The organism is Stenotrophomonas sp. G4 (assembly GCF_003428825.1).
In the GTDB taxonomy this organism is placed as follows: Bacteria; Pseudomonadota; Gammaproteobacteria; order Xanthomonadales; family Xanthomonadaceae; genus Stenotrophomonas; species Stenotrophomonas indicatrix.
The window spans coordinates 1,375,132-1,431,790 of record NZ_CP031741.1; the positions used below are offsets into that span (position 1 = coordinate 1,375,132).

Consider the following 56,659-nt stretch of genomic DNA (forward strand, 5'->3'; position numbering starts at 1 on the left):
TGGTGGTGAAGCCGGGCGAGAAGATCGGCCTGGTCGGCCCCTCCGGTGCCGGCAAGTCGACGCTGGTGAACGTACTGCTGCGGCTGTATGACCTGGAAAGCGGTCGCATCCTGATCGATGATCAGGACATCGCCTACGTCACCCAGGAAAGCCTGCGCCAGCAGATCGGCGTGGTCACTCAGGACACCTCGCTGCTGCACCGTTCGATCCGCGACAACCTGCTGTACGGCCGTCCCGATGCGACCGACGCGCAGCTGCGCGCGGCCGTGGCCAAGGCGCGCGCGGAGGCCTTCATCGACACGCTGGTCGACGGGGAAGGGCGTCGTGGCTACGACGCGCATGTCGGCGAGCGCGGGGTGAAGCTGTCCGGTGGCCAGCGCCAGCGCATCGCCATTGCCCGTGTGCTGCTGAAGGACGCCCCGATCCTGGTGCTGGACGAGGCGACCTCGGCACTGGACTCGGAAGTGGAAGCGGCCATCCAGGACAACCTGGACGAGCTGATGGGCGGCAAGACGGTGATCGCGATCGCCCATCGCCTGTCGACCATCGCGCGCATGGACCGGCTGGTGGTGATGGACCAGGGCCGGATCGTCGAGACCGGCAGCCATGCCGAGCTGATCGAGGCCGGTGGACTGTACGCGCGCTTGTGGGCACGGCAGACCGGTGGTTTTGTCGCGGCGGAGCAATGACCAACGCCGCACGGTGGATGCGCAACAGTAGATCCACGCCATGCGTGGATGCTGTGCCACACGGATAAAGAAACGGCCCGGGTCTCCCCGGGCCGTTTTCATTCAACTCACACCCGATCCCTCACTCGATCGGCTGGTCCAGCATCAGCTGGCGTGCGAAGCGCACCGGCGGTGCGCCGTAGGACAGCATCTGGTCGTGGTAGGCCTTCAGGTTGAACTTGTCACCCAGCTTGTCCTGCATCGCCTTACGGGTGTCGAAGTGTTCCTGCGCACCGACGAAGTAGGTCGGCAGCTGAGCCGAGGTGAGCTGCGCACGCACCCACTTGCCCGAGGCTTCGCTTTCCTGCTGGAAGGCGTCGTGGGTCATCAGGTGCATCGCCTTCTCGCGATCCCAGTTGTCCACGTGCACACCTTGGTCGAGGATCGCGTTGGAAATCGTGCGCAGGTAGAACTTCAGCTGCACCAGGTGGAACAGCGGGTCGTTGTTGAGGTACCCCTGCTCCTGCATCATGCGCTCGGTGTAGACCGCCCAGCCTTCGGCGAACAGGCCCGAGCGCAGCACCGCGCGCAGGGTGGATGGGAACTTGGCCGAATGCCAGCCTTCCAGATAGTGGCCCGGGGTGCCCTCGTGGATGCTCAGCAGGTGGATCATGCGCGAGTTGTATTCGCGCAGGAACGAATCAACCTGCTTGTCGTTCCAGTCGTCCGGAATCGGCGAAACCGCGTAGAAGGTCTTCAGGTTCTTGTCCAGCGGGCCCGGCGAATCGCAATAGGCCACGGCCACGCCACGCTGGAATTCCGGCATCAGGATGATGTCCACCGGCGCGTCGGGCAGGGTCATCAGGTCGTGCTCGCGGACGAACGCAGTGGACTGTTCCAGTGCGGCCTTGGCGTCGTCGACCACCTTGTCGCGCGCCGGCTTGTCAGCGTAGGCCAGCTCCAGCGCGGCCTCGATCGCCTTCTGCTGCTGTTCGTCGCTCGGCTGCGCCGGCATTTCCGGTGCGCCCGGCTTGTCCTTCAGCACGGTCTGCGCGATGCCGTACATTTCCTCGCGCACGCGCTTGAGTTCGGCGCGTGCACGCTCACCGATCTCCTGCCGCGACAGTGAGGAATTCAGCGCGAACTTCAGCTTCTGGTCGTACTTTTCCGCACCGATGCGGAAGTCGCCCTTGGCGTTCGGCACCAGGGTCTTGTCCAGCCAGGTCTGCTGTTCGTCCACGGCCTTCTTCAGGCCGTCGATGGCGGCCTGCAGGCGCTGCTGGTCGGCCTGCGGCAGCTCGCCGATGTGCGGGGTGATGAAGGTATCGACGATGCTGAGGATACCCTTGTTCTGCTTGGCCACGGTCTCGGCATGGATCTTCGGCACGCGTGCCGGATCCAGGTTTTCGCGGGCCTGGGCGAAGATCGCCGGCAGTTTCTCCATGCGCGCGGTGGCCGCCTTCAGGCGCTCGGGCAGCGGCGCGAACTCGCGCGCCATCAGGCCGTAGATCGCGCTGCCGGCAACGCCGTTGTACAGCTGCGGGTCCCACTTGCCGGACTGCATGACCTCGGCATTCCAGATTTCCGACTGCAGCTGGTTGCGCAGGATCGCTGCGTCCACCTGGTTTTCGCGGCCCAGCTTGGCCACCTCGATCTTGTCCAGCTCGCCCAGCACGCCCTTGTAGGCGTCCACGGTCTTCTGCTGGCCAGCCGCGCTCAGGTCGTCGATCTCGCTGTCATAGCGGTGGTCGCCGATCTGGGTGGCGCTGACCGGGGACAGCTGCATCCAGGTATCCAGGGCACGCTTGGACAGGTCGGCGAAGGCGGCGTCGACCGCCGCATCACCGGCCTGCTGGCTGGCGGCCGGGGTGGAACCGTTGGTCGGGGCATCGGCCGGCTGGCAACCGGCGAGGGCGGCGACGAGGGCGAGGGCAAGAAGATGCGGGCGCATCGGCATTCCTGTACGGGGTCAATCCTCGAGCATAGGCCCCCGGGGCTGCTTTGTCCCCGTGCCATAGGATTACCATGGGCGCCTACAAGGACTCTCCAGCGGAGCGCGGGACATGGAATACCAGGGAAGCTGCCATTGCGGCAGGATCGCATTCACCGTGCAGGCCGACGCCCCCATCAAGGACGTCATCGACTGCAACTGCTCGATGTGCCGCCGCCGCGGCAGCCTGCTCTGGTTCGCCCCGCGCGAGGCGTTCCAGCTGGGCACGGATATCGCCGACGTGGCGACCTACCAGTTCAACACCCATAACATCGATCACCATCACTGCCGCGAGTGCGGCACCGCGCCGTACAGCGAGGCGGTGGATCCGCGCAGCGGCCTGCCGATGGTGGCGATCAACGTGCGCTGCCTGTCACAGGTGGAGCTGGGTGGATTGTCGATCACCTCGTTCGACGGAGCCTCGCGATGACGGCGCCTCGCGTGTGGACGCGCGTGGTTATCGTGCCGGCATTGCTGCTGGCGCTGGCGGCCTGTGCCAAGAACGGTGAGCGAGCGCAGGAGGCCGGCGCAGTCGCTGCCGATGCCGATGCCGCTGTCGCTTCGCCGGAAGGCGCTTTCCTGGCCTACGAGCACGATGTGCAGGTGCAGTTGGAAGCAGCGCAGATCGCCCCGCGCATCCAGCAGGTCGCACAGGCGTGCCAGAACGCGAAGTTCGGTGAGTGCGCGGTGCTGCAGGTGGATCAGCGCAGTGGCGAACAGCCCAGTGGCGAAGTCAAGGTACGCATTGCGCCGAAGGGCGTGGAATCGCTGATCGGCCTGGCCGGCGAGGGGGGCACGCTGCAGGCACGCAACACGCGTGCCGAGGACTTGGCCCAGCAGGTGGCCGACACCGCGCTGACCAAGGCACGGCTGGAGAAGGAGCACGCGCGGCTGCTGTCCTACCAGGACCGCGGCGATCTGAAGATCGAGGATCTGATGGCGATCACCACGCGCCTGTCGGAGATCGAAGCGGGTGTGGAGCAGGCCACCAAGGATGCCGCCCAGCAGCGCAGGCGCATCGATACCCAGCTGGTGACGATGCATTTCGACACCACGTCGGGGCAACGCAGCCGCAGCGAAATCGGCGAAGCGTTGAGCGAGTCGGGCAGCATCCTCAGCACCAGCGTGGCATTTTTGATCCGTGCCGCCGCCGCGTTGTTGCCGGTAGCGGTGCTGGCTTTGATCGCGGCCTGGGGTGTGCGGGCGTGGTGGCGTCGCCGACGCCGCAAGCCCTGATCGAACCGCGCCGCGTATTCGCCGGGCATGGCCCGGCGCTACCGGAACAGACGGCGCATGGCCGGCGTTACCGTGGTGCCTCGAGCATCGGGTAGCGCCGGGCCATGCCCGGCGGACGCTCAGCCTTCGTCGGTCTCGTATTCGACGAACACGTCCAGTTCCAGTGCCAGTTCCTGCACCGCATCGCGCACCTTCTGCGCAGTGCTCTCGTTGCCCACTTCCACTTCCAGTTCGTGGGTGCCCGGGCCGATGTCGTCGGAAAGACCAGCCGAACTGGAATCATCGTCGTCCATGTGCGGCATCAGGTCGTCGGTCTCTTCGACGTGTTCGATGCCTTCCAGGCCGAGCAGCAGGTCGCTGATCGCGCGGGCATCATCTTCGGTTCCGGTAATTCGCAGTCGCAGCAGGGCCATGGCGGAAGCACGTTGTGGGGTTCGCCTGCAGCCTAGCCAGCGCTGGGCAAAGATCGGGTGAGGGCGCAGTCAGCCGGGTGTGGTGGGGCGGCCCAGCAGACTGTCCGGCAACGCCGGCACCGGCGTGCGCTCATCCGCTGCCTGGCCCAGCAGCCAGTCGATGAACAGCCGTGCGGCGGGGCTTGGCGGTCGCCCTTCGGCATGCACCACGTAATAGGCATAGCGTGCCTTCAGTGCAGGGCCGGGCAGGCGTACCAGCTCATAGCGCTGCAGGTACGGCTGGGCGACGTGGGTGCGCGCCAGCACCGCGCCCATGCCGTACACCGCCGCGCGCATCGCATCGGTACTGTCGGCAAAAGTGTGCATTGCCGGCAGCGGTGACGGCGGACGCACGCCGGCATGGCGGAACCAATCGCGCCAGCCCTGTGGTGACAGATCGCTCAGCAGCGGCAGTTCGGCGATGCGTGCCGGGTCCTGCAGCGCTTCGACTCCCGGCAGCGCGGGGGACGCGACGGGAAACAGGTTGTCGTCCATCAGGTGCTGCGCGTGCAGTCCGGGCCATTGGCCCAGTCCGTAGCGGATGCCGACCTCCGGGCCGTTCTCATCGTAACGGTCCAGGCCACTGCCGGTGTGCAGCTCGATGCGGATGTGTGGATGGGCCTGGGTGAAACGCGGTAGCCGTGGCAGCAGCCAGCAGTACGACAGCGAGCGCAGCGTCGCGATCCGCAGCGGCACGCTGTCCGCGTCCGGCTGCAGATGGTGGGCGACGGCGGCGACATCGGTGAACGCCGCGCTGGCGGCATCGGCCAACTGCCGGCCTTCGGCGGTCAGGCGTACCCCGCGTGCATGGCGCAGGAACAGGCGCGTGGCCAGCACCTCTTCCAGGCGTCGCACATGGTGGCTGACCGCGCTGGCGGTCAGATGCAGTTCCTGCGCGGCCTGGGCGAAGTTCTGATGGCGCGCAGCGACCGCGAAAACGGCCAGGGCGGGAAGCAGGGAAGGGCGTAGCAGCATGTCCAGCCTCAAACCATATTTGTGGCTGGCAGCGATACTACGCGCTTGTGCAGCGGGCGTCTGCGGCTGATCCTGTGTGGCCGGAACAGCGCCACGATGAGCAACGGACACAGCACATGAATGCGATACCCCAAGCGACCGAGCGTGATTGGCGCACACCGCTGGAATTGACCCTGCTCGGCGCGATCTGGGGCTGCTCGTTCCTGTTCATGCGGGTGGCGGTGCCTTCATTCGGGCCGTTCGCCCTGGTCGAGGTACGGCTGGTGCTGGGCGCCCTGGTGTTGCTGCCGTTCCTGTGGCGCGCACGCGCGCAGTTCCCACCGCGCCGCTGGCTGTGGTTGGCGCCGATCGGCCTGGTCAATTCGGCGTTGCCGTTCGTGCTGTTCGCTTACGCCGCAGAGCGTGCGCCGGCTGCGATCGGTGCGATCTGCAATGCGATGACGGTGCTGTTTGCCGCACTGATCGCCTTCCTGTTCTTCGGCGAGAAGATCGGGGTGCGGCGTGCCGGCGCGCTGCTGGTGGGTTTTGCCGGCGTGGTGGTGCTGGCCACGGCCAAGATCTCGGGGCTGAGCATCGGCACGGCCGTACTGGCCGGTGCCGCTGCCTCGCTGCTGTACGGACTGGGCGTGAACCTGGTGAAGCGGCACATGACCGGTCTGCCTTCGGCTGCTGCCGCCGCTGCCACGTTGTCGTGCGCCTCATTGTGGTTGTTGCCGATGGCGCTCACGCATCTGCCGCAGGGTCCGATTCCGGGCAAGGCCTGGGGCGCGGCGATCGCGCTGGGCGTGGTCTGCACCGGATTCGCCTTCCTGATGTTCTATCGCCTGATCGGCCGCATCGGACCGTCGCGTGCGTCAACGGTGACCTATCTGGTTCCGCTGTTCGGCGCTGCGTTCGCCTGGTTGTTCCTGGGCGAGCCGGTGACGCTGCAGATGCTGATTGCGGGTGCGTTGATTCTGGGTAGCGTGGCGGTGAGTCAGAAGGGCTGACGGCGCCGACGCAGCGTCGTCCGACACACTGGTAGTGCCGGGCGCTGCCCGGCAGCCTTTTCCCGCGCCTGCGGGGAGGCGTCACTTTCTTTGCTCGTGCAAAGAAAGTAACCAAAGAAACACGCCGCCAGGTCGCAAGCCGGTGCTGCGCACCGGTGCCCTGCGCTCCTCGGCCCGCCGAGGGACGGCGCGGGAACTCGCTGCGCTCAGACACCCGCGCCTCTTCGCCCTCGCCGGACCTGCGGTGCTCGGCTCGCTCAAGGCGGACTGGAAAGTCAAGACCAACAGCAAGAGCATCCACGCATGGCGTGGATCTACTGGGTGCAGCTGCGGCCTTTGATCTGGGTCCGCCTTGAGCGAGCCGAGCATCGCAGGGGAATCAGGGGCGAAGAGGTGCCGATGTCTGAGCGCAGCGAGTTCGGCACCGCCCCCTGATTCACCGAGAAGCGCAGGGAACCGACGTGCGCAGCACGGCGGCTCGTGACCGGCGGAACGTTTCTTTTGGTTACTTTTCTTTGCGTACAAAGAAAAGTAACGCCCATGAACGATGAAGCACCTTCAGCACGCGCCACGCGCACAACCCGCGACGGCGTTACTTCACCGGCACCGGAATATTGCAGAGGTCGATATGCCCCGCCGGGCGCTTGTAGAAATCATCCACGCGATTGCGGCGCGCTTCCACGGTATCGGCGAAGGTCTTTGAATCGGTGCGCAGCACCTGGATCGGTGTGCGCTCGGCCGCGGGCACGTCACTGGCGCGGCGGATCGACACGATCGGTGTGCGCAGCTTCGGGTCGGTGTAGAAGCCCATCGGTGCCGGTCCACGCTGGATCGCGCTGAGCAGTTCCATGCCCTTCAGCACGCGGCCGACCAGGGTGATGTTGCGGTCCAGCTGGCGCGGCGACTGGCCGGTCACCACATACAGTTCGGCCCCGATGCTGCTGTCTTCCTCGTTGCTGCGGCCGGCACCGAGCATGCCGTAGCAATGCGCCAGCCAGGCCTTGCCGGCCTGCGAATCCTGGCCCACCGGGAAGCCGTCGACGAAGCCGGTCTGTGCTGCCCAGCCATCGCGGTCGGGCAGCACGCTCACCTTCAGGCCGGCGCTGGCGCGCTCGAACTCGGCCGGCAGCTTGCGCTGCGCGCTGCCGAACGGCTTGGCCTTGGCCGCATCATCGGCGTCGGCATCGCCGAACTGCACCACGAAGTTGTCCTGCGAGCGGTAGATGCTGGTGCCGTCCCAGAAGTGCTCGTGGGCGAAGGTCTGGATGTTGGCGACATGGCGTGGGGCGAACTGCGGCGCAAGCTCGATGATCACCCGGCCGGCAGGCAGGTCCATGTACAGCAGGTTGGCCGGGTCCGGCGTGCGCCAGTCGCTGGCCGCCGAGGCATCCAGGATCTGCTGCGGGCTGCGATAGGGCGTGGCTGCGCTGGCCATTGCGGGCAGCAGCCAGGACAGAGCGAGGGCGGTCAGGGCAAGGCGTCGACGGTGCGGCATGGGATCCCCGGAACATGAACGAGGCTTCGATTCTGCGCGAGCCGCACGGCCACGCCAACCGACACGATGACTAACGACACATTCGCTATACCGAACTTCGCACTACTGTGGACTTCAACGTAGTGGAGGGCCGGTCATGTCCGAGGACGATGTCCACCTGAAGAAGTTCCAGAAGGAGCTCAGCGCCGGCACCGTGTCGCTGGCCCTGCTGGCAGTGCTGGCCCGCGCCGGTGAGCCGCTGTACGGCTACCTGATCGCCAAGGAGCTGGAACGGGTGGGCGAGGGCGTGCTCAGTGGCAAGCAGAGCGCGCTGTACCCGGTGCTGCGCAACCTGGAGGGCGCCGGCCTGCTGGAGAGCCATGTGGAGCCGTCCAGCAGCGGGCCGCCGCGCCGCTACTACCGCATCAACGCGCGTGGCCGGGAGGTGCTGGAGCAATGGCGCCAGGCCTGGCGCGACACCCGTGATTCCGTCGATTCCGTGTTGGAGGGGATACCGCAATGAACGACCTGGACCTGGCAGGCAACCGTCTGCCCAGCACCATCCCGCAGTACCTGGCGCAGCTGCGTGCCGCGCTGGACGGTGCCGATCCGGCGATGGTGCAGGACGCCCTGTACGACGCCGAGGAATACCTGCGCTCTGAACTGGCGGCGCAACCCGGCCGCAGCGAAGCCGAGGTGATCGCCGATGTCGCCGGCAGCTACGGTGCACCGGACGAGGTGGCGGAGATCTATCGCGAAACCGAGCTCACGGTGAACCGCGCGCTGCGCACGCCGCGGGCCGACACTGGCCCGGTGCTGCGTGCAGCGGCCGAGGCCAGCGGTGCGGCACCGGCGGCGCAGCCGGCAGCACCCGTGCAACGCTCGCTGCTGGCACGCTTCTTCGGCGTGGTGACCGACCCGCACACCTATGGCGCGCTGTTCTACATGCTGTTGTCGCTGGCCACCGGCATCTTCTTCTTCACCTGGGTGGTCACCGGCCTGTCGCTGTCGCTGGGCCTGCTGATCCTGATCATCGGTGTTCCGCTGACGGTGCTGTTCTTCGGCTCGGTGCGTGGGCTTGCGTTGCTGGAAGGGCGGCTGGTTGAAGCGCTGCTGGGTGAGCGCATGCCGCGCCGGCCGCAGTACACCGACCGCAGCCGCAGCTGGCTGCAGCGTATCGGCGACATGTTCACCGATGGCCGCACCTGGCTGACCCTGCTGTACTTCGTGCTGATGCTGCCGCTGGGCATCATCTACTTCACCATCGCGGTGACCCTGCTGTCGCTGTCGCTGGGCTTGATCTGGGCACCGGTGGCGGCGATCTTCAGCGGCGACATCCCCGGCATCTACATCAACGACGTGAACGTACTGCCCATGGCGGCCTCGCCGCTGGTGGCGATCGTGGTTGCAGCGGTAGGTGTGTTGCTGCTGCTGTTGACGATGCACCTGGCACGCGGCATCGGCAAGCTGCACGGCATGCTGGCCAAGAACCTGCTGGTGCGCTTGTAAGCGGGATCCCACGCTGCGGTAGGTGCCAACCTTGGTTGGCACGAACCATCAGGTGTCAGCACGCTTGAAAGAGCGCCAACCAAGGTTGGCATCTACCAGAAGCGCCAACCAAGGTTGGCATCTACCAGGGACGTGCTACCCCGCCCTGCGCCGCAGCGGGGTGACGTTGCTCTTCTTCTTCGTGGCCTTCGCTGCCGGGGCTTCGGCATGCGCGGCGAAGAAGTCACGCACCTTCGGGTAGACCACTTCGCGCCAGCGACGGCCGCTGAAGATGCCGTAGTGGCCCGCACCTTCAACGATGAAATGCTCGCGACGGTCGGCCGCGATGCCGGTGCACAGCGCCTGCGCCGCTTCGGTCTGGCCGAGGCCGGCAATGTCGTCCAGTTCGCCTTCGATGCTCAGCAGCGCGGTATCTCGGATTGCCGATGGGTCGACCTTTTCGCCATTGACCACCCACTCGCCACGCGGCAGCAGGAAGTCCTGGAACACCACGGAGATGGTGTCCAGGTAGTACTTGGCCGGCATGTCCAGCACCGCGTTGTACTCGTCGTAGAAGCGACGGTGCGCGTCGGCATCCTCCAGGTCGCCCTTCACCAGGTCGGTGTAGAAATCCCAGTGCGAGCTGAAGTGGCGGCTGGGATTCATCGACAGGAAGCCGGCGTGCTGCAGGAAACCGGGATACACGCGGCGGCCGGCACCGGGATAACTGGCCGGTACGGTGTGGATGACGTTGTTCTCGAACCACGACAACGGGTTCTGCGTGGCCAGGTTGTTGACGGCGGTCGGGCTGCAGCGCGCATCGATCGGGCCACCCATCATCACCAGCGTGCGTGGCGTCGCTTCGCCACGGCTGGCCATCAATGAAACCGCGGCCAGCACCGGTACGGTCGGCTGGCAGACGCTGACCACGTGCAGGCGCTCCACGCCGAGATGGCGGATGAACTCCTGGATGTAGGCGATGTAGTCGTCCAGCCCGAACTCGCCCTCGCTGCCGGGCACCATGCGCGCGTCGACCCAGTCGGTCACATAGACGCGATGGTCGCGCAGCAGCGTGCGCACGGTGTCGCGCAGCAGCGTGGCGTGATGGCCGGACAACGGCGCCACCACCAGCACGAACGGCTGGTTGAGCATGGTGTGCAGCTGGTCGGCTTCATTGCTGTGGCGCTTGAAGCGCAGCAGCTTGCAGAACGGCTTGCTGAGTTCCTCGTGCACCACGATCGGCACGCGCTCGCCCTCGACCTCGATTTCGTTGATGCCCCATTCGGGCTTCTCGTAATCCTTGCCGATGCGATGGAACAGCTCATTGACCGCCGCCAAGCGATCAGCGCCGGGCATCTGCGACCACCAGTGTCCCTGGTTGGCGAAGAACTTGGCGTTGGCCTGGGCCTGGTGCACCCAGGGGGCGAGCAGGTTGCGGGTCAGTTCGTGCAGTTGATAGAGCATGCCGACCGAATATGTATGGTCTTATGTTGCCGCGCAGCATAGCGCATCCGACTGTCCCGGACGTTAAGCAGGCGCACTGCCCGTATTCAGCGGGCCGCCTGCTCCAGCGCAGTCGCTTCGGTGGCCAGCGCTGGCCCCAGCCAGAGGTGGGAACCCACTGCCTGCAGCCCCTGCCGAGCCAGCTCGCGCCGGTACCAGCGGGCCGGACGCGACTGGAAGCCGTCATGGTCGCCCTCGAATTCATCTTCGGCGGCAAAGGTCTCCAGGAAGGCCACCCCTGCGGTCAGCTCGGCCAGCCCGGCCAGGCCCGCGCGCAGTTCGCGGTTGGGCACGTAATGCATCACGTCCGAACAGATCAGCAGGTCGACTGGGGCGCAGGGGCGCAGCCAGGCGAAATCGCCGAAGCTGGCCAGGTGCAGGTTGCGGGTCCGGCCGTAGCGGCGCACAGCGTACTCGCTGCTGTCGAAGCCCAGGTATTCGACCTTCGGACGCAGTTTCAGCAGCGGCGCGCGCCACGCACCTTCGCCACAGCCGACGTCCAGCACGCTGCGGATCGGTCGTTCCAGGTAGTACTCGGCCGTCGCCACGGCGAGGGCGACCTTGCGCGCCAGGCGCGCGCTGCCGCCGATGTCGGCGCGCCGGTACCAGCGCTGGAAGTAGGCGGCGTCGTAGGTCTTGTCCATGGCGTTCGGGTACAGTGTGAAATCGGCGCCTATCGTACGGCGTTGCAGCACGCCATGCGTCGATGTGTCGCGGCGGTTGTACGTGCGGTGGCCTCGCCACGACATGCGAGAATGGCGGACATCCACGCCAGCCGCCGGAGCGAGCGCATGCAGAGCTACTACTGGGTCAAGACCTTCCACATCGTGTTCGTGGTGGCGTGGATGGCCACGGTGTTCTACCTGCCGCGCATCCTGGTGAACCTGTCCGAGACGGCGGGGCAGCCGGCGGTGGTCGAGCGCCTGCAATTGATGGGCATGCGCCTGTACCGCTTCGGGCATTCGATGTTCGGCCTGGCGTTCGTGCTCGGCCTGGTGCTGTGGCTGGGCTACAAGGTGATTCCGGATTTCCCGACCATGGTCGCCCCGGGCGGAGCGGGCTGGCTGCACGCCAAGCTGGGCCTAGTGGTGGTGCTGCTGGCGTACTTCATCTGGATCGGACGCCTGCTCAAGGGCGTGGCCAAGGGCAGGGCGCTGCCGTCGTCGCGCGCGCTGCGCTGGATCAACGAGATCCCGCTGCTGGCCTTCATCCCGATCGTCTGGCTGGTGCTGGCCAAGCCGTTCTGAGGGGGCGTCATTTGCTTCTGGTAGATCCACGCCATGCGTGGATGCCGCGCGAGGCACAAACAAAAAGAGCCGGGCATCTGCCCGGCTCTTTCGTTTCTGTAATCCCCTGCATGTTGCCGGCCAGCGGCCGGCACTACCAAGCTTGTCTAGCGGCTGGCAGCACGGGGCTTACGCCGCTTCGTAAGTACCGTAGCTGCGCAGGCGCTTGTAGCGCTGCTCCAGCAGCTCTTCGGTGGACAGCGCATCCAGCGCGTCCAGCTCGTTCAGCAGCACGGCCTTCAGGCGCTTGGCCATCTGCGTCGGGTTGCGGTGGGCGCCGCCGGTCGGCTCGCGCACGACCTTGTCGACCAGGCCCAGGCCCTTCAGGCGCGGCGCGGTCAGGCCCAGCTGCTCGGCAGCATCCTTGGCCTTGCCGGCATCCTTCCACAGGATCGAAGCACAGCCTTCCGGGGTGATGGTCGAGTACACCGCGTATTCCAGCATCACGGTGCGGTCGCCCACGCCCAGCGCCAGTGCGCCGCCCGAGCCGCCTTCACCGATCACGGTGCAGATGATCGGCACCTTCAGTTCGGCCATTTCGATCAGGTTGCGCGCGATCGCTTCGGACTGGCCGCGCGACTCGGCATCGATGCCCGGCCAGGCGCCGGCGGTGTCGATCAGGGTCAGCACCGGCAGGCCGAAACGCTCGGCCATCTTCATCAGGCGCAGGGCCTTGCGGTAGCCCTCAGGCTTGGGCATGCCGAAGTTGCGCTTGATCTTTTCCTTGGTGTCGCGGCCCTTCTGGTGGCCGATGACCATCACCGAGCGGCCATTGATGCGGGCCAGGCCGCCCATGATCGCCTTGTCGTCGGCGAAGGCACGGTCGCCGGCCAGTTCCTGGAACTCATCGCAGATGATGCGGATGTAGTCGGCGGTGTACGGGCGCGACGGATGGCGGGCCAGCTGCAGCACCTGCCATGAGGTCAGGTTGCGGAAGATCTGTGCGGTACGCACGCGCAGCTTGTCCTGCAGCGCGTGCACTTCGGCCTCGACATTGACCGCCGGCCCGGCACTGGCGTTGCGCAGTTCCTGGATCTTGGCTTCCAGGTCGGCGATGGGTTGCTCGAAGTCGAGGTAGTTCGGATTCATCGGAAGCCGTCGTGTAAAGAAGAGGGGAATTCTAGCCGAATGCGCAGGAACGGCCCGTACGCCTTCGTCTGGAAGCCGACGGTAGCGCAGTGAGGACCGGCGGCGCCAGCCGGGCCGCCGGCCGCCGGTTCAGGGCAGGACCAGCGCGCTGCGGGCCATTTCGGTGCTGCGGATGGTCACGAAGTCGTTGTAGGCCTGGTTGGCCGCCACCGGCAGCTTCGCACCCAGCGTCATGGTGGCCTGGGTGAAGGCCATCTGTGCCTGGAAGTCTTCCTTGCGCAGGGCCTTTTGCTCGCTGGCCGTGGTGGCCTTCAGCCAGCGGGCATAGATGTCGCGCACCGCACCGGCATGGGCCTCGAAGGCCGGGTCCAGCGCGGGCAGCGCCGGCGCCGGTTCCAGCGTGTAGACCGGGGCCACGTAGCCGGCGGGCTGCTCACGCTTGTAGGCACCGGCCTCGCCCATGCTGGCCTCGATGTAGGTGATGAACTCCGGCGCGGTGAAGATCTTGGTGCTGATCCGGCCGCCGGTCGAGTCCACGTGCGCAACCACCTGCTCCTCGGGGAACGGCTCGCGCACGCCGAAGTTCCAGGTCTTGTCGATGAACAGGCCGTGGTGCTTTTCGAACGGTCCCTTGAACTCGACACCGCCCAGCTCGATGCCCAGGCCGCTGACGCCGAAGTTCTTCAGCTTGTCCTCGCCGGTCACATAGATCTCGCGCGCCGTCACGTACTCGCTGAGGCTGGGATTGATCAGGCCGCCGCGGCCGTCGGCGTAGACGATGAAGCGCACATCGCCCAGGCGGTCGGTATGCAGGTGATGCTCACCGGCAGCCAGGCTGATCGGTCGCGAAGCGTGCGCAGCCACCGGCAGGTCCTTGCCATCGATGCTGATCGCCAGCGGCGCATCGGTCGGGTTGTCGATCTCGAAATCGACCTTGGAGGAACAGCCGGCCAGCGCGAGCACGGCCATCATCGGCAACAGCAGGTATTTCATTGCGGGCAATCGTCCTTGACGTATGCGGCGGGAAAGCGGAAACGGGGTTGGGCCAGCCTCAGCTGGCCCATGGCGGGCTGTAGCGCACCTTCAGCGTGCGCACGGCCGGTTCGGCGCGCAGCGCCTCCATCAGCCTGGAATCGACGCGCACCGCGCTCTGCCCGGAAACATCGAGCATGCCGGCGATGCCGCCATCGGGTCCCTTCAGCAGCAGGTCCAGGCGCAGGGGCGTGCGGCCGGGGCGATGGCGGTCGAGCAGGGCGTCGATGCGCTCCCACACCGGCCGCTGATGGCGCAGGTCCAGCCGCAGCGACAGGCGCGTGGCGTAGTTCGCACAGACCTCGTCGAAGTCCCAGCACTGGCGGATGCGCAGTGCGAAGCCGCCATTGAATTCGTCTTCGCGCAGGCCGCCCTTGACCACCAGGATACGGTCCTTGGTCATCAGGTGGCCGAATTCGGCCATGGCATCGGAGAACGCGCTGCATTCGACGCGGCCACGGCCATCTTCCAGCTGGATGAAGATCTGGTTCTCGCCCTTGCGGCGCACGCCGACCACCTGGCCGGCAAGCACGGTCTGCACTTCCGGACGCCAGCGCTTCTCGCCCCCGCCACTGTTGCTGTTGGCGCTCCAGATCTTTTCCACCGAGCCGAGGTCGGTACCGACCAGATCGCGCACGTCGTCGCGCCATGGGTCGAACGGGTGGCCACTGAGGTAGAAGCCCAGCGTGTCGCGCTCGCCGTTGAGGCGCTGCAGCAACGGCCACTCGTCGGCTTGCGGCAGGTCCAGCTGGATCGTTGTCGCGCCCGGATCCGGACCGCCGAACAGCGAGTTCTGGCCGGACGCACGCTCGCGCGCCATCTGTTCGGTGGCCTTGATCACTTCCGGCAGCTGCAGCATCAGCGAGGCGCGGTTGTGGCCCAGCTCATCCAGCGCGCCGCAGTTGATCATCGCTTCCAGCGTGCGCCGGTTGAGCTTGGCCGAACCGATGCGGGTGCAGAAGTCGAGCAGGTCGGTGTAGTGGCCGCCGCGAAGGCGTTCCTCCACCACCGCTTCGCAGGCACCCTGGCCGACGCCCTTGATCGCTCCCAGGCCGTACTGGATGGTGTCCGGCGTGGCCGCTTCAAACATGAAGGCGGACTGGTTCACCTTCGGCGGCAGCACGGTCAGGCCGAGGTTGCGCACCTCGTCCAGGAAGCCGACCACCTTTTCGGTGTTGTCCATGTCCGAAGACAGCGTCGCGGCCATGAACTCGGCCGGGTAATGGCGCTTGAGCCAGGCCGTCTGGTAACTCACCAGGGCGTAGGCGGCGGCGTGCGACTTGTTGAAGCCGTAGCCGGCGAACTTCTCCATCAGGTCGAAGATCTCGTCGGCCTTGGGACCGTCGACACCGCCCTTGGCTGCACCCTCGCGGAAGATCTCGCGGTGCTTGGCCATTTCCGCCGGCACCTTCTTGCCCATCGCGCGGCGCAGCAGGTCGGCGCCGCCCAGCGAGTAGCCGCCGACGATCTGCGCCATCTGCATCACCTGCTCCTGGTACACCATGATGCCGTAGGTGTCGCGCAGGATGCGCTCGGTGCGCGGATCGGGGTACTCCACGTCTTCGCGCCCGTGCTTGCGGTCGACGAAGGAGGGAATCAGGTCCATCGGACCGGGGCGGTACAGCGACACCAGCGCGATCAGGTCTTCGAAACGGTCGGGCTTGGCGTCCTTCAGCAGGCGGCGCATGCCCGAGGATTCGAACTGGAACACCGCGCCGGTATTGCCCGAGGCGAAGATGTCCTTGTAGGTGGGCGCATCGTCCAGCGGCAGCTGGGTGATGTCCACCGGCGGAATGCCGGCGCGCTCGTGGCGCTTGTTGATCGCCTTCACCGCCCAGTCGATGATCGTCAGCGTGCGCAGGCCGAGGAAGTCGAACTTCACCAGGCCGACTTCTTCAACGTCGTTCTTGTCGAACTGGGTGACCGGATTCTTGCCACGGCCGTCTTCATCGTGTTCGGCGAACAGCGGGCAGAACTCGCTCAACGGCTCGGGCGCGATCACCACGCCACCGGCGTGCTTGCCGGCGTTGCGGGTGAGGTCTTCCAGCTGCCGTGCCAGGTCGATCAGGTCGCGGACATCGTCCTCGCTCTGGTAGCGCTGGATCAGCTCGGGCGAGGCCATCTCGCTGTCCTTGCCCTCACCCATCGCATCCTTCAGCGAGATGCCGAGGATGTTCGGGATCAGCTTGGCAACACCGTCGACCAGGCCGTAGGGGAAGCCGAGCACGCGGCCGGAGTCGCGCACCACCGCCTTGGCGGCCATGGTGCCGTAGGTGATGATCTGGCTGACCCGCTCGCGGCCATATTTGCGCGCGACGTAGTCGATGACTTCGTCGCGGCGGTCCATGCAGAAGTCGATGTCGAAGTCGGGCATCGACACGCGTTCGGGGTTGAGGAAGCGCTCGAACAGCAGGTTGTACGGCAGCGGGTCCAGATCGGTGATCTGCAGTGCCCACGCCACCAGCGAACCCGCACCCGAACCACGGCCCGGGCCGATCGGGATGCCCTGCGCCTTGCCCCACTGGATGAAGTCGGCCACGATCAGGAAGTAGCCGGGGAAGCCCATCTTGATGATGGTGTCCAGCTCGAACTCGAGGCGGTCGCTGTAATCCTGCGCCGTCATGCCGGGCGCGATGGGATTCTTTTCCAGGCGTGCGGCCAGGCCCTTGCGCGACTCGCTGCGGATCCAGCTGTCCAGCGTCTCCTCGTCGGGCACCGGATAGTCGGGCAGGAAGTAGGTGCCCAGGCGCATCTCGATGTTGCAGCGCTCGGCCAGCGCCAGCGTGTTGTCGATCGCATCGGGGATGTCGGCGAACAGCGCGCACATCTCTTCGGCCGACTTCAGGTACTGCTGGTCGCTGTACTCGCGCGGGCGCTTGGGGTCATCCAGCACGCGGCCGGTGGAGATGCACACGCGTGCTTCGTGCGCGCTGAAATCGGACGGCGACAGGAAGCGTACGTCGTTGCTGGCGATCACCGGCAGGCCACGCTGGCCGGCGGCCACCAGCGCGAACTGGTTGAAGCTCTCTTCCCCGTCACGGCCGGTGCGGGTCAGCTCCAGGTGCAGGCCATCACCGAACACGCGCTGCCAGTCGGCCAGCTGCTGCTCGGCCAGATCGTGCTTGCCATCCAGGGCCAGGCGCCCGGCCAGGCTCTCACGGCCGGCCAGGGCGAACAGGTTGGCGCTACCGGCCTTCAGCCAGTCCGGATGCACCGCCACGCCGCCCTCGGCGCGGTGGCCTTCCATCCATGCCCGGGTCAGCAGCCGCGACAGGCTCAGATAGCCTTCGCGGTCGCGGCACAGCAGGGTCATCCGCCACGGGTCTTGGCCTTCCTCGGCGATCATCACGTCGGCGCCGGCGATGGGCTTGATGCCCACGCCTTCGGCGGCCTTGTAGAACTTGACCAGGGCGAACAGGTTGTTGAGGTCGGTCACCGCCAGCGCAGGCAGGCCCAGTTCGACCGAGCGCGACAGCAGGTTGGCCTGCTTGGCCTTCTTCGGGTCGGCCTGGTCCGGCTTTGCCGGCACACGGATGGTGGAGTCCGCCAGCGAGAACTCGGTGTGGACGTGGAGATGTACGAAGCGGGAGTTGGACATGCCGGACCAGGTTGGAGCGCGCAGGCCCCGGGTGCAGACGCGGGAATCGTCGCCGGGGTCGGGAAGCGCTGGAGTGCCCGGTCAGGGTAGCGAGGGCAGGGGGTTGCGACAAGGACTTGACGGTGCGCGATATCGCCGATGCCGCCGGGCATGGCACGGCGTTACCGGGGGCGTTCATGTTGCCGTGGTAGCGCCGGGGCATGCCCGGCGAACGTTCAGGCGATGGCGGCGGCCGCAGCCGTCGGCGTCTCCAGGCACTCGCGTACCGGGGCGAAGCTGCGCCGGTGCTCCGCGCACGGGCCGTGTTCACGCAGGGCGGCCAGATGCGCCGGGGTGCCGTAGCCCTTGTGCTGGTCGAAGCCGTACTGCGGGTGGCGTGCGTGCAGATCCAGCATGTAGCGGTCGCGCGAAACCTTGGCCAGGATCGAGGCCGCCATGATCGCGCGGTCGATGCCATCGCCGCCGACCAGCGCCTGCGCCGGCAGCACCAGCCCCTTGGGCACCACGTTGCCGTCGATGCGGGCGAAGCCGGCCACGTGGGCCACCGCCGCGACGACATCGCGCATGCCCTGCAGGGTGGCTTGATAGATGTTCAGGCGATCGATGGCTTCCACGTCCACCAGCACCACGTGCCAGGCCAGGGCGCGGTCGAGGATGCGGTCATGCAGCTGCTCGCGGCGGGCCGCGGTCAGCTGCTTGGAATCATCAAGGCCATTCAGGCGTGGCCGCTGCGGGTCGAACACCACCGCTGCCACCGCCACCGGGCCAGCCAGTGGTCCGCGGCCGGCTTCGTCGACACCGGCGATGCGGTGGCCGGGGTCGATCACCGCCGTGCCATCGAACAGGGCCAGGCTGGCGGCCGCAGCGTGACGGCGGCTCATGCCTTTTCCAGGCCGCGCACCAGCAGTTCGCCAACGGCATCGGCGGCGCGCGCCGATGCGTTGCGGCGCAGGCGTTCATGCAGGCGTGTGTAGGTGCCCTGCAGGTCAGCGATCCGCTGCGGGTGGTCGAACCACTGCTGGACGGCGGCGGCCAGTTTTTCCGGCGTGCAGTCATGCTGCATCAGCTCCGGCGCCAGGTCCTGGCCGGCCAGGATGTTGGGCAGGGCGAAGCGGTCGACCTTGATCAACCCCAGCGCCTTCACCAGGCGGTACGTCAGTTCGTTGACCCGGTAGCCGACCACCATCGGCCGCTTCACCAGCATCGCCTCCAGGGTGGCGGTGCCGGAGGCCAGCACCACCACGTCGGCGGCGATCATCGCGTTGCGCGCCTGGCCGTCCAGTACATGCGAATAGGCCACCGGCAGCGCCGAGCGTGACAGCTGCTCCTCGATCAGGTGCCGGCAGGCCGCGTTGGCCGCAGGGACCACCACGTGCAGGCCGGGAATACGCTCGGATACCTGCCAGGCGGCCTCGAAGAAGGCTTCGCCGAGCTTGGAGATCTCACCCAGGCGGCTGCCGGGAAGCACGGCCAGCACCTTGGCCGAGGCGGGCAGGCCGAGTTCGATCCGGGCTGCTTCACGGTCGACATGCAGCGGGATGTCATCGGCCATCGGATGGCCGACGAAGCGCGCGTCGACGCCATGCTTGGCGTAAATCGGCGGTTCCATCGGGAACAGGCACAGCACCAGGTCGGCGCTGTTGCCGATCTTCTCGGCACGCTTCTCGCGCCATGCCCATACCGAAGGGCTGACGTAGTGCACGGTGCGCACGCCACGCTGTTTCAGCCAGCGTTCGATACCCAGATTGAAGTCCGGCGCGTCGATACCGATGAACACATCCGGTTGCCACTCCAGCGCACGCTGGCGGAAGGCCGAACGCAGCTTGAGCAGGCGCGGCAGATGGCGCAGGACTTCGGTCAGGCCCATCACCGCCAGTTCGCTGGCATCGTGCCAGGTCTGGCAGCCGGCGCTGCGCATGGCATCGCCGCCGATGCCGGCGAATTCGGCATGCGGGAAGCGGGCCTTCAGTTCGCGCACCAGGCCTGCGCCGAGCAGGTCGCCGGAGGCTTCACCAGCGACCAGGGCGATCCGCAACGGGCGCCCGCTGAGCACCCGATGTGCAGGCACGCTGCCGGCCATCGAGGCCAGCGAAATCACCTCGGCGCCGGCCGGCGCCTGGCCGGTCGCGCTGCTCATCGCAGCAGGTGCCTCTCGGTATGTTCGATGAAGTCCAGCATCGACTTGACGTCGTCGCTGTCGCGCGCCTGCTCGGCCAGCTGTGCCTTGGCTTCGGCCAGCGGCAGGCCCGCCACGTACAGCGTGCGGTAGGCACGCTTGATGGCGGTGATGCGTTCGGGATCGAAGCCGCGACGCTTGAGGCCCTCGCTGTTGATGCCGCGCGGGCGGCCCAGCGAGTCGGTGCCGACCATGGTGAACGGGGGCACGTCGCCATTGGTCAGTGCGCCCATGCCGAGGAAGGCATGCGCACCGATGCGGCAGAACTGGTGCGCACCGGCAAAGCCGCTGATGATCACGTAGTCACCCACGGTCACGTGCCCGGCCAGCGTGGTGTTGTTGGAGAAGACGCAGAAGTTGCCGACGTGGCAATCGTGGGCCACGTGCGTATAGGCCAGCATCCAGTTGTCATCGCCGATGGTGGTGATGCCACCGCCGCCGCCAGTGCCCCGGTTGAGAGTGACGAACTCGCGGAACACGTTGCGGTCGCCGATCACCAGTTCGGTGCGTTCACCACCGAACTTCTTGTCCTGCGGTTCGCCGCCGACCGCGACATGGCCGATGAAACGGTTGTCGCGGCCGATCCGGGTCGGGCCATGGACGCTGCAATGCGGACCGACCTCGGTGCCGGCACCGATCTCGACGTCCGGCCCGATGATCGTGAACGCGCCCACGCGGACATCGTCGGCCAGGCGCGCCGACGGATCGATCACGGCAGTGGGGTGGATCAGGGGGGCGTTGTCGCTCATTTCGGGCCTCCAGCCAGGGTCATTCGCGGGTGCCGGCGCACAGCACCTCTGCGCAGGCGACGACTTCGCCGTCGACCTTGGCCACACAGTCGTACACGGCCATGTTGCGGATCACGCGCTTGATCTCCACGTGCATCACCAGCACGTCACCGGGCACCACCTGCTTGGTGAAGCGGGCCTTGTCGACCTTGACCATGTAGAACAGCTTGGACTGCGCATCGCGGCCAAGCGTCAACTGGGTCAGCACGCCACCGGCCTGGGCCATGGCTTCGATGATCAGCACGCCGGGCATGATCGGCTGGCCCGGGAAGTGGCCCTGGAAGAACGGCTCGTTGATGCTGACGTTCTTGGTCGCGACGATCGTGCGCTTCTCGTAGTCGATCGACACCACCTTGTCCACCAGCAGGAACGGGTAGCGGTGCGGAAGCAGCGTCTGGATCTGCGCCATGTCCGGCAGGGTCTGGGTGTGGCTCATTCTTTCTCCTTGCTCACAGACAGGATGCGACGGGCCAGTGCATCGAGCTGCTTGAAGCGCGCGGCATTCTTGCGCCACGTGCGGTTGTCGGTCAGGGGCGTGCCGGAGGAATACTCGCCCGGCTCGGTGATGGAGTTGCGGACCACCGATTTGCCGGTGATCACGACCTTGTCGCAGATTTCGAGATGACCGACGACGCCGACGGCGCCGCCGAGCAGGCAGTAGCGGCCTATCTTGGCGCTGCCGGCAATGCCGGTGCAGCCGGCGATGGCCGAGTGGGCGCCGATCTGCACGTTGTGTGCGATCTGCACCAGGTTGTCCAGGCGGACGTCCTCGGCCAGCACGGTGTCTTCCAGCGCGCCACGGTCGACACAGGTGTTGGCGCCGATCTCGCAGTCGTCGCCGATGCGCACGCCGCCAAGCTGCGGCACCTTGATCCATTTGCCAGCGTCCATGGCCAGGCCGAAGCCATCGGCGCCCAGCACGGCGCCGGGATGGATGCGCACGCGCTTGCCCAGCTTGACGCGGGTGACCAGGGTGACGCGGGCGATCAGTTCGCAGCCGCTGTCGAGGGTGCAGTCTTCGCCGATGATGCTGCCGGCGCCGATGATGCAGTTCTCGCCGATGACGCTGCGTGCGCCGATGGTGACGAACGGGCCGATGTGGGCACTGGCGGCGACCTGTGCCTGCGGATCGATCACCGCGCTGGGATGGATGCCGGGCGGGCGGGTCGGGGCGATGTCGAACAGCGCGCCGATCTTGGCAAAGGTGGTGTAGGGGTCCTTGGCAACCAGCGCGGTGCCGGGAGCCGCGTCGGCATCCTCGGCGCGCAGCACTACGATGCCGGCCTGGCTGTCTGCCAGCTGGGCGCGGTAGCGCGGATTGGCAAGGAAGGTCAGCTGGCCGGCACCGGCATGGGCGAGGGTGGCCACGCCATGGATGGCGGTGCCTGGGTCGCCATGGACCTGCAGGCCGAACTGATCGGCGAGTTGCTGGGCGGTGTAGGTAGGAGTATTCACGGCGGGAGTTTAACGTGTGACGCCATCGCGGTCATGCGGGAGCGGTTCTGCGGCCAACGGCGGGGCCCCTCGTGGCTGGCAGAGTGAGGCCCGAGGGCCGGGTCGGACGGGTGGGGCCCGCGAGGGACGGCGCAAGTACGTCCCTGTAGCCTTGGTCGCCGCATCCATGCGGCTCACACCCTCGCGGGCCCCACCCATCCGCCCTTCGACGGTCTGGCGCGAGTGCCAGCCACGGAAAAGCAGAAAAAATCAAAAGCAGTTCGGCTGCCGCGCCCGCGCGGGCGCCCGAAAACGAAAACGCCGGGCAGAGCCCGGCGATTCGTACCCCGTCTGGTGGAGAGCCCCCTTTGTTAAGGGGGGCGCGCCAACGGCGCGGGGATAGGGAGCAGGATAGGCCCCGCGGTTTGCATCGCAAACCGTGGGAACGTTTGGGGCCAGTTAGAACTGGCCACCAAACGTAAATTGCAGACGTTCGATCTCGTCGCCGTCCTTCTTCTTCAGCGGGAACGCATAGCTGATCGAGATCGGGCCGACCGGGGCGCGCCACAGCAGGGCCACACCGGTGGAGACGCGCAGCTCGTTGGCCTTGAAGTTGTCGGTGCCGTTGTAGACGTTGCCGAAGTCCACGAAGGCCGACACACGGGCCGACGGGCTGTCGAACAGGCGCGGGAAGTAGGCTTCGACCGAACCGACGGTCTTCAGCGAACCACCCAGCGGCTGGCCGTCCGGGTAACCGCTGGTGACTTCGCGCGGGCCGAGGGTGTTGTCCTCGAAGCCACGCACCGAGTTGGTGCCACCGGCGTAGAAGTTCTCGTAGAACGGCAGGCCCGACGCAGTGACGGTACGGGTGGTACCGTCGCCGTTGTCGATCACGCGGGTCTTGTCGTTGCCGTAGGCATCGCCGTAGCCGATTTCGGCGCGGGTGTTGATCACCAGCGAGGGGATGATCGGCCAGTACTTGCTGATCTGGTAGTTCAGCTTGTAGTACTCGATGGTCGAACCGGGCAGGGTGGTTTCCAGGCCCACGCGCTGGTAGGTACCGCGGGTCGGCATGAAGTAGTCGTTGCGCGAGTCGCGGGCCCAGCCCAGCTCGGTGCGCCACGCATGGAAGGTGCGGCTGCCGACGGCATCGATGTAATCGATGATCGACTTCGGGGTCGAGCCCGCGTAGGTGGTGATCTGGTTGCTGTCGATGCCGAACATCAGCGAAACGGTGTCGGTCTCGGTGATCGGTACGCCGAACACCACCTGCGCCGAACCGTTGGTGCTGTTGTACTGCGCGGTATTGAAGTCGGAGTAGTCCAGCTCGCGCCAGGACAGGTTGTAGCCCAGCGAAACGCCGTCATCGGTGAAGTACGGGTTGGTGTAGCTGAAGCCGTAGCGCTGCAGGTAGCTGCTGCGCGAAGCTTCGACCGACACGCGGTTGCCGCCACCCAGGAAGTTGTTCTGCGACAGCTGCACCGAGGTGGTCATGCCGTAGGACTGCGAATAGCCCAAACCGAACACGAAGCTGCCCGAGGTGGTTTCCTTGACGTTGTAGACGACGTCGACCTGGTCGTTGCTGCCGCTGACAGCCGGGGTCTCCACTTCCACCGCCTCGAAGTAGCCCAGGCGCTGCAGGCGGATCTTGGAACGGTCGATCGCCGCCTGCGAGTACCAGCTGTTCTCGAACTGGCGCATTTCGCGGCGCATCACCTCGTCGGAGGTGCGGGTATTGCCCTTGAAGATGATGCGGCGGACCGTCACGCGCGGGCCCGGCACGACCTGCATGTTCACCGCTACAGTCTGCTCGGCGCGGTTGGTGGTCGGAATCGGGTTCACCTTGGCGAAGGCGTAACCGATGTTGGACAGCGAGTTGGTGATCGCGTCGGAGCTGAATTCCAGCAGGGCACGCGAGAACGTGTCGCCGGACTTCTGCACGACCATGCGCTCGACGTCTTCCTGCGGCAGGATCGTATCGCCGCTGACCTTGATCTCGGAGATCTTGTACTGGTCACCTTCGGTCACGCCGGCGGTGATGAACATGTCGCGCTTGTCGGGGCTGATCGACACCTGCGTCGAGTCGATGCTGAAGTCGACATAGCCGCGGTCCAGGTACCAGGAGTTGAGCTTTTCCAGGTCGCCGGACAGCTTTTCCTTGGAGTACTGGTCGTCACGGCGGTACCACGACGCCCAGTTGTGCTCCTTGGACTCCCAGTATTCCAGGATGTCCTTGCTCTCGAACTTCTCGGTGCCGACGATGTTGACGTGGCGGATCTTGGCTGCCTTGCCTTCCTTGATGGCGATGGCGATGTCGACGCGGTTGCGGTCCAGCGGGCTCACCGTCGGGGTGATGTCGACGGTGTACTTGCCACGATCGTTGTACTGGCGGCGAAGTTCCTGGGTCACCCGATCCAGACTCAGGCGATCGAAGGTGCCGCCTTCGGTCAGGCCGATGTCCGACAGGCCCTTGAGCAGCTGGTCGGACTTGATGTCCTTGTTGCCGGTGACGGTCAGCTTGTTGATCGCCGGACGTTCCTTGACGGTCACCACCAGGATGCTGCCCTGGCGATCCAGCTGCACGTCTTCGAAGAAGCCGGTCTTGTACAGGGCGCGGATGGTCTCGCCGACCTTGCTGTCGGTGACCGTCTCGCCACGCTCGACCGGCAGGTAGGTGAACACCGTACCGGAGCTGATGCGCTGCAGGCCGTCGACGCGGATGTCGCTGACAGTGAAGGGCTCGGCTGCCTGGGCCAGGGCGGGAGCGCCGGTGACGGCGGCGAGGGCGAGGGCCAGCAGGCGGCGATTGGGGAGTCGCGTCATGTCACGTCCGGTAGGAAGGTCGATTGCATTGGTAAGGGATGCCGACGCTGTAGACGGCAAAAACATGGAAAAGTTCATCGCGGGACCAGGCCGAGGATGTCGTTGTAGAACGCCAATCCCATCAGCCCGGCCAGCAACGCCAGGCCGATGTATTGGCCGGCGGCGACGGCACGCTCGCTCAGCGGGCTGCCCTTGACCAACTCGATAAGGTAATACAGCAGGTGGCCGCCGTCCAAGATGGGGATCGGCAGCAGGTTGATGATGCACAGGCTCAGCGACAGCAGGGCGAGGAACTGGATGAACCAGTCCACGCCACGTTTGGCCGAAATATTGGCGACCCGGGCAATGGTGACCGGGCCGGAAACGTTCTGCAGCGAGGCTTTGCCGGTCACGATCCGGCCCATCATGGCCAATGAGTCGGCGGCCATCCTGCCGGTTTCACGCACCGCTACGGTGACCGACTGCAGAGGGCCGAACTTGAGCAGGGTGTCGTAGGCGGGGCTGTAGCGCTCGGCAAAGCCCGCGCCGATCTGCCAGGTGGGCTGGCCCTTGCCGTCCTTGCCCTGGCGGGGGGTGATCTCCAGCGCCAGGCGCTCGCCGCCACGCAGCACTTCGATCATCGCCGGGCCACCGCGGCGACCGAGGCTGCCCACTTCGCTGATGGCCTGCTCGACGCTGTCGATGCGCTGGCCGTCGATCGCCACGATCAGATCGCCGGTCTGCAGGTGGCCCTCTGCGGCCGAACCCTTCACGATGGTGTCCACCAGCGGCGGCTGCAGCCACGCACGCCAGTACACGCCGGCCAGGATCGGAACCCGGCGTTCATCGAAGCCGGCCGGCAGCTGCGACAGCGGCAGGGTGCGTGAGCGCAGCTGGTCCGCGGGGTCGAGCACCTCCAGGGTCACATCGCGACGGTCCATCGCTGCGGCGGTAAGGGCCATGCTGGCCTCTCCCAGAGTGATCACATCGCGGCCGTCCACGCGCAGCAGGCGGTCACCACTGCCGAGCCCGGCCGTGGCGGCCATGCCGGTAGCGCGGCCGACGGTTGCCGAATAGTCCTGCTTGCCGATCACGAACATCGCCCACAGCAGCAGGATGCACAGCAGCAGGTTGGCGATCGGGCCGGCCGCGACGATGGCGATGCGCTGCCACACGGTCTTGTGGTTGAAGGCCTGGCCGCGCTCGTGCGGATGGACCTCGACTTCGCGTTCGTCGAGGAATTTCACATAGCCGCCCAGCGGGATGGCGGCGATGGCGAACTCGGTGCCATGGCGGTCGCGGCGCGACCACAGCGGACGGCCAAAGCCGACCGAGAAGCGCAGCACCTTGACCCCGCACAGCCGGCCGACCCAGTAATGCCCGAATTCGTGGAAGGTGACCAGCAGCCCGAGGCTGACGATCATCCACCAGACCGATCCGATGAAGTCAGTCATGCAGGTTCACATTGGCGGACACGGGCGGCGGCGTCATACGGGATGGGTGCGCTGTTCAGTTGGCGGCGATGGCGTTCAGGGTCAGCTGGCGGGCCCGCAGGTCGGCGGACAACAGAACCTCAAGTGTATCGGCTGGTTCGGTCGGCAGTGTTGAAAGAGCGTTAGCAACCAGCGCAGGAATGGTCAGGAAGCCTATGCGGCCCTGAAGAAACGCTGAAACAGCCTCTTCGTTGGCAGCGTTCAGCACCGCCGGGGCAGTGCCACCGGCGCGCATCGCCTGCCATGCCAGGGCCAGGCAGGGGAAGGCGTCGCTGTCGGGGGCCTCGAAATCCAGCCGGCCCTGGGTGAGCAGGTCCAGCCCGGACACGCCCGACTCGATCCGTTGCGGCCAGCCCAGGCCCACGGCAAGCGTGGTGCGCATGTCCGGCAGGCCCATCTGCGCCAGCGTGGAGCCGTCAACGAACTCGACCAGCGAATGCACCAGGCTCTGCGGGTGCACCAGCACCTCGATGCGCTCGCCGGGAATGCCGAACAGATGGTGGGCCTCGATCACTTCCAGGCCCTTGTTCATCAACGTCGCCGAATCGACCGAGATCTTCGGCCCCATCGACCATTTCGGATGCGCCACGGCCTGGGCCGGGGTGACCTGCTGCAGTTCGGCGCGGCTGCGCCCGCGGAAGGGGCCACCGGAGGCGGTCAGCAGGATGCGGCGCACGCCGGCACCGTCGAGGCTGGCATCACGTGAGCGCAGGCACTGGAAGATCGCGCTGTGCTCGCTGTCGATCGGGATGATCTCGGCGCCGGCACGTTCGGCGGTGCGGGTCAGCAGTTCGCCGGCCAATACCAGCGATTCCTTGTTGGCCAGCAGGATGCGCTTGCCTGCCGCAGCGGCGGCCAGGGTCGAGGACAGGCCGGCGGCGCCGACGATCGCGGCAACCACGGTGTCGCAGGCGTCGCTGGCCGCCAGCTGGTCCAGCGCGGCATGGCCGGCGTGGGCCTGGGTGGCCAGGCCCGCGTCGCGCAGGCCGTCGCGCAGTTCGGCATACAGGGTTTCATCGGCGATCACCGCATGCGCGGGCCGGTGCTGCCGGCACAGGGCCAGCAGCGCCTGTACCTGGCGGCCGGCGGCGAGCACGGTGGACTGGTACCGCAGGGGATGGCGGGCGATCACGTCAAGCGTAGAGGCACCAATCGAGCCGGTGGCGCCGAACACGGCGACCCGGCGCAGGTCTGCAGCAGCTTCCATGGTCAGAACCCGAAGATTTCCTTGCCCAGTGCGAACACCGGGATGGCCGCCAGCACGCCGTCGACGCGGTCGAGCACGCCGCCGTGGCCGGGGATCAGGTGGCCTGAATCCTTGGCGCCGGCGTGGCGCTTGATCAGGCTTTCGAACAGGTCGCCCAGTACCGAGGCGAATACGGCCACCACCGCGGTGACCAGCAGGCCAGGCAGGTGCGCCGCATCGATGCCAGCCAGCCAGCCCAGGCCGACGGCCACCGCAACGCCGGCGATCAGCCCGCCGACCAGGCCTTCCCAGGTCTTGTTCGGGCTGATCCGCGGTGCCAGCTTGTGCTTGCCGAAGTGACGGCCAGCAAAGTAGGCACCCGAATCAGCGGCCCAGACCAGCGCCAGCGCGGCCAGCAGCCACAGGTGGCCCTGATGGCCGGGCGGGTCGCCGCCGGCATGGATCAGTACCAGTGCGGCCCACGCCGGCACGATGGCCAGGGTGCCGGCCAGCAGCTTGAGGATGCGCGCCGGGCTGCCGGGCTGTGCGCCGAAGTTGAAGAAGCGCAGCCACACCAGCGCGCCCAGCCACCAGGCCACGCCCACCAGGGTCGCGATCTGGAACAGCACCAGGGTGCCGGCATCGGCCCACACCAGCAGCACCATCAGCACCAGGTTGAGGACCAGCAGCACGGTGCGGGCGAGGGTGTCTTCGACATCGGCCAGCTTCAGCCACTCCCACAGGCCGATCAGCAGCACGGCTGCGGCCGCGGCGGCCAGCCATTGCGTCGGCAGCAACAGGATCGCCGCAATGGCGACCGGCGCCATGATCAGCGCGGCGAGGACTCGGGTCTTGGTCATGGGCTGGACGTCTCGGTGGCCAGGGCGGCGATCTGGGCGCTGGTCAGGCCGAAGCGGCGCTCGCGGCTGGCGTAGGCATCCAGCGCCAGCTGCAGCTGCGCGGCATCGAAATCCGGCCACAGTGCTTCGGTGAACCACAGCTCGGTATACGCCAGCTGCCACAGCAGGAAGTTGCTGATGCGGGTATCACCGCCGGTGCGGATGAACAGGTCCGGTGGCGGCAGGTCGGCCAGCGCCACCTGTCGCCCCAGCAGGGATTCGTCGATCTGCTCGGGCAGCAGGCGGCCGGCGGCCACTTCAGCGGCCAGTGCGCGTGCGGCACGGGCGATGTCCTGGCGGCCACCATAGCTGGCGGCGATCGACAGGGTCAGGGCGCTGTTGTCGGCGGTGCGCTGTTCGGCCAGCTGCATGCGGCTGACCAGTCCGGCGCCGAAGCGCTCGCGTTCGCCGATGAAGCGCACGCGTACGCCACGCCGATGCAGCTCATCCACTTCGCGGTCGAGCGCGCCCAGGAACAGCTTCATCAAGGCATCGACTTCTTCCTGCGGCCGGCCCCAGTTCTCGCTGGAGAACGCGAACAGGGTCAGCGCCGGGATACCCAGTTCCAGGCAGCGTTCGATGGTGCGGTTGACCGCACGCGCACCGGCGCGATGGCCGATCACGCGGGGTCGGCGGCGCAGCTGTGCCCAACGCCCATTGCCATCCATGATGATGGCAACGTGGCGCGGCAGGGCGGCCGGCAGGGGAGGCGGGACTGAAGGCATCGACTTCAGACCGACATCAGTTCCTTTTCCTTGTCGGCGACGACTTTATCGACATCCTTGATGTTGCTGTCGGTCAGCTTCTGGATATCGTCTTCGCCGCGCTTCTTGTCGTCTTCGCTGATCGCCTTGTCCTTCAGCAGCTTGGCGATCTCCTTGTTCGCGTCCTGGCGGATGTTGCGGATGGCGATCTTGGCGCCTTCGCCTTCCTTCTGGACCTGCTTGGCCAGTTCCTTGCGGCGCTCTTCGGTCGGCGGCGGCAGGTTGACGCGGATCGAGGTGCCGATGGTGTTCGGGGTCAGCTCGATGTTGTACAGGCCCTTTTCGATCTCCTTGATCATGCTCTTGTCGAAGGGCGTGACCAGCAGGGAGTGGGCATCGGCGTTGGAGATCGACGCAACCTGGTTCAGCGGGGTGCTGGCGTTGCCGTAAGCATTGACCGTGACACGGTCCAGCAGGGCCGGCGTGGCGCGACCGGTGCGGATCGAGGTGAGGGTGTGCTTAAGAGCGTCGATGCTCTTGGCCATGCGCGTCTGCGCGTTGTTCTTGATGTCGTTGAGCATCGCCAGGGTCCTGGATGTAACTGGAATCGGGCGATTATAGGCGAATACGGGACGCCGCCGGGCCTGAATCGGCCCGGAGGTCGCCTTGCGCTCAGTCTCAGGCCGGGTCGCGGCCCTGCACGAGGGTGCCGATGTTCTCGCCGTGCAGGATCTTCAGCAGTTCGCCGGGCTGGCCCATGTCGAACACGCGCATCGGCAGGTCGCTGTCGCGCGCCAGGGCGAAGGCGGCGGTATCCATGACTTCCAGGCCGCGGCGGATCACTTCGTCGTAGCTCAGGCTGTCGAAGCGGACAGCGTCGCTGTACTTGTTCGGATCCTTGTCGTACACGCCATCGACCTTGGTTGCCTTCAGCAGCAGGTCGGCGCCGATCTCGATCGCGCGCAGGGCCGCGCCGGAGTCGGTGGTGAAGAACGGGCTGCCCACGCCAGCGGCAAAGATCACCAGGCGGCCCTTTTCCAGATGGCGGATGGCGCGGCGGCGGATGTAGTCCTCGCACACGTCGTTGATCTTGATCGCGCTCATCACGCGGGCCTTGGCGCCCACTTTTTCCAGCGCATCCTGCATGGCCAGCGCGTTGATGACCGTGGCCAGCATGCCCATCTGGTCGCCGGTGACCCGGTCCATGCCGCCAGCGGCCAGGCCCGCACCGCGGAAGATGTTGCCACCGCCGATGACCAGGGCGACTTCGGCGCCGGCCTGCTGGGCTTCGACGACTTCACGGGCCAGGCGGTTGATGATCTTGGGGTCGATGCCGTAGTCCTCATCTCCCATCAGCGCCTCCCCGGAAAGTTTCAACAGGATGCGGCGATAGGCGAGCTTGGACATAGGGACCTCGGGTGCGTGGAAATCGCGGGCGATTCTACGCGCAAGCGGCGCGTGGCCAAAGCGTTTTGTGCACTGCGGCGCAAAATACCGGTATGCCCCGTCCATCCGGGGCGTACCATTCAGCCCAGCTCGGCGCCAGCAGTGGCAGACAGTTCATGATGCCCCAGTTCGCCGGGAGAGCGTGCGATGACCCGGTTGCGGCCCAGGTTCTTGGAGCGGTAGAGCACGTCATCTGCCGCGCGCAGCAGGTCCTGCACGCCGGCAAAGCGCTCGTAGCCGCCCTGGGTGGCCACGCCGGCCGAGAAGGTGATGAACAGCGGGCCACCTTCCAGTTCCGCCATCGGGGTGGCGACGATGTTCGCCAGCACCCGGCGGATCACGTCCAGGGCCACCGATTCGCTGGTATTGGGCAGCAGTGCGACAAACTCCTCTCCGCCGAAACGGGCCACGGTGTCGCTGTTGCGCAGCTGCCCCTGCAGTTTGCCGGCAAAGGCGCGCAGCACCTCGTCGCCGGTCAGGTGGCCGTGCGCATCGTTGATCTTCTTGAAGTCATCCAGGTCGATGAAGGCCACCGACAGCGGCCAACCATGGCGGCCGGCGCGCAGGAATTCCTCTTCAAGCACGGCTTCGAGCTGGCGGCGGTTGAGGACACCGGTCAAGGCATCGCGATGGGCCTGGTCGGCCAGTCGCTTGGCGCGGGCCTCGAATTCATCGGCGCGGCGCCGGGCCTGGTCGGCATCCTGCAGTTCGCGCAGATTGCGCAGGGTGGCCAGCTCTTGGGCGTGGTCGATCAGCTCACGCACCCGTGCCGGCGAGTTCAGGCCGTTCTCGAACAGGCTGGCGATGTCGGGCAGCGCTTCGCTGATCCGCGCCAGCACCTGGTCGAAGCGGGCGCTGTCCATCTGCAGGTGGTCATGGACCTGCTGCAGGGCGCGTTCGCGTGCGGCATCGGCGTCTTCATCCAGCCAGATGTCGGCAACGGCCCCAGACAGCTGCACGCAGGCCTGGAACGGATTCTCGGCGGTGCCCTCGTCTTCGCTGTGGCGGATGCTGTCCACCAGGTAGCGCGGCAGGCCCCACTCCTCGGCCACCCATGCGCCGACGTCGGCGTGGCTGCAGCCCAGTTCCTGGCGCTCGCGCGCGATCAGGTCGGGGTTGTCGCGCGCTTCACGCAGCAGCGGCAGGTAGCGGTCGGATTCGGCCTGGGCCAGGCACAGCACTCCCATGTCCTGCAGCAGCCCGGCCAGCATCAGTTCTTCCAGGCGGCGCAGGCCGCGCGCCTGGCCGAGCTGGCTGGCGGCCAGTGCGCTGAGAATGCTGCGCTTCCAGGCGCGTTGGCGCAGGTCATGGTCGGCGCCGCCGTTGCCGGTCAGGCCCTGGGTGACAGTGAAGCCCAGAGCGAGGCTGATCGTGGCGTTCAGCCCGAGCATGGTCAGCGCCTGGCCGAGGTTCTCGATCCGGCGCCGGCTGGCATACAGCGGTGAATTGGCGATACGCAGCATGCGGGCACTCAGCGCCATGTCGATGGCGATGATGTCCGCAGCGGTTGCGATGTCCGCTTCCGGGTCCTGGGCCAGTTCGATGATGCGCAGGGCAATACCGGGCGGCGAAGGGAGGTTGCGGCAAAGCGCCAGGGCAGCTGTCAGCTCGGGAGGCATGTCGGGTCGTTCAATTCCATTAGGACAAGAATACCTAGGAATGCATCACAGTCTGCGAATTTCGTTCCTGTTATGTGACTGCAGGTTCCCTGTGCCGAGTATCGGCTTGATTCGGCTGCAACGCAAAGGTGACGGTGTGCGCACCAACGGTGCGCACCCACAGATTCGGCCACCCACAGGTGAAGGGCACCCACAGGCCCACCGGCATAAAAAAGGAGCCGCGGTTTCCCGCGGCTCCTTCTGGTTTCATTGCAGCCGTGAGGCTGGAATCAGACCTGCATCGCCTTGGCAACTTCGGCGGCGTAGTCTTCCACCACCTTCTCGATGCCTTCGCCAACGACCAGCAGCTGGAAGCCAGCCACGTCGGCGCCGGCAGCCTTGACCACCTGCTCGACGGTCTTGTCGCCGTCCAGCACGTAGCTCTGGCCGTACAGGGTCACTTCGCTGACGATCTTGTTGATCTTGCCGCTGATGATCTTTTCCAGGATGTCGGCCGGCTTTGACTTGTCCTTCTCGGACATCTTGGCCAGTTCGATTTCCTTTTCCTTTTCCACGAACTCGGCCGGCACATCGGCAGCCTTGTTGTGCGGCGGCTTCAGCGCAGCCACGTGCATGGCCAGGCCGCGAGCCAGCTCGGCGTCGCCGCCGATCAGGTCGACCAGCACGCCGACCTTGCCGTTGGTGTGGACGTAGGAACCGACGTTGCCGGTGGTGTCCAGCTTGACCAGGCGACGGATCTGGATGTTCTCACCCAGGGTCTGCACGGCGGTCGCGCGGGCTTCTTCGACGGTCTGGCCGCTCGGCAGCTTGGCCGACTTCAGCACTTCCACGTCGGCGGCGCCCGATGCCAGGGCGGCAGCGGCGACGGAATCGACGAAGTTCTTGAAGTTGATGTCGTTGGCGACGAAGTCGGTTTCCGAGTTGATCTCGACCAGCACGGCCTTGCCGCCGTCCTGGGCCAGGCCCAGGCGACCTTCGGCGGCCACGCGGTCAGCCTTCTTGTCGGCCTTGGCAGCGCCGGACTTGCGCAGCGCTTCAGCAGCGGCGTCGATGTTGCCGCCAGCCTCGGTGAGCGCCTTCTTGCATTCCATCATGCCGGCGCCGGTGCGCTCGCGCAGTTCCTTGACCAGGGAAGCAGTGATTTCCACGGGATTACCTCACGAAAGAAAGGGGTTGGGCCGGCATGGTGGCCGGCCCGTGTGACAGTCTCCTGTCGTCGCGCCATCGGCAGCGGACAGGAAAGGTGGGCGCGTGGCGCCCACCAGGGCCTGGATCAGGCCTGGGCTTCGCCCTTGTCGGCAGCAGCCTTCTTGGCCGGAGCGCGGCGGGCCGGCTTGGCTTCTTCGGCCGGAGCGTCGGCGAACTCTTCTTCACGGACGGTGGCAGCGTGCGGTGCAGCAGCCTTGCCTTCCAGCACGGCGTCAGCAGCGGCGCGCGCGTACAGCTGCACGGCACGGATGGCGTCGTCGTTGCCCGGGATCGCGTAATCCACCAGTTCCGGGTTGTAGTTGGTATCGACGACAGCGATCACCGGGATGCCGAGCTTCTTGGCTTCCTTGATGGCGATGTCTTCGTGGCCGATGTCGATGACGAAGATCGCGTCCGGCAGACGGTTCATGTCCTTGATGCCGCCCAGCGAGGCTTCCAGCTTGTCGCGCTCGCGACGCAGGCCCAGCACTTCGTGCTTGACCAGCTTGTCGAAGGTGCCGTCGGTTTCACCGGCTTCCAGTTCCTTCAGGCGGGCAACCGACTGCTTGACGGTACGGAAGTTGGTCAGGGTGCCGCCCAGCCAACGCTGGTTCATGAACGGCATGCCGCAACGCTCGGCTTCTTCGCGGATCGACTCGCGCGCGCTGCGCTTGGTGCCCAGGAACAGGATGGTGCCGCGCTTCTGGGCAACCGACGAGATGAAGTTCATCGCATCGTTGAACAGCGGGACGGTCTTTTCCAGGTTGATGATGTGGATCTTGCCGCGGGCGCCGAAGATGTACGGAGCCATTTTCGGGTTCCAGTAACGGGTCTGGTGGCCGAAGTGGACGCCGGCTTCCAGCATCTGACGCATGGTGACCTGGGGCATTGCAGAACTCCTGATGGGGAACCGGCGATTCCGCCCGCGGGATAGGTGTGCGGGACGCGTGGAAGCGCTGATGGTTCCGGGGTTGGGCTTCCCTGTTGCCTCCGTGGCCGAACTCCTTGCGGAGCACCCCGGCACGGATGGGGGCAGCAGGTGTGGATTCACCGGTGACGTCCGGTGTGGACGGCGTCCCGCGCACAGGGCGGCAGGACATCCGGGCAATTATAGCCCGCTTGACTGGCTCGCCGCAATTGCGGGCACCGATGGGGTCAGAATCACATCTGTGCCGTCCTGCAGGCGGGCGCGGAAGCGGCCGCCTGCATAGCCATCGGCGCGCGGCGGCAATGGCCACTGTCGTCGCCTGGCTGCGAGCACGTAGCCGGCAAGGCCGGGCAGCAGCAGGCTGCGCTGGCCATCCGCCGGCTCATAGCTCAGGTCGCTCAGGCGTGCGTGCCGGGCGCCGCTGTTGTGCAGTCGCAGTATTGGCTGAGATCCGCCAGCCACCACCTCCACCTGCAGGCGGGGCCGCGCCGGGGAGGCAAGTTCGCCACGGAACAACGGCAGCGAATAGCGCGGCATGCCGGCGTCGTCCGGTGCCAGGATGATACGGAACGCCTGTTCGGCGGCCACCGGCGCGGAAGAGGCAGGCAGCAACCACACGCGCTGGCGCGCGCCGGCAGGCAGGTCCAGCAGGGTCGGGCTGGCCAGTACCTGCCCGCTGCGCTGCAGGTGTTCTGCATCCTGTTGCTGGTCCCACGCCCAGACCTGCAGCTGCCCGCGCCACGGGCCGGGGCCGGGATTGCGCAGCCACAGCTCGGTCCGCCCCTGCGCGGCCGGCAGGTGCAGGGTGGTCGGCACCAGCTCCAGCGCCTGCGCCTGCGCGGGAAGTGGTAGCACGGCGGCCAGCAGAAGCAGCAGCCGGCGCATCAGTAGTAAGTGGTGGGCGGTTCGGGCAGCGAATGCCCCTGTTCGTCCTGCGCAGGCGGGGCCAGTTCCCGGACCTGGGGCGGCAGGTGACCGCCATCGTTGTGCTGCTGCGGCACCGGGCAGCGTGGGGCGCCGTCAGTACCGGCGCAGCCTTCAACCACGACCAGGCGGATCTGCAGCGGAGCAGGTACCGGTTCTGCCCAGGCTGCCGTGCTGGCGATGGTCATCGCCCAGATCAGTACTCCCGAACCACCTGTGATCCACCGTGTTGTCGACTTGATGCGCGGTATCGGCCGACAGGGGGGATTCTGTAGAACGAGCTCCGCTCAGTAGGTGATCGTCACCTGCACCAGGTCGTTGTAGGTGCCCGCCGGCGGCTGTCCGGCCACGGGGGGCACACGCCCGAATATGTCCAGTGTCTGCGCGCTGCCGGTGCCAACGCCGCTGAAGGTGTCCACGGTGAGCGTATTGCCCCAGCGCTGGCTGCGCGCAGCATCCCGGTACAGCTCGTAGGTCAGGTAATAGCTGTTGCCGCCGATGGTGGTGCGCATGCGCCGGGTGGTGGTCAGGGCCGGGTTGTTCTGACCGTTGTTCAGGCCGACCTGGTAGGCGGTGCGCTTGAGGCAGGTCAGCGTCAGGGTAGCGGTCTGGTCGATGTTGGCGGGAATGCCGCCGGTGACGTTGCCGAAATTCATGGTGGTGGTGAGATAGCTGCCGCATTGCGGCAGCACGGTGGCGGTCGTGTTGAAGGCGAAGGCGGCACTGCTGCTGTTGGTGCCGGTCGCGCCGCCGTTGCAGTTGGCCGGCACGCTGGCGTTGCCCAGCAGTACCTCGTTCCAGGCCCAGGTCAGCACCACGTTCGCGCCGCTGAAGGTGCTGCTGTAGCTGCCCGATGCCAGCACCTGGTTGGCCGGGATCTGCGCGTACAACTGCACGCTCTGCGCGCCGCTGCCGCCGGTCAGCAGGGGCACGTTGTAGGTCATGGTCAGCTCCTGCGCCGGCGGTACGCCGCGCGGGGTCAGGCCGGTCACCTGGCTGTAGTTGGAGGTGTTGTAGAGCTGGAAATTGAGTGTATCGCCGCTGCCGTTGACCATCGTTCGCCACGGCGTGGTGGTGCTGCCGCCACTGCCGCTGCCGATGCCCACGCAGACGCGCACGCCGGTGGTGGCGAGCAGGCTCAGCGCGGCGGTGGTGCAGGTCACGGTGATGTTCAGGGTGCCCGAGGTCGGGCCGGCCGCACCGCTGTTGACGTTGCCGAACGGCAGCAGGGCGTCTGCGGTTGCCGTGCATACTGCCGCGGCGCGGGCCGGCAGGCTGGGCACCAGGCATGCAAGCAGCAGCACGCCCGCCAGCAGCAGGCGCAGGCTCATGGCGCCACCTCCGGCACACATTGCAGCGGGGCCGGGCGCGGCCGCGCTCCGGCGGCGACCACCTGTGACGACGCCGGTACCCGCGCACGGCACTGGCCACGGCTGGTGGTGATGTACAGCACGGTTCCAGCGGCCACGTCTTCCAGGTACAGCAGGCCGTCGTAGCCGACCGACGCCTGGCGGCCATCCGGCAGCTGCACCTCGCTGCCGGCTTCCAGCGGCTGGCCTGCCATGTCCTGCAGGGTGAGGGTCAGCGAAGGCCGCGAGCGCAGGTTGAAGGTCACCCGGGTACCGGCGCGCTGGCGGGGTGTCACCCAGTCTTCGATGCGATCGGCGCGCATGTCCGCAGGCAGGTCCAGGGTATCGATGGAGACGCGGTTGCGCTGCCAGGACAGCAGCGGGCTGATCAGCAGCAGGCCCCGCTCGTCGGTGGCACCGATCAGGCGGTTCTCAAGCCGCACCGGCACACCGCCGATGCCATTGGTGCTGACCACCGCGAAGGCATCGGCGACTTCGCGGGCGGCGAAGGTGTGCCCGGCCATCCACACCAGGCTGCCGCTCGCGCTGCCATAGGCATGGTTGAGGCCCGCCTGGCGGGAGGCACCGAAGGCATAGCGGCCGACATCGTTGAGGATGCCGACTTCGGCCAGGCCGCCGCTGCCGCCGTCGCCGTGGCGGACCTGTGCGCGCCAACCGATACCACCTGCGCCGCCGTCGCCCGGCACCGGCTGGGTGACATCGGCAACCCAGCTCTGGCTGTCGCCGTTGCGCTGGCTGGACAGGCTGGCCTGGCGGTTGTTGCCCAGGCTTGCGGTCAGCGACAGGTAGACGCTGCGGTCATCACTGTCGTCCAGGTTCTGGTTGACCGACAGGTAGGCCGACCAGCGCGGGCTCCAGCTGCGTGACCAGAACAGGCTGGCATAACGGTTGTCATCGCCATCGGGGTAGCGCAGCCGCAGATAGCTGGCGCTGAGCGTGCCCAGGCGCAGCAGGTCCAGGCCGACCGTGGCCTGCTCGCTGATGCTGGGCGGCAGGTTGGCCTGCAGCGCGCCCAGGTCGCGGTAGTCACCGTGGCTGCGCACGCTGCGCAGGTTGAAATTGAAGCGCCGGTTGTTCCAGCTGTACCCCAGCGCCCACTGTCCGCCCTGCAGGCCCTGGTAGCGGCTGCGGGCATAGGCGGCATTGAGCACGCCGGCGCCGCCCAGCAGCCACCAGCCACCCACGCCGGCCTGGGCCAGGCCGCCGCCGCCCTCGGCGTGTGCTTCGCCGGTGAATGTGTCGCTGACGCCGCCGCGCCAGCTGGCGCTTGCCACGGTACGGTCGTCGTAGGCGAAGGAGCGTTCGCCGAACTGCTCGCGCAGCTGGCCGACGCCGAGCGACCAGTCCGACAGGCCCTTGGCCAGCAGCTGCTGGGTGCCGTAGAAACTGAAATCCAGGGTCTGCATGCGGCCGAAGGCATCGGTGACCACCACCTGCGCGCTGCCGGTACCGCTGATGCCTGGTTGCGCCGCCAGCTGGAACGGCCCGACCGGTACCTGGCCGCTGTACTGGCGCAGGCCATCCACATACAGCTCGACCGTCGATGGCACCACCGCCTGGCCGAGGAAGGCCGGAGTCGGGGTAAGAACGCGATACGGCTGCAGCCCGTAATTGCGGCCGATGTGGATGCCGCCCAGGCGGACCGGCCGGCTCCAGTCGACAAAGCCGCTGTAGAAATCGCCCACCTCCAGGGTCAGCGCCTTGTCCGGGAAGTCCAGCGTCCAGCGCGTATCCAGGCGTACGCTTTCGCTGCGCCAGTGGCGCTCGCCGGTCTGGTAGCGGCGGCTGACCGCGGTGTTCTCGAAGGCGCCGGCCCCTATGCCGAACACCCGCAGCTCAGCGCTCAGGGTCAGGTTGCCGAGGCTGTCGACGCGGCTGCCATACAGGTCGTAATTGAGCAGGACGCCGGGCGAGGCGCTGCCGCGGGGAGCGTGGACCTGCGGTCGGCTGATCACGGTGGTGGGCAGGGTCAACTGGTCCAGTGGCACGTCCAGGGCGAGGGTCTGCAGCTGCGCGTCATAGCGCACCACCGCGCCGCTGATCTGGTCCAGATGGACCGGGGCCTCACCGCTGGCGTTGAAGCCGAGCTGGCGCAGGATCTCGGGGCTGGCCTGCAGGCGACCGCGATTGTAGGTGAAGGGCAGCAGGCCGCGTGGCGTGCTGTTGAGGGTCACGTCCAGGTACAGCGTCTGGTTGGCCGTGAGCGTGGTCGGGGGCGGCAGCAGGGCATCGGCGGAGACCCCGGAGACATCGGCTGCGTGAGCCGCCGGGGACAGGGCCGCACCGAGCGCTGCGCTCATCAGCGCCTCAGCGAGCCGGTGGCGGCGGCAGCGGCGTCTGTTCCGACTCGCCATTGAGCTTTGCCGTGATCTGGTCGTTGTCGGCGTCGATCGCCGTGCGCCCCAGTGGCCAGCGCATGATCTGGCCGGGCAGTACGTAGCCCAGCAGGCCCGGGTGGACGATGCGCGGGCGCTCGGCGCTGCCGAGGGCAAGGTCGGCGATCTGCGCGTAGCTGTTGCCGGTATTGCCTACTTCCACGCCTTTGCGCCCGTCGTCCAGCCGCACCAGGCGGGCGTGCAGCTGCGGGGCCAGGCGGCTGCCTGGACCGGGCTGCACGAACACCGGGATCGAATAGCGCAGCACGAACTGCATGCCTTCGCTGCGCGTGGCCAGGTCGGGCACCTCATCGACGATCAGCCGGTAGTGCTGCTGCACGGCCGGTGCCTCGGCAACGGCGCGGATGACCCGCACCAGCTGCTGCTGGCCGGCGGCCAGTTCCTGCATCGGTGGCGTGGCCAGCAGATCCCCGGTGGGCAGCAGCTGTTCATTGCCGTCCTGCTGCACCCAACGGAATACCCGCACCTGCAGCTTCACCGGCGAGGTGCCGCTGTTGGTCAACCACAGTTCGCCGGCGCGCTGGCGTGCCTCCAGCTGCAGGCTGGTGGGTGCGACCTGCAGGCTGGTCGCCGAAACCCCGGTGACCCCGAGCAGCAGGCTGAAGGCGAGCAGCGCCACGCCGGTGGCGCGCCACGGGCGGGATCCGGCCATGCGGGCGTGCTCCATCAATAGGTGATCGTGGCGGTGACGGTATCCAGGTAGTTGCCGGTGGCAGCGTTGGCCGTGCTCAGGTTGAGGATCTGGCCGTAGACGATGTAGGGCACTGCCAGGCCGGTGCCGATACCGGCCTGGGTGTTGGTGCCCGTGGTGGCGCCCCACACCAGGGTATGTGCGGCATCCTGGTAGAGCTGGTAGCCCACGTAGTTGTTGGCCGTCACTGCCGCGTTGGTGTTCTTCATCCGCCGCGTGGTGACGTCATTGGCCGTGCCGGCATTGGCACCGGCGTTGAGGGCGATGGTATACGGGGTCAGTGCCGAGCACTGCGCGGTCACCGTGCCCTGGCCCAGGGTCGGGGTGGCGGTGGTGGATGCAGCCGTGCCGAAGTCGACGTTGGTGGCCGCTGCTGCGGTGATGGTGCAGGCTTTGGTGACCACCAGGGTGACGTTGAACGTGGTGGTGTCAGCAGCCATGGCCGGACCGGCTGCCAGCAGGGCAAGGGCCCAGGCCCAGGGGAAACGAACGGTGGATCGCATGGACAACCTCCCTGACCCGAAGGTCCGTTGAACAGCGCGAAGTCGGCACGTTTGGCGCCGATCAGACGACAGTGGGGCTAGCGTAGGCACCGCAAGTGTCTGTATTCCGTGAGAAACAGGCGATCAAAAGGGTGTGGGCCATCACGCTTTCACCTTCCTTGCCGGATCCGTGCATGGCCCGGATCGCCAGTTGGGTGGCGTTCGTTCAGATTGCGGCCGGATCGGCGATAATGGGAGCCATGAGCGTGAATATCAAAACCCCGCAGGAAATCGAGATGATGCGCATCGCCGGCCGCCTGGCCAGCGAAGTGCTCGACATCGTCACCCCCCACGTCAAGCCCGGTGTCACGACCGAGGAACTGGACCGCATCTGCCACGACCACATCGTGAACGTACAGGGCGCCATTCCGGCCAACGTCGGCTACCGCGGCTTCCCCAAGACCGTGTGCACCTCGGTCAACAATGTCATCTGCCACGGCATTCCCAGCGAAGGGAAGGTCCTCAAGGACGGCGACATCATCAATATCGACGTCACCGTCATCAAGGACGGCTGGCATGGCGACACCAGCCGCATGTACTTCGTCGGCACCCCGTCGGTGATGGCCAAGCGCCTGGTGGACGCCACCTATGAAGCGATGTGGCGCGGCATCCGCGCGGTGCGTCCGGGCGCGACCCTGGGCGACGTCGGCCATGCGATCCAGAGCTATGCCGAGAGCGAGCGTTTCAGCGTGGTGCGCGAATACTGCGGCCACGGCATCGGCAAGGTCTACCACGATGAACCGCAGGTGGTGCATTACGGCCGTCCGGGCCAGGGCCTGGTGCTGCAGCCGGGCATGACCTTCACCATCGAGCCGATGATCAACGAGGGCACCCGCTACAACAAGGTGCTGCCCGATGGCTGGACCGTGGTGACCAAGGACCGCAAGCTGTCTGCACAGTGGGAGCACATGATCGCCGTCACCGAGACCGGCGTGGACGTGTTGACCCTGTCGCCGGGCGAGTCGCAGGTCTCCTGACGATGCTGCCGGCGAGTTCGCTGCTGGACACGCCGGCCGCGTCGCTCAACGACCCGGACTGGGCTGCTGCCGCGCGCGATGCGCTGCAGCAGGCCGATACGCGCCTGTACCGCCGCTTCGACCAGGGCGACAACATCGAGCGCCTGCTGGCATTGCGCGCGCGCGCGGCCGATCACCTGATCCGCCATGCCTGGCAGCGCTGCCTGCCGGCCGACAGTGGCCTGTCGCTGTTTGCGGTCGGCGGCTATGGGCGCGGTGAACTGTTCCCGCGCTCCGACATCGACCTGCTGGTGTTCGGCGATCCGCAGGCGCAGCTGGCCCATGAACAGGCGCTCGCGCGCCTGTTCGCGCTGCTGTGGGATTGCGGCCTGGCGGTCAGCCACGCGGTGCGTTCGGCCGGGCAGTGCAGCGAGGCTGCAGCCGACCAGACCGTGCTGACGGCGTTGATCGAAGCGCGCCCGCTGATGGCCGATGAGGCGGCGCGGCGTGCGCTGCGTGCGGCAGTGGATGACCGCGAACTATGGCCGCCGCGTGCGTTCTTCCTGGCCAAGCTGGAAGAACTGCGCAACCGCCACCAGCGTTTCGGCGACACCGCCGACAACCTGGAGCCGGACCTGAAGGATGGCCCCGGCGGCCTGCGCGATCTCAACACGCTGGGCTGGATGGCGCTGCGTGCGTTTGGCGTGCGCGATCTGGAAGCGCTGGTCGGCCTGGGCCACCTGGGCGCTGATGAGGCCGCGGCGCTGAAGCGCGAACGTGCGGTGCTGGCGCGGCTGCGCTTCGGCCTGCACCTGGTGGCCCGCCGCCCGGAAGAGCGCCTGCGCTTCGATTACCAGAAGACCCTGGCCGCGCGCCTGGGCTTTGAAGACGATGCCGAGAGCCTGGGTGTCGAGAAGATGATGCAGGGCTTCTACCGCGCCGCTTCGGTGGTGCGGCGGATCAGCGATCGTCTGCTGCAGCGTTTCGAGGAACAGTTCGATGGCGAGGCACAGCCCGAGCCGCTGACGGTGGGGTTCGCGCTGCGCCGTGGCTACCTGGCGGCCAACGATGCCGACTGGCCGAATGCTGACATCGGCCAGGTCTTCGCGCTGTTCGCCAGCTGGGCGAACAATCCGCAGATCCGTGGCCTGCATTCGTTGACTGCGCGCGCGCTGGCCGAATCGCTGCCGCTGCTGCCTGCCTATGACCAGGCAGACCCTGATGCGCGCGAACAGTTCATGGCCCTGCTGCGTGGCCAGCGCCCGGTCGACACGCTTTCGCGCATGGCGCGGCTGGGCGTGCTCGGGCAGTGGATTCCCGCGTTCGCCCAGGTCAGCGGGCGCATGCAGTTCGACCTGTTCCATGTCTACACAGTGGACCAGCACACGCTGATGGTCCTGCGCAACATGGGTCTGTTCGCCAGCAGTCGCGCCGATGAACGTTTCTCCATCGCCCACGAAGTCTGGCCGCGCCTGCGCAAGCCGGAACTGCTGCTGCTGGCCGGCCTGTTCCACGATATCGCCAAGGGGCGCGGCGGCGATCATTCCGAACTGGGCGCGGTCGATGCACGGGCGTTCTGCCACGCGCAGGGGCTGAGTGGTTCGGATACCGAACTGGTGGCCTGGCTGGTCGAACAGCACCTGCGGATGTCGGTGACCGCGCAGAAGCAGGACATCGCCGATGCGGACGTGATCCATCGTTTCGCGACCCTGGTCGGCAGCCGCGACCGCCTGGATTACCTGTATCTGCTGACCTGCGCCGACATCGCCGGCACCAGCCCGAAGCTGTGGAACGCGTGGAAGGACCGGCTGCTGGCCGATCTGTATTTCGCTACCCGCCGCGCGCTGCGCGAGGGCCTGGAGCACCCGGTGCCGGCCGCCGAGCGCGTGGCCGAAGCGCGCGACAGCGTGCGTGCGCTGGTGCGTGAGCAGGGCTACGACGATGCCACCATCGATCGCCAGTTCGCGGTGATGCCCGACGAAGGTTTCATCCGCCTGCGCCCGGAACAGTTGGCCTGGCAGGCTGCCGCGCTGATACCGATCAAGCAGGGCCAGACGCTGGTGAAGGTTCGCCGGATCAGTGTCGACGACCCGGCGCTGGAAGTGTTCGTGCATTCGCCGGACCGTGACGGCCTGTTCGCCGCGATCGTGATGACCCTGGACCGCAAGGGCTACGGCATCCACCGCGCGCGCGTGCTGGATGGTCCGGCCGACACGATTTTCGATAATTTTGAAGTGAGCCCGGCCGACACCTTTGCCGATGGCAGCAGCGCCAACCTGGAAGCGGCACTGCGCGAGGCGCTCAGTGGCGACCTTGCGCGGCTGCGTCCCTCGCGCCGGGTGGTGCCACGCCAGCTGCGCCACTTCCGTTTCGCCCCGCGCATCGAGTTCCGCGATGAACCCGGCGCGACCCGTTTTGCCCTGGTCGCCCCCGATCGCCCCGGCCTGCTGGCCGACGTGGCGTTCGTGCTGCGCAACCAGGGACTGCGCGTGCAGGACGCGCGCATTGCCACATTCGGCGAACGCGCCGAAGACACCTTCGTGATCAGTGACGAACACGACCTCCCCCTGACTGAATCCGCCCGGCAGCAGCTGCATGACGCAATGCTGGCCTGCCTGGACCCTGATCGAAACGCCGGAGACCCCGCCTGATGGCCACCAAGCCTGCAAAGAAGACTGCCGCGACTGCCAAGAGCGCCGCGGCCAGAAGGACTACTGCCGCTGCCCCGGCTGCGAAGAAAGCTCCACAACAGCCGAAGGCGGGCCAGACCGCAGCGGTGAAGAAGGCCGCCGTGCCGAAACAGGCTGCAGCGAAGAAGGCGCCGGCAAAGAAGGTCCCGGCCAAGACCGCCGAAGCTGCGCGCGCCGAGAACATCGCGCGCAAGTCGCTGCGCAAGCCGGCCGGGCCGGGCGTGGAAGAACTGAAGTTCGGCATCGAAAGCGCCTTCGAGCGCCGCGCCACGCTGACCCTGCACGAACTGGAAGGCTCGACCCGGCCGCTGGTCAACCGCGTGATCGATGGCCTGGAAAGCGGCGAGTTCCGCGTCGCCGAACCCGATGGCCATGGTGGCTGGAAGGTCAACGAATGGCTGAAGAAGGCGGTGCTGCTGTATTTCCGCGTCAACGACATGGCCGTGGTCGATGCACGCCCGGCACCGTTCTGGGACAAGGTCGAATCGCGCTTTGCCGGCTATGACGAGGCGAAGTTCCGCCGTGGCGGCGTGCGCGTGGTGCCGGGTGCGATCGCCCGTCGCGGCACGTATTTCGGCAAGGACGTGGTGCTGATGCCGAGCTTCACCAACATCGGTGCCTACGTCGGCGAAGGCACCATGGTCGACACCTGGGCCACCGTCGGTTCCTGCGCGCAGATCGGCCAGCACTGCCACCTGTCCGGTGGTGCCGGCATCGGTGGCGTGCTCGAGCCGCTGCAGGCCAGCCCGACCATCATCGAAGACCATTGCTTCATCGGCGCGCGTTCGGAAGTGGTGGAAGGCGTGGTCGTCGGCCATCACAGCGTGATCGGAATGGGTGTGTTCCTCAGCCAGAGCACCCGCATCTACAACCGCGCCACCGGCGAAATCAGCTACGGCTACATTCCGCCGTACAGCGTGGTGGTGTCCGGCTCGCTGCCGAGCAAGGACGGTACCCACTCGCTGTACTGCGCGGTGATCGTCAAGCAGGTCGATGCCCGCACCCGCAGCAAGACCAGCGTCAACGACCTGCTGCGCGGCCTGGCCGACTGACGGGGCCGCGCGCATGAGCACCACCGTCCATGGTCTGAAGAACTGCGATACCTGCAAGAAGGCGACCAAGTGGCTGGACCGCTTCGGCGTGCCGTACACCTTCGTCGACTACCGCGACAACAAACCCAGCCCGGAAACGCTGCTGGAGTGGGCCGCCCAGCTGGGTGGCCTGGCGGCGATGGTCAACCGGTCCTCCACCACCTGGCGGCAGCTGCCGGACAACCGCAAGGCCGCCGATTCGGAGGCGGAATGGAAGCTGCTGCTGCGCGAGTACCCGCAGTTGATCAAGCGGCCGCTGGTGGTGACTGCCGACGGCAAGGTCAGCCAGGGTTTCAGCGACAACGGTTTCAAGGCGCGCTTCGGCGTGGGCGGCGCGTGAGCGCCGTCCTCGACCTGGCCTGCGATCTGATTGCACGGCCGTCGGTGACCCCGGACGATGCCGGTTGCCAGGCGCTGATTGGTGAACGTCTGCAGGCGGCCGGTTTCACCTGTGAGCACCTGCGGCTGGGCGAGGTCGACAACCTGTGGGCCACGCACGGCAGCGGCGCGCCGGTGCTGGTCCTGCTGGGCCATACCGACGTGGTGCCGCCGGGCCCGCGCGAGGCGTGGCAGAGCGATCCGTTCGCGCCACAGATCCGCGATGGCGTGCTGTACGGTCGCGGCACCGCCGACATGAAGGGCAGCGTGGCCGCGTTCGTGATCGCTGCCGAACAGTTCGTTGCGGCCCATCCGCAGCACGCCGGTACGCTGGCGGTGCTGCTGACCAGCGATGAGGAAGGCGATGCGATCGATGGTGTGCGCCATGTCGCGCGGCTGTTCGCCGAGCGTGGCCAGCGCATCGACTGGTGCATCACCGGCGAGCCGTCCTCCACCGCCACGCTGGGTGACCTGCTGCGCGTGGGACGTCGCGGCAGCCTGTCGGCCAAGCTGCGCGTGCAGGGCGTGCAGGGCCACGTGGCCTACCCGGACAAAGCGCGCAATCCGATTCATCTTGCCGCGCCGATGCTGGCCGAACTGAGCGCACGGCGCTGGGACGAGGGCTATGAGAGCTTCCCGTCGACCAGCCTGCAGATCTCCAACATCCATGCCGGCACCGGTGCCAACAACGTGATTCCCGGTGAGCTGGAGGTGGATTTCAACATCCGCTACAACCCGCACTGGGATGCAGCGAAGCTGGAAGCGGACATCACCGCGCTGCTGGACCGCCATGGCCTGCAGTACACGCTGAAGTGGCACCGCAGTGGCGAGCCGTTCTACACCCCCGAAGGTACGTTGCGTGCAGCGGCGCGCGCGGTACTGGCCGAGCACACCGGTCGCGCACCGGAAGAGAGCACCGGTGGTGGCACCTCCGATGCGCGCTTCATCGCACCCCTGGGCGCGCAGTGCATCGAAGTCGGCCCGGTCAACGCCAGCATCCACCAGGTGGATGAGAACGTGCGCGTGGACGAGCTGGAAGCACTGCCGGGGCTGTACCAGCGACTGGTGGAGCGGTTGCTGGTGTGATCCGCGTCGCCGGGCATGGCCCGGCGCTACCAGGGTGAGGGTGCGGTTGCTGGTGTGATCCGCGTCGCCGGGCATGGCCCGGCGCTACCAGGGTGAGGGTGCGGTTGCTGGTGTGATCCGCGTCGCCGGGCATGGCCCGGCGCTACCGGGGTGAGCGTGCGGTTGCTGGTGTGATCCGCGTCGCCGGCGTGGCCCGGCGCTACCGGGGTGAGCGTGCGGTTGCTGGTGTGATCCGCGTCGCCGGGCATGGCCCGGCGCTACCAGGGTGAGCGTGCGGTTGCTGGTGTGATCCGCGTCGCCGGGCATGGCCCGGCGCTACCGGGGTGAGCGTGCGGTTGCTGGTGTGATCCGCGTCGCCGGGCATGGCCCGGCGCTACCGGGTGAGCGTGCGGTTGCTGGTGTGATCCGCGTCGCCGGGCCATGCCCGGCGAGCGCAGCAGCGCGCGTCATTCCGAAAAAATGAAGAACGGCGGTTCGACCGCTTTTTTCCAGTAGCTCGGCGCGGCCATGTAGAAGCGCTGCGCCTCGGCCCGGGCGAACCAGCCCGCCGCTGCCTCGGTGTCCTTCTCCACGCCCGGCGCACTGCGGCCCAGCAGCAGCCCGGCGAAGTACTGGCCGAACACATTGCCCTTCTCGCCGGCACGCTGGTACAGCTGCAGCGCACGCGCCGGATCGCGCGGCAGTCCCACGCCCTTCTCCAGCAGCGCGCCCAGGTCCACCTGCGCTTCGGCATCGCCGCGCTCGGCGCGACGCTGGATCTGCGCAACCAGCGGGTGCGCGCTGTCGCCCTGCGCGGCCACTGCATCCGGCAGTCGCGACGATGAACTCGGGTAGCGCTGGTAGATCATTCCGCGCAGGTCCCAGCGCAGCGCCTGTTGCGCATTGCCACGCTGGCGATAGGCCTTGGCGAGTTCGTAGAACGCATAGGGATTACCGTGGTACGCCGCCGCCAGATAGGCGCGTTCGCCACGTCGCCAGGACGCGCGCAGCACCGGCGCAGGGTTGATGTGGGGGCTGTCGGCATACCGCAGCATGCCGGAGATCCAGATCCGGCCCAAGGCTTCTTCCGCCTTGGTGTTGTGGAAGGTCCAGGGGGTGACCGCTGCGGCACGCTCGTAATAGGCGATGGCGCGCGGATCGTTGAAGCGCTCGAAGGTTTCCGCGGTATCAAAGGCCCCCTCGAAGCTGCCGTCGGTTCCGCGTTGTTCCAGGCTCTGCTGCTGAGCCGGCGGAAGGGGCGAGGGTGGGGGCAGGGTCTGGCAGGCGGCCAGGCACAGGCAGATCACGGCGGCCAGAGCCGCGTTGCGTCCGTTGCGGTGTTGCATTTCCATTGCACGTTTCACGGCGGGCCATTATGCGCTCTGCGCAGTGGTTGCCAACGCAACGGTTGCGCCGTGCCGGAAAGCGGGGTAGGGTCGATGCCATGTCGATCCGCCTGGCCACCGTCGTCAACAACAGCAACCGCAATAATCTGCGTGCGAATAATCGTGCGCGGCCGATGCGGGACTGCGCCCTGGGTAGATAGACAGCAACATACGCCCGGACACCAGAAAACCCGCATCGGCCGATGCGGGTTTTTTTGTGCCCGGGCGCAGCCCCACCCGGGCCTGGATGGCCGGTCGAACACCTTCCCCCCGTGTACTTCCCCACAACAGGAGTTCCACCCATGTGTTCGATCTTCGGTATTTTCGGCCTGCAGGCCGGTGACGATCTTCCTTCCCTGCGCCGCCATGCGCTGGAGCTGTCGCAGCGCCAGCGTCATCGTGGGCCGGACTGGAGCGGTGTGTACCTGGACGAGGGCGCGCTGCTGGTGCACGAGCGTCTGGCCATCGTCGATCCGGCAGGCGGCTCGCAGCCGCTGCTGTCCGAAGACGGGCAGCTGGCGCTGGCGGTCAACGGTGAGATCTACAACCACCAGCAGCTCAAGGGCGGACTTGCCCAGGCCTATGCCTTCCAGACCGGCTCGGACTGCGAGGTGATCAACGCGCTGTACCGCCAGGGCGGGTCGCCGGCGCAGTGGCTGGAGCAGCTCAACGGCATCTTCGCTTTTGCTTTGTGGGATCGCAGTGCGGGTCGTGTACTGATCGCGCGCGACCCGGTTGGCGTGGTGCCGCTGTACTGGGGCCATGATGCGCAGGGGCGGTTGCGCGTCGCCTCTGAAATGAAGGCGTTGGTCGATACCTGCGCCGACGTCGCCCAGTTCCCACCGGGCCATTACTACGACAGCGCCAGCGGTGAGCTGGTGCGCTACTACCAGCAGCCGTGGCGCGAGTACGACGACGTGCAGGGCCGCTCGGCCGATCTCGCCGAGCTGCGCCAGGCCTTCGAACATGCGGTCGAACGCCAGTTGATGAGTGATGTGCCGTACGGCGTGCTGCTGTCGGGCGGGCTGGATTCGTCGCTGGTTGCCGCCGTGGCAGCACGTTATGCGCGTCGTCGCATCGAAGATGGCGGGCAGAGCGAAGCGTGGTGGCCGCGCCTGCATTCGTTCGCCATCGGCCTGAAGGGCTCGCCGGATCTGGCCGCTGCTGCGGTGGCCGCCGAAGCACTGGGCACGGTCCACCACGGCTTCGAATACACCTTCGAAGAAGGCCTGGACGTGCTGCCGGAGGTGATCCGCCATATTGAAACCTACGACGTCACCACCATCCGCGCCTCCACGCCGATGTTCCTGCTGGCGCGGCGGATCAAGGCGATGGGGGTGAAGATGGTGCTGTCCGGCGAAGGCAGCGACGAGATCTTCGGCGGCTATCTGTACTTCCACAAGGCACCGGACGCGCGCGAATTCCACCAGGAACTGGTGCGCAAGCTCGATGCCCTGCACAACTACGATTGCCTGCGCGCCAACAAGTCGATGATGGCCTGGGGCGTGGAGCCGCGCGTGCCGTTCCTGGACCGCGAGTTCCTCGACGTGGCGATGCGATTCGATGCCGCGCTCAAGATGGTCGGCGCCGGTTTTGGTGGTCGCCGCATCGAGAAGGCGGTACTGCGCGAAGCCTTCCAGGGCTACCTGCCGGACAGCATCCTGTGGCGGCAGAAAGAGCAGTTCAGCGATGGCGTCGGCTATGGCTGGATCGATGGCCTGAAGGCGCACGCCGAAGCACAGGTCAGCGACCGCGTGTTGGCTGCGGCCGACAAGCGCTTCCCGCACAACCCGCCGCAGACCAAGGAGGCGTACTACTACCGTCACCTGTTCGAGCAGTTCTTCCCCAGCCATGCGGCGGCTGAAACCGTGCCGGGCGGCAAGTCGATCGCCTGTTCCTCGCCGGCAGCGATCGCCTGGGATGCCAGCTTTGCCGCCGCCGCCGACCCGTCGGGCCGCGCCATCGCCGGCGTGCACGAACAGGCGTTGGCCTGATCGGCCGCGCCGAGCGGCAGCCACACGGGTAGCGCCGGGCCATGCCCGGCGAGCCCTGCAGCGCATGGGCGGCGAGGGACGTATCATCAGCCCCCTGCACATTGGGGAATGTTCATGGACGTACAGACCGGAGGTCCCGTGAGGCCGACGAAGTGGGCTTGGCGCTATCTGGTGTGGGCCGGCGTGCCGCTGCTGGTCGGCCTGCTGCTGGCCCGCTATGCGGGCCCCGGGCTGCCGACGGTGGCCAGCAAGGCCGAAGCCGTGGTCGGCAGTGACTGGGCCCATCACCTGGCCTCGCCGCTCGGCCTGTTCCTGCTGCAGCTGCTGGTGCTGCTGCTGGTCGCCAAGGGCGCCGGCGCGCTGTTGAAGCGTTTCGGCCAGCCGGCCGTGATCGGCGAAATGGCCGCCGGCCTGATGATGGGGCCGCTGTTGCTGGGCAGCCTGCTGCCGCAGGTGCACGGTGCACTGTTCCCGGCCGCTTCGCTCGGGCCGCTGGGCATGCTCAGCCAGCTGGGTGTGCTGATGTTCCTGCTGGTAGCCGGCGCCGAGCTTGATCTGGGCGCGCTGCGTGGGCGTCGTCGCTTCGCGTTTACCGTCAGCCACGCCGGCATCGCGGTGCCGTTCGTACTGGGTGTGGTCCTGGCCATCTGGCTGTATCCGCAGCATGGACCGCAGGGCGTGAGCTTTACCGCGTTCGCGCTGTTCGTCGGCATTTCGATGAGCATCACCGCTTTCCCGGTACTGCTGCGCATCCTCGCTGATCGCGGCATCACCCACACCCCGCTGGGGCAGACTGCCATCGCCTGCGCGGCGCTGGGCGATGCGACCGCGTGGTGCCTGCTGGCGCTGATCGTGGCGGCAGCGCAGGCCACCGGCTGGTTGCCGGCCAGCGTCAACCTGCTGTGCGTGGTGGCGTTCATCGCGCTGATGCTGGGACTGGTGAAGCCGTGGTTCGCCCGCCAGACCATCGCGCCGGGTCGCGAAGGGCGCTGGCTGCTGGGCATCCTGCTGCTATCGCTGGCCAGTGCGCTGGTCACCGAAGTGCTCGGCATCCATGCGCTGTTCGGTGCCTTCGCCGCAGGCGTGGCGGTGTCGTCCAACGCGCAGCTGCGGCACCTGCTGGTGGCCAGGGTCGAACCGTTCGCGGTGACGCTGCTGCTGCCGCTGTTCTTCGCCATGACCGGCCTGCGCATGCGCGCCGACGCGTTGCACAGCAGCGACATTCTGCTGTGCGTGGTGGTGATCGCCGTGGCCACGGTGGGCAAGCTGCTGGGCACCTGGAGCGCGGCGCGCAGTACCGGCATGGCCTCACGCGAAGCGTGGCGACTGGGTGCACTGATGAATACCCGCGGGTTGATGGAGCTGATCGTGCTCAACCTGGGCTACGAGCTGGGCCTGCTGGGCGACCGCCTGTTTGCGGTGCTGGTGATCATGGCACTGGTGACCACTGCGATGACCGGGCCGCTGTTGAACCTGATCGAGCGCCGCAAGGCCTGACGCGGTGAATCCCGCCGGGCATGGCCCGGCGCTACCATATCGTTCGGATCCACTGTGCGCGGGCTCGTTGCTCTGGTAGCGCCGGGCCATGCCCGGCGAGCAATTACCTGGCCGGTAGCAGCGTCAACGTGTGCTGCGCCTTGCCGGGCAGGAACGGGGTGGGGCGACCGTGTACCCAGTCCTCGTGTCCGGCGCCCCAGTACGGAGACAGCGGATGGCCGGTCTGCCCACCCGGCATGTGCACGATGCCATCGGCCTCGTGTCCGGGCGAGACCACCATGCGCTGCGAGGCGCCGAACGCCGGCGTCTGTACACGCGGCATGTCACGGTCGCCGGGCAGGGGATCGGCCGGCATGCACAACCAGCGGCTGGCGAAGGCGGGCAGGGCGCGCGCGACCGGATGGCAGATCGCTGCGGTATTGCGCTCGCCCCAGCTGCGGTGCGCCAGCGGCCCCTGCGCGGACAGCTCTGCTTCGGTACGGCGCGCCGCATCGGCCAGCAGCGCATCCCAGCTCGTGTAAGCGGGCGGCAGCAGGTTGGCGGGGCGCTGCTGCAGCATCGGCCAGGCCACGCCTTCCAGCTGCGACAGGCGCGGTGCCAGGAAATCCTCGCCCAGCGGTGCCCGGGCCGGTGCCAGCAGCGCATCGGTCAACGTGTCGAGCACCTGCGTGCGGAACTCGCGCACCACCCGGTAGCTGACCGAATCGATCGCGGCGCGCCCGTCCCAATGGCTGCTGGCCGTGCCCAACCGCTTCAGTGCCGGATCGTCGCTGTGCTCGACCACCTGGTGCAGCAGCACCCACCAGCGCTGCAGGAACACCGCGCGGTCGTCGAGCTGGATCGCCAGCAGGTCGTGCTCGTCGAAATGCGCCTGCGTAGCCAGCAGGTCGCGGATCTGCCGTCCGCGCGCGCCGAGGTCGTAGCCGCCATTGCCGACCGTGGCCAGGGTCGCCTCGTCCACCACGCGGCTGTTGGCCGTCCACAGCCGATGCGAGGCAGGGTCGACCAGGCTCGGCGCGGCGTCGCTGCGGATCGGCCACGGCGCGCAGCCCGGGTTGCGGTGATTGTCATTGAAGCCCAGCGGTGTGCAGCCCGGGCCACGGTCAGGCCGCGCGCCGATCAGGCGCCACGCGATGCGCCCGCTGCGGTCGCCGATCACCAGGTTCTGCGCGGGAATGCGGGCGTGGTCGGCAATCTGCAGGGCCTGGTCCAGATCGGCGGCCCGTGCCATGTCGGCGAAGTCCATGCGCACCGCGCCCGGCAACTGCGCGACCCAGCGCAGGGCGTCGCCGCTGCCATCGGCGTGGGTGTGCAGGATCGGCCCCCACGCAGTTTCGCGTACCGGGAAACGCACGTCGGCACCGCCGGCCACGACGATCCGTTCCTCGTGCACGGTCACTGCAGCGTCCGCTGGCTCGGTGCGGAAGTCGGCAGTGTCGATGTAGCTGTTGGTGAAGCCCCAGGCCACGTGGCCGTTGCTGCCGACAATCACCGCCGGCACGCCCGGCAGCGAGAATCCGCTGACGTCGACCTGGCCACCCGCGGCCTGTGGATCGGGGTAGCGCAGGCGCACACGGAACCACAGGCTGGGGGCGCGCAGGCGCAGGTGCATGTCGTCGGCGACGATCGCACGGCCATCGGCGGTCAGCGCGCCGGCCACGGCGAAATTGTTGCTGCCGACCGCGTCGGCATCCTCGGCAGCCGCGCCGGTCGCGGCCTTCAGCGTGCGCAGGTCCAGCTGGCTGGCATCAGGCAGGGGGGCGTTGCCGCGGGCAGCGCCGGCCAGCGGCGCATCCCACTCGCTGCCGTCGTTTGCCAGCAGCGCATACAGTGCTGGCGGCACCACCGCGCGGATGCGCTCCAGGGCCAGTTCGGACTGGTTGCTGGGGTCCTGCAGGTCGGCGTACATGGCCAGGCCTGCCAGCACGCTGTCGCTGGCCTGCCACGGTCGGGGCGCCTGCCGCAGCAGCAGGTAGGCCCATGGCCGCACCGCCAGGCTGCCCAGGCCCTGGTTGACCCCGTCCACATAGGCGCGCACGGCCGCAGGGTCGCTGCCCAGTGCGTCCTGCAGATGGGCCTCGGTGCGCGCGCGCAGGCGGTGCACGCGCATGCGCTTGTCGGCTTCGATCGCCTTCGCCCCGAACAACGCGGACAGTTCACCCGCGGCACTGCGCCGCATCAGGTCCATTTCGAAATAACGTTCCTGCGCGTGAACACTGCCGAGCGCCCGCAGGGCATCAGCCTTGTTGCCGGCGGTGATGGTGACCACCCCCAGCGCATCGCGCTCTACGGTGACCTTGCTGGCCAGCCCGGGCAACGGGCGCTCGCCGTCCAGTTCGGCGAGGCTGCCGCGCAGCAGCAACCACAGGACCAGCACCGCGAGCAGCACGATTGCCACCAGCACACCCAGAATCCACCGCCACGTACGACGCATTGCAGGTCCTTTCCGAGCAGGTCGGCCGATTGTAGCCGCAGGCGCAACTGCGACTGATTCCGATTAGATCACCGTAGTTCCAGATCGGGCACCATGGGCGCCATCGATTCACAGGAGCTCCCCCCATGAAAGGCAACCCGGACGTCATCGCCTGCCTGAAGGAACTGCTGCGCGGCGAACTCGCCGCCCGCGACCAGTACTTCATCCACTCCCGCCGCTACGAGGACCAGGGCCTGTTCGCGCTATACGAACGCCTGAACCACGAGATGGAAGAGGAGACCCAGCATGCCGACGCGCTGCTGCGCCGGATCCTGTTCCTGGGCGGCGACCCGGACATGCGCCCGCATGCCACCGAGCCCGGCAAGACCGTGGAGGAGATGCTGCGCAAGGACCTGGACACCGAATACGCGGTGCGCAACAACCTCGCCGCCGGCATGAAGCTGTGCGAGGAGAAGGGCGACTACGTGAGCCGCGACATGCTGCTGGCGCAGTTGAAGGACACCGAGGAAGACCACGCCTGGTGGCTGGAGCAGCAGCTGGGCCTGATCAAGCGAATCGGCCTGGAGCTGTACCAGCTGAGCAAGATCGACGGCAGCGGCGCCCCGGCGCACTGACCCCGATTGTCGTAGCGCCGGGTCATGCCCGGCTCTACCAGGAGCGCAAAGCAACGTCGCCCGCCAGCACCGGAGCACCGCCAGCCAGCCTTCGCCCGCCAGCTGCTCCACCGCCCGCCAGCCGACAAACAAAGAAGCCGGGGAATGCCCCGGCTTTTTTGTGCCTGATGCTCCGATCCCGGTAGCGCCGGGCCATGCCCGGCGGGTTCCCGGTTGCCGGGCAAGGCGTGTCAACCCAGGTTGACACCAACCGTCATTCGACCGACAACCCTTCCACCTTCTGCCAGCCACGCGGCAGCAGATGGCCACGGGTGGCGCGGGCGCCCAGATAGGCGTCGAGCTCGTTGAACTTCAGGCCCATGGTGCGCTGGCCGCTGCGGACCTGCAGGGTCTGGCCCGGGCTGATCGCCACGATGGCGACCACGCGTTCGGTGGCGAGCTTGGCCTTGGGGATCTCGATGATCTTGTTGCCCTTGCCCTTGTCCAGTTCCGGCAGGTCGTTGGCGGCGATCGCCAGCAGGTTGCCCGAACTGGTCACCGCGACGATGCGGTCGGTAGCGACGTTGGCCACCACCGATGGGGTCAGTACCGACGAGCCCGCCGACAGGTTCAGCATCGCCTTGCCGGCCTTGTTGCGACCGATCAGGTTCTCGAAACGGGTGACGAAACCATAGCCGTGGGTCGAGGCCAGCACGAAGCGGGTATCCGGTTCGGCGCTGGCCAGGGTCACGAAGCTGGTGCCTGCGGCCGGCGAGAAGCGGCCGGTCAGCGGCTCACCGTTGCCGCGTGCCGAGGGCAGGGTATGCACCGGCGTGGAGTAGGCGCGGCCTTCGCTGTCCAGGAAGGCGACCTGCTGGGTACTGCGTGCACGCACCGCGCCCTGCAGGGCGTCGCCATCGCGGTAGGACAGGGCGGACGCATCGACGTCGTGGCCCTTGGCGGCACGGATCCAGCCCTTCTCCGACAGCACTACGGTCATCGGCTCGCTCGGCACCAGCTCGGTCTCGTCGATGGCCTGCGCGGCCTGGCGCTTCACCAGCGGCGAGCGGCGTTCGTCGCCGAACTTCTTCGCATCGGCCTGCAGCTCGTCGCGGATCAGCTTCTTCAGTTTGGCCTTGCTGTCGAGGATGCTGAGGATCTTGTCGCGCTCCTTGGCCAGTTCGTCCTGCTCGCCGCGGATCTTCATCTCTTCCAGGCGGGCCAGCTGCTTCAGCTTGGTTTCCAGGATGTACTCGGCCTGGTCTTCGGACAGGCCGAAGCGCGCGATCAGCGCCGCCTTCGGTTCGTCCTCGGTACGGATGATGTGGATCACCTCGTCCAGGTTGAGGAACGCCACCAGCAGGCCTTCCAACAGGTGCAGGCGACGCTCGACCTTCTGCAGGCGGTGCTGCAGGCGGCGGGTGACGGTGCTGCTGCGGAATGCCAGCCATTCGCTGAGCAGCGTCTTCAGGTTCTTCACCTGCGGACGGCCGTCCAGCCCGATCACGTTGAGGTTGACGCGGTAGCTGCGCTCCATGTCGGTGGTGGCGAACAGGTGCCCCATCAACTGCTCGGCGTCGACGCGGTTCGAGCGCGGCACCAGCACCACGCGCACCGGGTTGGCGTGGTCGGACTCATCGCGGATGTCTTCCAGCCACGGCAGCTTCTTGGCGCGCATCTGCGCGGCAATCTGCTCGATCACCTTCGACGGCGACACCTGGAACGGCAACGCGGTGACCACCACGTTGTGCGCTTCCTTGGTGTAGGTGGCACGCGCACGCACGCTGCCGTTGCCGGTCTCGTACATGTTCCGCAGGTCGTTGGCCGGGGTGATGATCTCGGCGTTGGACGGGTAGTCGGGGCCCTTCACGTGCTCGCACAGGTCACGCACGCTGGCATCCGGATCGTCCAGCAGGTGCAGCAGCGCGCTGACGATCTCGTTGAGGTTGTGCGGCGGCACATCGGTGGCCATGCCCACGGCGATGCCGGTGGTGCCGTTCAGCAGCAGATGCGGCAGGCGTGCCGGCATCCAAGTCGGTTCCTGCAGGGTGCCGTCGAAGTTCGGTGCCCAGTCGGTGGTGCCCTGGCCCAGTTCGCCCAGCAGCACTTCGGCGATCGGGGTCAGCTTGGATTCGGTGTAACGCATCGCCGCAAACGACTTCGGGTCGTCGCTGGAACCGAAGTTGCCCTGGCCTTCGATCAGCGGATAA

The 56,659-nt window shown here is 67.1% G+C and carries 48 protein-coding genes (2 of these 48 running past the window's edge); 15 read left to right on the forward strand and 33 right to left on the reverse strand.

Translation table 11 applies throughout. The features are described from left to right. Positions 1-689, forward strand: partial view of a multidrug efflux ABC transporter SmrA gene (smrA, locus tag D0Y85_RS06385; RefSeq protein WP_117309884.1) — the final stretch only. The gene continues 1,144 nt to the left of window position 1, outside the view; 689 of the gene's 1,833 nt are visible here — the last part of the coding sequence; the start codon falls outside the window, past its left edge; it ends in the stop codon at positions 687-689. Between the two features lie 121 nt (positions 690-810). On the opposite strand, the gene D0Y85_RS06390 is transcribed toward smrA, so the two are convergent. Further along, on the reverse strand, positions 811-2,619 hold the full coding sequence (locus D0Y85_RS06390; protein ID WP_117309885.1) for a DUF885 domain-containing protein: 1,809 nt from the start codon (positions 2,617-2,619) through the stop codon (positions 811-813). A gap of 112 nt (positions 2,620-2,731) precedes the next feature. Between D0Y85_RS06390 and D0Y85_RS06395 the strand changes: the two genes are divergently transcribed. Together D0Y85_RS06395 and D0Y85_RS06400 are read left to right on the forward strand one after the other, a co-directional pair. Then, on the forward strand, positions 2,732-3,088 hold the full coding sequence (locus D0Y85_RS06395; RefSeq protein WP_117309886.1) for a GFA family protein: 357 nt from the start codon (positions 2,732-2,734) through the stop codon (positions 3,086-3,088). Beyond that, on the forward strand, positions 3,085-3,894 hold the full coding sequence (locus tag D0Y85_RS06400; RefSeq protein WP_117309887.1) for a DUF4349 domain-containing protein: 810 nt from the start codon (positions 3,085-3,087) through the stop codon (positions 3,892-3,894). The genes D0Y85_RS06395 and D0Y85_RS06400 overlap by 4 nt, the downstream gene beginning before the upstream one ends. 119 nt (positions 3,895-4,013) lie before the next feature. Here D0Y85_RS06400 and D0Y85_RS06405 read toward each other — a convergent pair whose 3' ends face one another. Both D0Y85_RS06405 and D0Y85_RS06410 read right to left on the reverse strand, forming a co-directional pair. Beyond that, entirely contained in the window at positions 4,014-4,307 is a 294-nt protein-coding gene (locus tag D0Y85_RS06405) for a hypothetical protein (protein WP_025877698.1), read from the reverse strand. A 69-nt stretch (positions 4,308-4,376) separates the two neighbouring features. Beyond that, positions 4,377-5,321: a LysR substrate-binding domain-containing protein gene (locus D0Y85_RS06410; protein ID WP_117309888.1), complete on the reverse strand. Its 945-nt coding sequence runs from the start codon at positions 5,319-5,321 to the stop codon at positions 4,377-4,379. 116 nt (positions 5,322-5,437) lie between these two features. On the opposite strand from D0Y85_RS06410, the gene D0Y85_RS06415 reads away from it, so the two are divergent. After that, positions 5,438-6,310, forward strand: a complete 873-nt coding sequence (locus D0Y85_RS06415; protein WP_025877696.1) for a DMT family transporter — start codon at positions 5,438-5,440, stop codon at positions 6,308-6,310. 592 nt (positions 6,311-6,902) lie between these two features. On the opposite strand, the gene D0Y85_RS06420 is transcribed toward D0Y85_RS06415, so the two are convergent. Beyond that, positions 6,903-7,805 (reverse strand): peptidylprolyl isomerase, encoded by a 903-nt coding sequence (locus D0Y85_RS06420; RefSeq protein ID WP_117309889.1) that lies wholly within the window; start codon positions 7,803-7,805, stop codon positions 6,903-6,905. 136 nt (positions 7,806-7,941) lie between these two features. Here D0Y85_RS06420 and D0Y85_RS06425 point away from each other — a divergent pair, with 136 nt between their 5' ends. Together D0Y85_RS06425 and D0Y85_RS06430 are read left to right on the forward strand one after the other, a co-directional pair. Next, positions 7,942-8,307 (forward strand): PadR family transcriptional regulator, encoded by a 366-nt coding sequence (locus D0Y85_RS06425; protein WP_089239815.1) that lies wholly within the window; start codon positions 7,942-7,944, stop codon positions 8,305-8,307. After that, positions 8,304-9,293: a sensor domain-containing protein gene (locus tag D0Y85_RS06430; RefSeq protein ID WP_033830707.1), complete on the forward strand. Its 990-nt coding sequence runs from the start codon at positions 8,304-8,306 to the stop codon at positions 9,291-9,293. The genes D0Y85_RS06425 and D0Y85_RS06430 overlap by 4 nt, the downstream gene beginning before the upstream one ends. Before the next feature lie 135 nt (positions 9,294-9,428). Here D0Y85_RS06430 and phaZ read toward each other — a convergent pair whose 3' ends face one another. Next, a complete protein-coding gene (gene phaZ, locus D0Y85_RS06435) occupies positions 9,429-10,736 on the reverse strand; it encodes a polyhydroxyalkanoate depolymerase (RefSeq protein WP_117309890.1) in 1,308 nt (435 codons plus the stop codon). A gap of 86 nt (positions 10,737-10,822) precedes the next feature. Beyond that, positions 10,823-11,419: a class I SAM-dependent methyltransferase gene (locus tag D0Y85_RS06440; RefSeq protein ID WP_117311864.1), complete on the reverse strand. Its 597-nt coding sequence runs from the start codon at positions 11,417-11,419 to the stop codon at positions 10,823-10,825. A 147-nt stretch (positions 11,420-11,566) separates the two neighbouring features. Here D0Y85_RS06440 and D0Y85_RS06445 point away from each other — a divergent pair, with 147 nt between their 5' ends. After that, complete coding sequence (locus D0Y85_RS06445) at positions 11,567-12,022, forward strand: CopD family protein (RefSeq protein ID WP_025877688.1); 456 nt, start codon at positions 11,567-11,569, stop codon at positions 12,020-12,022. Between the two features lie 168 nt (positions 12,023-12,190). Here the strand turns inward: D0Y85_RS06445 and D0Y85_RS06450 are convergent, their stop codons facing one another. The 24 genes from D0Y85_RS06450 to D0Y85_RS06565 form a co-directional block, all read right to left on the reverse strand. Further along, positions 12,191-13,150, reverse strand: coding sequence for an acetyl-CoA carboxylase carboxyltransferase subunit alpha (locus D0Y85_RS06450; protein WP_117309891.1), 960 nt, complete (start codon positions 13,148-13,150; stop codon positions 12,191-12,193). 129 nt (positions 13,151-13,279) lie between these two features. After that, positions 13,280-14,143, reverse strand: coding sequence for a hypothetical protein (locus D0Y85_RS06455; RefSeq protein ID WP_117309892.1), 864 nt, complete (start codon positions 14,141-14,143; stop codon positions 13,280-13,282). 58 nt (positions 14,144-14,201) lie between these two features. Next, positions 14,202-17,780, reverse strand: a complete 3,579-nt coding sequence (gene dnaE / locus D0Y85_RS06460) for a DNA polymerase III subunit alpha (RefSeq protein WP_117309893.1) — start codon at positions 17,778-17,780, stop codon at positions 14,202-14,204. 215 nt (positions 17,781-17,995) lie between these two features. Beyond that, positions 17,996-18,661 carry a ribonuclease HII gene (locus D0Y85_RS06465; protein WP_117309894.1) on the reverse strand — a complete coding sequence of 222 codons (666 nt, stop codon included), beginning with the start codon at positions 18,659-18,661 and terminating at the stop codon, positions 17,996-17,998. After that, positions 18,658-19,860 carry a lipid-A-disaccharide synthase gene (gene lpxB / locus D0Y85_RS06470; RefSeq protein ID WP_240329380.1) on the reverse strand — a complete coding sequence of 401 codons (1,203 nt, stop codon included), beginning with the start codon at positions 19,858-19,860 and terminating at the stop codon, positions 18,658-18,660. The genes D0Y85_RS06465 and lpxB overlap by 4 nt, the downstream gene beginning before the upstream one ends. A 53-nt stretch (positions 19,861-19,913) precedes the next feature. Next, a complete protein-coding gene (lpxA, locus tag D0Y85_RS06475; protein ID WP_117309896.1) occupies positions 19,914-20,705 on the reverse strand; it encodes an acyl-ACP--UDP-N-acetylglucosamine O-acyltransferase in 792 nt (263 codons plus the stop codon). Between the two features lie 19 nt (positions 20,706-20,724). After that, positions 20,725-21,180, reverse strand: coding sequence for a 3-hydroxyacyl-ACP dehydratase FabZ (gene fabZ / locus D0Y85_RS06480; RefSeq protein WP_117309897.1), 456 nt, complete (start codon positions 21,178-21,180; stop codon positions 20,725-20,727). Further along, positions 21,177-22,199 (reverse strand): UDP-3-O-(3-hydroxymyristoyl)glucosamine N-acyltransferase, encoded by a 1,023-nt coding sequence (gene lpxD / locus D0Y85_RS06485; protein ID WP_117309898.1) that lies wholly within the window; start codon positions 22,197-22,199, stop codon positions 21,177-21,179. Before lpxD ends, fabZ begins: the two co-directional genes overlap by 4 nt. A 438-nt stretch (positions 22,200-22,637) precedes the next feature. Continuing rightward, complete coding sequence (gene bamA / locus D0Y85_RS06490) at positions 22,638-25,001, reverse strand: outer membrane protein assembly factor BamA (RefSeq protein ID WP_117309899.1); 2,364 nt, start codon at positions 24,999-25,001, stop codon at positions 22,638-22,640. A 74-nt stretch (positions 25,002-25,075) separates the two neighbouring features. Then, positions 25,076-26,434 carry an RIP metalloprotease RseP gene (gene rseP / locus D0Y85_RS06495; protein WP_117309900.1) on the reverse strand — a complete coding sequence of 453 codons (1,359 nt, stop codon included), beginning with the start codon at positions 26,432-26,434 and terminating at the stop codon, positions 25,076-25,078. 55 nt (positions 26,435-26,489) lie between these two features. Next, entirely contained in the window at positions 26,490-27,680 is a 1,191-nt protein-coding gene (gene dxr, locus D0Y85_RS06500) for a 1-deoxy-D-xylulose-5-phosphate reductoisomerase (RefSeq protein WP_117309901.1), read from the reverse strand. 2 nt (positions 27,681-27,682) lie between these two features. Continuing rightward, positions 27,683-28,519 (reverse strand): phosphatidate cytidylyltransferase, encoded by an 837-nt coding sequence (locus tag D0Y85_RS06505; protein ID WP_117309902.1) that lies wholly within the window; start codon positions 28,517-28,519, stop codon positions 27,683-27,685. Then, positions 28,516-29,283, reverse strand: a complete 768-nt coding sequence (uppS, locus tag D0Y85_RS06510) for a polyprenyl diphosphate synthase (RefSeq protein WP_117309903.1) — start codon at positions 29,281-29,283, stop codon at positions 28,516-28,518. The genes D0Y85_RS06505 and uppS overlap by 4 nt, the downstream gene beginning before the upstream one ends. A gap of 5 nt (positions 29,284-29,288) precedes the next feature. Next, positions 29,289-29,843 carry a ribosome recycling factor gene (frr, locus tag D0Y85_RS06515; protein ID WP_049465365.1) on the reverse strand — a complete coding sequence of 185 codons (555 nt, stop codon included), beginning with the start codon at positions 29,841-29,843 and terminating at the stop codon, positions 29,289-29,291. A gap of 97 nt (positions 29,844-29,940) precedes the next feature. Then, positions 29,941-30,669 (reverse strand): UMP kinase, encoded by a 729-nt coding sequence (gene pyrH, locus D0Y85_RS06520; RefSeq protein ID WP_025877663.1) that lies wholly within the window; start codon positions 30,667-30,669, stop codon positions 29,941-29,943. 119 nt (positions 30,670-30,788) lie between these two features. Beyond that, complete coding sequence (locus tag D0Y85_RS06525) at positions 30,789-32,327, reverse strand: GGDEF domain-containing protein (RefSeq protein WP_117309904.1); 1,539 nt, start codon at positions 32,325-32,327, stop codon at positions 30,789-30,791. 269 nt (positions 32,328-32,596) lie between these two features. Beyond that, the gene (tsf, locus tag D0Y85_RS06530; protein ID WP_117309905.1) at positions 32,597-33,475 is read right to left on the reverse strand and encodes a translation elongation factor Ts; all 879 of its coding nucleotides are present in this window, start codon (positions 33,473-33,475) and stop codon (positions 32,597-32,599) included. A 125-nt stretch (positions 33,476-33,600) separates the two neighbouring features. Beyond that, a complete protein-coding gene (gene rpsB, locus D0Y85_RS06535; protein ID WP_117309906.1) occupies positions 33,601-34,404 on the reverse strand; it encodes a 30S ribosomal protein S2 in 804 nt (267 codons plus the stop codon). 219 nt (positions 34,405-34,623) lie between these two features. Further along, positions 34,624-35,328 carry a fimbria/pilus periplasmic chaperone gene (locus D0Y85_RS06540; protein ID WP_117309907.1) on the reverse strand — a complete coding sequence of 235 codons (705 nt, stop codon included), beginning with the start codon at positions 35,326-35,328 and terminating at the stop codon, positions 34,624-34,626. Continuing rightward, entirely contained in the window at positions 35,328-35,555 is a 228-nt protein-coding gene (locus tag D0Y85_RS06545) for a hypothetical protein (RefSeq protein WP_117309908.1), read from the reverse strand. The genes D0Y85_RS06540 and D0Y85_RS06545 overlap by 1 nt, the downstream gene beginning before the upstream one ends. A 99-nt stretch (positions 35,556-35,654) precedes the next feature. Further along, positions 35,655-36,692 carry a spore coat protein U domain-containing protein gene (locus tag D0Y85_RS06550; RefSeq protein ID WP_117311865.1) on the reverse strand — a complete coding sequence of 346 codons (1,038 nt, stop codon included), beginning with the start codon at positions 36,690-36,692 and terminating at the stop codon, positions 35,655-35,657. Between the two features lie 2 nt (positions 36,693-36,694). Beyond that, positions 36,695-39,037, reverse strand: coding sequence for a fimbria/pilus outer membrane usher protein (locus D0Y85_RS06555; protein ID WP_117309909.1), 2,343 nt, complete (start codon positions 39,035-39,037; stop codon positions 36,695-36,697). 7 nt (positions 39,038-39,044) lie between these two features. Next, on the reverse strand, positions 39,045-39,800 hold the full coding sequence (locus D0Y85_RS06560) for a molecular chaperone (protein WP_117309910.1): 756 nt from the start codon (positions 39,798-39,800) through the stop codon (positions 39,045-39,047). Next, positions 39,800-40,327 (reverse strand): spore coat U domain-containing protein, encoded by a 528-nt coding sequence (locus D0Y85_RS06565; RefSeq protein ID WP_117309911.1) that lies wholly within the window; start codon positions 40,325-40,327, stop codon positions 39,800-39,802. Before D0Y85_RS06565 ends, D0Y85_RS06560 begins: the two co-directional genes overlap by 1 nt. Positions 40,328-40,566: 239 nt before the next feature. On the opposite strand from D0Y85_RS06565, the gene map reads away from it, so the two are divergent. The 5 genes from map to dapE are packed head-to-tail and all read left to right on the forward strand — an operon-like array spanning position 40,567 to position 46,567. Then, positions 40,567-41,343: a type I methionyl aminopeptidase gene (map, locus tag D0Y85_RS06570; RefSeq protein ID WP_205420742.1), complete on the forward strand. Its 777-nt coding sequence runs from the start codon at positions 40,567-40,569 to the stop codon at positions 41,341-41,343. Positions 41,344-41,345: 2 nt separating this feature from the next. Next, positions 41,346-43,973: a [protein-PII] uridylyltransferase gene (locus D0Y85_RS06575; protein WP_117309912.1), complete on the forward strand. Its 2,628-nt coding sequence runs from the start codon at positions 41,346-41,348 to the stop codon at positions 43,971-43,973. Then, a complete protein-coding gene (gene dapD, locus D0Y85_RS06580; RefSeq protein WP_117309913.1) occupies positions 43,973-45,064 on the forward strand; it encodes a 2,3,4,5-tetrahydropyridine-2,6-dicarboxylate N-succinyltransferase in 1,092 nt (363 codons plus the stop codon). The genes D0Y85_RS06575 and dapD overlap by 1 nt, the downstream gene beginning before the upstream one ends. 13 nt (positions 45,065-45,077) lie before the next feature. Beyond that, entirely contained in the window at positions 45,078-45,443 is a 366-nt protein-coding gene (locus D0Y85_RS06585; RefSeq protein WP_080149330.1) for an arsenate reductase, read from the forward strand. Next, positions 45,440-46,567: a succinyl-diaminopimelate desuccinylase gene (gene dapE / locus D0Y85_RS06590; RefSeq protein ID WP_025877640.1), complete on the forward strand. Its 1,128-nt coding sequence runs from the start codon at positions 45,440-45,442 to the stop codon at positions 46,565-46,567. The genes D0Y85_RS06585 and dapE overlap by 4 nt, the downstream gene beginning before the upstream one ends. Positions 46,568-47,013: 446 nt before the next feature. Here dapE and D0Y85_RS06595 read toward each other — a convergent pair whose 3' ends face one another. After that, positions 47,014-47,892: an SEL1-like repeat protein gene (locus D0Y85_RS06595; RefSeq protein ID WP_117309914.1), complete on the reverse strand. Its 879-nt coding sequence runs from the start codon at positions 47,890-47,892 to the stop codon at positions 47,014-47,016. A gap of 341 nt (positions 47,893-48,233) precedes the next feature. On the opposite strand from D0Y85_RS06595, the gene asnB reads away from it, so the two are divergent. Then, a complete protein-coding gene (gene asnB / locus D0Y85_RS06600) occupies positions 48,234-49,925 on the forward strand; it encodes an asparagine synthase B (protein ID WP_117309915.1) in 1,692 nt (563 codons plus the stop codon). A gap of 108 nt (positions 49,926-50,033) precedes the next feature. Beyond that, positions 50,034-51,422 (forward strand): cation:proton antiporter, encoded by a 1,389-nt coding sequence (locus tag D0Y85_RS06605; RefSeq protein ID WP_117309916.1) that lies wholly within the window; start codon positions 50,034-50,036, stop codon positions 51,420-51,422. Between the two features lie 103 nt (positions 51,423-51,525). Here D0Y85_RS06605 and D0Y85_RS06610 read toward each other — a convergent pair whose 3' ends face one another. Beyond that, a complete protein-coding gene (locus D0Y85_RS06610; RefSeq protein WP_117309917.1) occupies positions 51,526-53,856 on the reverse strand; it encodes a penicillin acylase family protein in 2,331 nt (776 codons plus the stop codon). Positions 53,857-53,981: 125 nt separating this feature from the next. Between D0Y85_RS06610 and bfr the strand changes: the two genes are divergently transcribed. After that, a complete protein-coding gene (gene bfr / locus D0Y85_RS06615; RefSeq protein WP_025877631.1) occupies positions 53,982-54,470 on the forward strand; it encodes a bacterioferritin in 489 nt (162 codons plus the stop codon). A gap of 253 nt (positions 54,471-54,723) precedes the next feature. Here bfr and parC read toward each other — a convergent pair whose 3' ends face one another. Further along, positions 54,724-56,659: the 3' portion of a DNA topoisomerase IV subunit A gene (gene parC, locus D0Y85_RS06620; RefSeq protein ID WP_117309918.1), read on the reverse strand. 308 nt of this gene lie beyond the right edge of the window; 1,936 of the gene's 2,244 nt are visible here — the last part of the coding sequence; its start codon lies off the right edge, out of view; its stop codon occupies positions 54,724-54,726.

What these genes read in the sequence shown, in the direction of transcription:
- D0Y85_RS06455 (WP_117309892.1), bottom strand. Translation starts at nt 14,143, where the DNA reads ATGAAATACCTGCTGTTGCCGATGATGGCCGTGCTCGCGCTGGCCGGC.
- D0Y85_RS06525 (WP_117309904.1), bottom strand. Translation starts at nt 32,327, where the DNA reads ATGCCTCCCGAGCTGACAGCTGCCCTGGCGCTTTGCCGCAACCTCCCT.
- frr (WP_049465365.1), bottom strand. Translation starts at nt 29,843, where the DNA reads ATGCTCAACGACATCAAGAACAACGCGCAGACGCGCATGGCCAAGAGC.
- dxr (WP_117309901.1), bottom strand. Translation starts at nt 27,680, where the DNA reads ATGGAAGCTGCTGCAGACCTGCGCCGGGTCGCCGTGTTCGGCGCCACC.
- D0Y85_RS06465 (WP_117309894.1), bottom strand. Translation starts at nt 18,661, where the DNA reads ATGAGCCGCCGTCACGCTGCGGCCGCCAGCCTGGCCCTGTTCGATGGC.
- rpsB (WP_117309906.1), bottom strand. Translation starts at nt 34,404, where the DNA reads ATGCCCCAGGTCACCATGCGTCAGATGCTGGAAGCCGGCGTCCACTTC.
- bfr (WP_025877631.1), top strand. Translation starts at nt 53,982, where the DNA reads ATGAAAGGCAACCCGGACGTCATCGCCTGCCTGAAGGAACTGCTGCGC.
- dapD (WP_117309913.1), top strand. Translation starts at nt 43,973, where the DNA reads ATGGCCACCAAGCCTGCAAAGAAGACTGCCGCGACTGCCAAGAGCGCC.
- D0Y85_RS06585 (WP_080149330.1), top strand. Translation starts at nt 45,078, where the DNA reads ATGAGCACCACCGTCCATGGTCTGAAGAACTGCGATACCTGCAAGAAG.
- fabZ (WP_117309897.1), bottom strand. Translation starts at nt 21,180, where the DNA reads ATGAGCCACACCCAGACCCTGCCGGACATGGCGCAGATCCAGACGCTG.
- D0Y85_RS06395 (WP_117309886.1), top strand. Translation starts at nt 2,732, where the DNA reads ATGGAATACCAGGGAAGCTGCCATTGCGGCAGGATCGCATTCACCGTG.
- rseP (WP_117309900.1), bottom strand. Translation starts at nt 26,434, where the DNA reads ATGACTGACTTCATCGGATCGGTCTGGTGGATGATCGTCAGCCTCGGG.
- D0Y85_RS06595 (WP_117309914.1), bottom strand. Translation starts at nt 47,892, where the DNA reads ATGCAACACCGCAACGGACGCAACGCGGCTCTGGCCGCCGTGATCTGC.
- asnB (WP_117309915.1), top strand. Translation starts at nt 48,234, where the DNA reads ATGTGTTCGATCTTCGGTATTTTCGGCCTGCAGGCCGGTGACGATCTT.
- D0Y85_RS06420 (WP_117309889.1), bottom strand. Translation starts at nt 7,805, where the DNA reads ATGCCGCACCGTCGACGCCTTGCCCTGACCGCCCTCGCTCTGTCCTGG.
- D0Y85_RS06560 (WP_117309910.1), bottom strand. Translation starts at nt 39,800, where the DNA reads ATGGAGCACGCCCGCATGGCCGGATCCCGCCCGTGGCGCGCCACCGGC.
- uppS (WP_117309903.1), bottom strand. Translation starts at nt 29,283, where the DNA reads ATGCCTTCAGTCCCGCCTCCCCTGCCGGCCGCCCTGCCGCGCCACGTT.
- phaZ (WP_117309890.1), bottom strand. Translation starts at nt 10,736, where the DNA reads ATGCTCTATCAACTGCACGAACTGACCCGCAACCTGCTCGCCCCCTGG.
- D0Y85_RS06505 (WP_117309902.1), bottom strand. Translation starts at nt 28,519, where the DNA reads ATGACCAAGACCCGAGTCCTCGCCGCGCTGATCATGGCGCCGGTCGCC.
- pyrH (WP_025877663.1), bottom strand. Translation starts at nt 30,669, where the DNA reads ATGTCCAAGCTCGCCTATCGCCGCATCCTGTTGAAACTTTCCGGGGAG.
- D0Y85_RS06405 (WP_025877698.1), bottom strand. Translation starts at nt 4,307, where the DNA reads ATGGCCCTGCTGCGACTGCGAATTACCGGAACCGAAGATGATGCCCGC.
- dnaE (WP_117309893.1), bottom strand. Translation starts at nt 17,780, where the DNA reads ATGTCCAACTCCCGCTTCGTACATCTCCACGTCCACACCGAGTTCTCG.
- D0Y85_RS06400 (WP_117309887.1), top strand. Translation starts at nt 3,085, where the DNA reads ATGACGGCGCCTCGCGTGTGGACGCGCGTGGTTATCGTGCCGGCATTG.
- D0Y85_RS06565 (WP_117309911.1), bottom strand. Translation starts at nt 40,327, where the DNA reads ATGCGATCCACCGTTCGTTTCCCCTGGGCCTGGGCCCTTGCCCTGCTG.
- D0Y85_RS06425 (WP_089239815.1), top strand. Translation starts at nt 7,942, where the DNA reads ATGTCCGAGGACGATGTCCACCTGAAGAAGTTCCAGAAGGAGCTCAGC.
- lpxB (WP_240329380.1), bottom strand. Translation starts at nt 19,860, where the DNA reads ATGGCCGGCAGCGTGCCTGCACATCGGGTGCTCAGCGGGCGCCCGTTG.
- D0Y85_RS06605 (WP_117309916.1), top strand. Translation starts at nt 50,034, where the DNA reads ATGTTCATGGACGTACAGACCGGAGGTCCCGTGAGGCCGACGAAGTGG.
- D0Y85_RS06410 (WP_117309888.1), bottom strand. Translation starts at nt 5,321, where the DNA reads ATGCTGCTACGCCCTTCCCTGCTTCCCGCCCTGGCCGTTTTCGCGGTC.
- D0Y85_RS06555 (WP_117309909.1), bottom strand. Translation starts at nt 39,037, where the DNA reads ATGAGCGCAGCGCTCGGTGCGGCCCTGTCCCCGGCGGCTCACGCAGCC.
- bamA (WP_117309899.1), bottom strand. Translation starts at nt 25,001, where the DNA reads ATGACGCGACTCCCCAATCGCCGCCTGCTGGCCCTCGCCCTCGCCGCC.
- lpxA (WP_117309896.1), bottom strand. Translation starts at nt 20,705, where the DNA reads ATGAGCGACAACGCCCCCCTGATCCACCCCACTGCCGTGATCGATCCG.
- D0Y85_RS06610 (WP_117309917.1), bottom strand. Translation starts at nt 53,856, where the DNA reads ATGCGTCGTACGTGGCGGTGGATTCTGGGTGTGCTGGTGGCAATCGTG.
- D0Y85_RS06445 (WP_025877688.1), top strand. Translation starts at nt 11,567, where the DNA reads ATGCAGAGCTACTACTGGGTCAAGACCTTCCACATCGTGTTCGTGGTG.
- D0Y85_RS06415 (WP_025877696.1), top strand. Translation starts at nt 5,438, where the DNA reads ATGAATGCGATACCCCAAGCGACCGAGCGTGATTGGCGCACACCGCTG.
- D0Y85_RS06440 (WP_117311864.1), bottom strand. Translation starts at nt 11,419, where the DNA reads ATGGACAAGACCTACGACGCCGCCTACTTCCAGCGCTGGTACCGGCGC.
- D0Y85_RS06575 (WP_117309912.1), top strand. Translation starts at nt 41,346, where the DNA reads ATGCTGCCGGCGAGTTCGCTGCTGGACACGCCGGCCGCGTCGCTCAAC.
- D0Y85_RS06450 (WP_117309891.1), bottom strand. Translation starts at nt 13,150, where the DNA reads ATGAATCCGAACTACCTCGACTTCGAGCAACCCATCGCCGACCTGGAA.
- D0Y85_RS06430 (WP_033830707.1), top strand. Translation starts at nt 8,304, where the DNA reads ATGAACGACCTGGACCTGGCAGGCAACCGTCTGCCCAGCACCATCCCG.
- D0Y85_RS06540 (WP_117309907.1), bottom strand. Translation starts at nt 35,328, where the DNA reads ATGCGCCGGCTGCTGCTTCTGCTGGCCGCCGTGCTACCACTTCCCGCG.
- map (WP_205420742.1), top strand. Translation starts at nt 40,567, where the DNA reads ATGAGCGTGAATATCAAAACCCCGCAGGAAATCGAGATGATGCGCATC.
- D0Y85_RS06545 (WP_117309908.1), bottom strand. Translation starts at nt 35,555, where the DNA reads ATGACCATCGCCAGCACGGCAGCCTGGGCAGAACCGGTACCTGCTCCG.
- D0Y85_RS06390 (WP_117309885.1), bottom strand. Translation starts at nt 2,619, where the DNA reads ATGCGCCCGCATCTTCTTGCCCTCGCCCTCGTCGCCGCCCTCGCCGGT.